Source organism: Pleomorphomonas carboxyditropha (genome assembly GCF_002770725.1).
GTDB lineage: Bacteria > Pseudomonadota > Alphaproteobacteria > Rhizobiales > Pleomorphomonadaceae > Pleomorphomonas > Pleomorphomonas carboxyditropha.
Window position 1 is genome coordinate 779,359 of record NZ_NQVN01000001.1, and the last position, 55,327, is coordinate 834,685.

A 55,327-nucleotide genomic window follows, 5' to 3' on the forward strand; every position below is an offset into this window, starting at 1 on the left:
GGCCGCCCTGGTTGGGCACGCCCTGCATGCGCTGGGTCTGGTAGAGCAGGTCGGTGAATTCGGCGCGCGACCGCTTGAAGGCGGTGGTGTTGATGTTGGCGATGTTGTTGGCGATGACTTCGACGTTGAGCTGCTGGGCAGTCATGCCGGTGGCGGCGATGGCGAGCGCTTTCATCTCTGGTTCCTCAAATGGCCATGCGGCCGATTTCCTGGTAGGCGGACACGACCTTGTCGCGGACGGCGAGGGCGGTCTGCAGCGACTTCTCGGCCGACATCACCGCCTCGACGACCTGCTGCACGCTCATCTTGCCCTCCATGCCGGCGATCGAGGCGGCCTCGCCGGCCCTGAGATCGGCGACGGCCGAACCGGACACCTGGGCCAGCACGTCCATGAAGTCGACCGGCGCGGCGGCGGCCGACGTCGCGGCCTGGGCCGGCGCAGCGGTGCGGACGGCCGAGGTGGCGGTCGGCGGCGACAGCCGGTCGAGGTTGAAGTCGAGCGAGGAGATGGGGTTCAGCATCACGAATTCCTCAGGAGGTCGATGTTCATCGTCAGCATGGAGCGGGCCTGGGTGATCGCCTCGACGTTGGCCGAGTAGGAGCGATTGGCCTGGCGGAGGTCGCTGAGCTCGATGAGCACGTTGACGTTGGGCATCTTGACGTTGCCGTTGGCGTCGGCGGCGGGGTTGCCGGGGTCGTGGCGCACCTCGAACGGGCTGCGGTCGGCGCCGATGTCCTTGACGACGACGGCCGGCGTTCCCATGGCGTGGTCGATTTCCTCGGCGAAGGTCACCGTTTTGCGGCGATAGGGATCGGCGCCGGGGGTGCGGCCGGTCGACTGGGCGTTGGCGAGGTTTTCGGAGACGACGCGCATGCGCGTCGACTGGGCCTGCATGCCCGATCCGGAAATCCTGAGAGCGGCGGTCAGCTGGTCCATCGGGTCAGCCCTTCACGGCGGAGGTCAGCATGCGGCCGAAAGCGGCGACGATGCTGCGGTTGAGGGAGAAGCTGGTGTGGATGTCGCCGGCCTTGATCATCTCCTGTTCGAGGCTGACCGAGTTGCCGGAATGGCTGATCTCCCAGGCCTTCTCGCGGCGAACGTCGGTCGCGGCGGCGTCGAGGCCGGACGGCGCCATATGGCCGGGATTGGTGGCGGCGAGTTCGAGGCGGGTCTGGGAAAGGACGTCGCTGAACGGCTCGACGTCGACGGCGCGGTATTTCGGCGTGTCGGCGTTGGCGACGTTCTGCGCGACGGTCGTCTGGCGGACGGACAGCCAGTCGGCCTGCCGCGAGGCGAGAGCGAAGAGGTGGATGGGTTGCAAGGGCGATCCCTCCGAATGTTCGAGAGGGATCATGAGGGTGAAATCTTGCCTGAGGCTGGTCTTAGAGCATTTTCGGGCGAAGCGGGCGGCGGATCGCGTGGAGAAAATGCGTCAATTCAACGGGATGGAAATGCCGGGATAAAACCGCCAGCCGGCTTGCCGGATCAGCCGATCGGAACGAGGCGGGCGTCGGCGATGGCGTCGACGAGGCGACGGGTGTTCTCTTCCGGGTCGCCCGAAGAGCCCGAGACCGCGAAATAGTGGATGTCGACGCCGGCGTTCAGCGGACCGAGGATCAGGCTGAAGAACACCGTGACGCCCTGGTTCTGGAATTCCATGTCGAGCGTCACCGTGGTCGGCCCCGACCAGTCGGTGTCGACGGCGGCGCGCCAGCCGTAGCGGAGCGTGTCGGGCTTGAAATAAAGCTCGACCGAGGAGGCGACGAGGTCGTCGAGATTGCCGTGCTTTTCGAGCTGGATGTAGACCACCAGATTGACAATGTCGATCAGACGCAGCTCGGCGGCGACGTCTTTCACGCCTTCGGCGATCGCCTTCTCCCGGGCGAGGGAACGGTGGTCGTTGCGCGTATCCGTCATGGGTGGCCGTTGACGATGGCAGGCAGGTGACTGTCGGAAGACCGAACCTGAAGCAGATAGATGATCTCCGCCACGGCCCGGTAGAACTCGACGGGGATCATCTGGTCGAGTTCCACCTTACCGTACATTGCCCGGGTTAGCAATTTGTCCTCGACCACCGGGATGCCGTTCTGCTCGGCGATCTCGCGGATCTTCAGGGCGACGAGGTCCTGGCCCTTGGCCAGCACCACCGGCGCGCCGCCCTCCTCGTAGACGTAGCGCAGCGCGATGGCATAGTGGGTGGGGTTGGCAAGCACCAGCGTGGCGCGCGGCACGTTCGCCATCATGCGGTGGCGGATGCGGTCGCGGGCCAGCGAGCGCATCCGCGCCTTGACCAGCGGATCGCCCTCGGTGTTCTTGAACTCGTCCTTCACCTCCTGCTTGGTCATGCGCAGGTTGCGCCGCCATTGCAGGCGGGCCCAGACGAGATCGGCGGCCACCAGCAGCACCGTGGCGATGCAGACGGCGGAGAGCAAGTGGATGGCGATGCCGACGGTGGAGTCGACGAGGGTGCCGGGGTCGGAGAACATGGCGTTCACCATCCGATGCTGTTCGGTTTTGAGAATGATCGAAACCACGAGGGCGGTCGCGCCGAACTTGAACAGCGCCTTGCCGAATTCGACGACGCTCTGCAGGCCGAAGACGCGCTTCCAGCCCTTGGCGATCGACAGGCGGCTGAGCTCGGGCTTGATGCGGTCGAACACCACCTGCGGCACGTTCTGGACGAAGGAGCCGGCAAGGCCGGCGACGGCGAACATGATGATGGCCGGCACCAGGAAGCGGCCCATCTCGAGACCGACGGCGTCGAGCAGCAGAACGGCATCCTGACCTTGTTCAAGGCGGACGTCTCCGGGGTTGTCGAGGAAGCCGCGAAGGGTCGCCGCCAGCCGGGCGGCGCCGCTGCCGATCACCCAGACCATGACGATCAGCATGGCGCCGAGCGAGAACAGCACGGGCAGCTCGCGCGAGGTGGCGATGTTGCCCTTTTCGATGGCGTCCTGGGTCTTCTTTGGGGTGGCTTCCTCGGTTTTACTGTCTTGTTCCGGCTCGTCGCTCATGACGCACCTCAGCGTATGTAGGTGTCGTCATCCTGGTCGGAATTGAGCTCGATCTCGCCGCGGCCGGCCATGTCGAGCGCCAGGTCGGCGATGACGCGCCGCGCCTCCAGCACGTCGCGCTGCGGCGAGGGCTCGCTGGTGGCGAGTTCGTTCTCGACGATGCGGCGGGCGCGGGTGGCCAGCGACGACAGGATGGCGTCGCGGAAGTCGAGGTCGGTGCCCTTGAGGGCGAGCACCACCCGTTCGGTCGGAATCTGGTCGAAGATGGCCTGGCGGGCGCGTGGCGCCAGATTGATGATGTCGTCGAAGGTGAACAGCAGGCCCTTCAGCATTTCCGCCGATTCCGGCTTGACCTTCTTGATGCCCTCGAGCGCGTCCTCCATGTCCTGCCGCTCCATCTTGTTCAGGATGTCGGCCATGCGGGCATGGGTATCGGCGCCCATGTTGCGCGAGAAATTCAGCATGAAGTCCTCGTGCAGCGTGCGCTCGGCGATGGCCACCGTATCCTCGACGATCGGCTTGAGGTTCAGCATGCGGCGCATCAGCTCGTGGCGCAGCGGCTGCGGCAGGTGGCTCATGGTGCGCGCGGCGAAGGTCGGGCGCACTTTCGACAGGATGAGCGCCGCCGTCTGCGGATGCTCCTTCTGGAGATAGTTGGCGAAGATCGCCTCGGAAACCGAGGATATCCGGTCCCAGATGGAGCGGTTGGCGTAACCGAGCACGTCCGACATGATGTCGGACACCTGGTCGGGCGGCAGGATGCCGGTCAGCATCTTCTCGACGTCGCTGACGGTGCCGAGCAGGTTGCCGCCGGTGAAGCGGGTGGCGAACTCCTCGACGATGTCGGAGATCTGCTTGGCCGTCACGGCGCCGAGATCGGCGATCGACCGGGTGACCTGCTTGATCTCGCCGGTGTCGAAATGGGAGAGCAGCCGGCCCGACAGCGGCTGGCCGAGGGCCAGCAGCAGGACCGCCGCCTTGTCGGGGCCTTGGAGGGTGCGATCGCCCTTGTTCTTTTTTGCCGTAGCCGAGGCTGCCATGATCTCCGGTCCGCTATTCAGGCGTTGGAGGCGTTGCCGCCGACGATCTCGGTGAGCGAGATGCCGAAGCGCGAGGTGTCGTCCTCGACGACGACCACCTCGCCGCGGGCGACGGTGCGGCCGTTGACCACGACGTCGACGGGCTCGCCGACGCGATGGTCGAGCGGAATGGCCGAGCCGCGCCGGAGCTTCATCAGGTTGGCGACCGGCATGATCGCCGAACCGAGAACCACCTGGATGGTGACGGGAATGCGCATCACCGCCTCGAGGTTACGCACGGCGCCGAAGCTCTCTTCTAGGCTGGGGCCGCTCTCGACCTCGGCGCTCTCGGCGGGGTCGTGGCCGGCCGTGGTTTCGACGGCGACCGCTTCCAGAACGTCGCCGGCCGGCGTCGGGGCGGACGGGCCGTCCATCTCGGCCATGATTTCATCGATGTCGCGCTGGGTCTTGGAACTGCGGGCCATGATCCTATCCTTTTCCTGGAACTTGCGTGGGGGACGGGCCTGCCGCTCAGCGGCCGGCGGCGCGGGTGCCGCTCCTCAGCAGCGCCGACGGCGCGAGATTGGCGGCCTTTTCCAGCTCGTCGAGCATGGCCCAGGCCCGTTCGATCTCGACGATCAGGTTCTGCAGCGTCGTCAGGCCCTGCATGTTGATCTCACGGATGGCGTTGCCGACCGTCATCAGGGCGACGCCGGTCTCGTCGAGCGAGGTGGCGTAGTTCGCCTGATTGGACTTGAGCTCCCGCAGTTCGCGCCGGAAGACGAGCAGGCCGACGATGGTGCCGATCAGAGCGACCAGCAGGATGCTTTCAACGAGAAAGGATGTCATTGAGGAACTCCTGATCGGTATCGACGTGTTCGTCGATCTTGATGGTGTAGAGGCCGTTGCTTTGGCCGAGCTGGCACCAGAACAAAGGCTCGCCGCGGCAGGTCAGCTTGACGCGGCTGCGCGGCGTCGCCTGCAGTTCGAGCACCTGTCCGACCTCGAAGTTGGAGACGTCCGAAAGGTCGATCAGCCGCTCCTCGAGGATGGCGTCGACGCGCATCTCGGTGCGCTGCACCTCGCTCTGGATCTGGCGCGCCCAGCGCGGATCGCGCGGCGCCGCCTCGCCGGCCATGGTGTTGGCCAGCGTTTCGCGCACCGGGTTGAGGACCGACTGCGGCAGGACGACGAACATCTCGCCGCCGCGGTTGAGCGCCTGCAGCAGGAATTTGGCGACCAGCGCCTGGCTGTTGCGCCGGCCGATGATCGCGAAGTCCATGCGCGTCTCAATGCGCTCGAACCTGAAGACGGTGTCGTGCGGGGCGCCGAAGGCGAGTGGCAGCACCTTGGCCATGCGCTCGAAGATCGCCTGGGCGATGTTGATCTCGATGTTGGAGAACGGCCGCTCGACGTCGATCGGCGGTTCGCTGCCGTCGGCGCCGAACAGCACCTCGACCATGGAGAAAACGAAGTCCCGGTCGAAGCCGACGAGAATGCGCGAGTCCCAGGCCGGCACGTGGAAGATGCCGGCGACGGCGTTGGAGTCGTATTCGTCCAGCACGTCGTCGATGCGCGACGGCGCGATGTTGGAGAGCGAGAAGTAGGCCGGCGAGGCCGACATCTGGCGAAGGCTATCGGCGCAATGCGTCGCCAGGCGATCGAAGGCGACGTGCAGCATCGGGATGCGGTCGACCGAGATGCCGCTCGCGTCGAGGAGCTTGTCGGACACGGGACGGGTGGTGGTATGCAGGCTGGCCATCATCAGGCGGCGCTCCGCTGGCTGGTCTCACCGGCCTTGGCGGCCGGCACGGGCGAGGAGATGACTTCGTCCTCGACGTCGTCGATGGTCGGCCGCTGGTGGGCGGGGATGGTCTTGCGTCCGTATTCCAGGGCGATCTGCGGCACGGCGCCGTTCATGGAGGCGATCAGCGTCTGCTTGATCAGGATATAGGGGGCGAGCTGGCGTTCGCGCGTCACCTTGATCTTGCCGGCGATCGGCGCCACGACGCCGTAGGACAGGAAGATGCCGCCGAAGGTGCCGACCAGGGCGGCACCGATCAGCGCGCCGAGGATCTGCGGCGACTGGTCGATCGCCCCCATCGCCTTGATGACGCCGAGCACGGCGGCGACGATGCCGAGCGCCGGCAACGCCTCGGCGATCGCCCCGAGGGCCAGGTAGGGCATCAGCCGCTCGTGGGCGATGGTCTGGATTTCCTCGTCCATCAGTTGCTCGACCTCGTGCGGCCGGGCGTTGCCGACGATGATCAGGCGGAAGTAGTCGCAAATGAAGGCCCGCATTTCCAGGTCTCTGGTGACATAGGGCACCTTCTGGAAAATCTCGGAATTCTCTGGATCCTCGATGTGCTTCTCGACATCGCTGCGGCCCTTGGACCGCAACTCGCGCATCAGGGCGTAGAGCACCTCGAGCACGCCGAGATAGTGCTGCCGCCGCGGTACGTTGCCGGACACGGCGTCGAGGATGCCGCGGCCGGTGTCGCGCACGGTGCGCAGCGTATTGCCAACGATGAAAATGCCGAGGGCGGTGCCGCCGATGATCACGAACTCCCACGGCTGCCACAACACGGTGAGATGTCCACCAAGCGCCGCGTAGCCGCCGAGCAAGGAGCCGATCGCGATGATGAAGCCGATCAAACTACCCAAGGCCCTGTTCCTTCTCGTGATTGCCTGCCGTCGGGTCTAGGCGGCGAGGCTTGTGCGAGGCTTGGGACGCCGCGCGCCAGCCACGAGCAAGCTTCGGCCGGCAATCATCGGGAACGGATAAGGAGAAAGGCCATGCTGTCGACGCCGCTCAGCTTTCAGATGATCACGCGCGACATGTCGGCGACGCTGAAGCGCACGGCGGCCCAGCCGGACGTCAAGCGGGCGACCGAATATTATCAGGAGAATATCGGCAAGGTTACCAGCATCGACGGGTTCCTCGACGATCAGCGGCTCTATTCCTACGCGATGAAAGCCTTCGGTCTCGAGGACATGACCTATGCCAAGGCATTCATGCGCAAGGTGCTGGAAAGCGACCTCAGCGACAGCGCCAGCTTCGCCAACAAGCTGGTCGACAAGCGCTACCAGGAGTTCGCCAAGGCCTTCTCCTTCCTGACGCCATCGGCGCAGAGCGAGGACGCGCTGGCCGACATCGAAAAGAAATACACCGAGAACGCCACCAAGCAGGGCGACTCGCAGTCGCTGATCAGGCTCGGCACGCTCGCCTACGAAAAGTCGCTGTCGGCCGTGAAGACCGTCGACGACTTCCTCGCCGACGATGCGCTGGTCGCCTACGCCACCACGGCCTTCGGCGTCGATCCGCCGGGCACGGCGGCCAACGCCAAGATCTTCCTCAAGCGCATCCTGACCTCCGACCCCGCCGACGCCGACAGCTTCGCCGCCAGCCAGACCAAGTCGGCCTGGAAGGACTTCGCCGCCGCCTTCAACTTCTCCGAAGACGGCAACGTCCGCATCCAGACGAGCGACCAGGCGACGGACACCGTATCGAGCTACCTGCGGCAGACCGTCGAGGTGCAGGCCGGCGAGGAGAACGAAGGCGTGCGCCTCGCGCTTTACTTCGAGCGCAAGGCATCGACCATCACCTCCGGCTACAGCATCCTCGCCGACACCGCGCTGCTGACGGTGGTGCAGACGGCGCTTGGGCTGTCGTCGCAGACCAGCAATGCCGACATCGACGTCCAGGCGTCCTACATCGAGAGCCGGCTCGATATCAAAAGCCTGTCCGATCCCGCCGAGCTCAAGAAGTTTCTCACCCGCTTCACGGCCTTGTGGGAGGCCGCCAACCCCAGCAGCACGGCGACGACTTCGGTCGCCACCCTGATCACCGGCCAGAGCAGCTCGGTGATGAGCGCGGACATGCTGATGAGCCTGCAAGGGCTGAAGCTCGGAGGTCTTTGAACAGTGCAGAGTTCTCTCTACGTCTCCCTGTCGGCCCAGGTGGCGCTCGCCAACCGGCTCGACACGCTGGCCACCAACGTCGCCAATCTGTCCACCGCCGCCTATCGCGCCGACGAGGTGAAGTTCGACACCTATCTGTCGCGGGCCGGCAGCGATCCCGTCGCCTATTCGTCGACCGGCGAGACCTTCATCTCCCGCGCCAAGGGCGGCCTGCGCCAGACCGGCAACGATCTCGACGTCGCGGTCGACGGCGAGGGCTGGCTGGCCGTGCAGACGCCGACCGGCAACGTCTATACCCGCGACGGCCGTCTGCAGATCTCGGCGGACGGCGTGCTCCAGACCGTGGCGGGCAACCCCATCCTGGATCCGGGCGGCGCCTCGATCCTCGTCGATACCGACGCCGGGCGCCTGACGATCGGCCAGGACGGCATGATTTCCCAGAATGGCCGGGCGATCGGCGCCATCGGCCTGTTTTCGATCCCCGACGAGGCGAAGCTGTCGCGCGGCACCAATTCCGGCGTCATTCCCGATCGGCCGGCCGTGCCGGTGGTCGACTTCGTCGGCCAGGGCGTCGCGCAGGGCTTCGTCGAGGAAGCCAACGTCAATCCCGTGCTCGAGATGACCCGCCTCATCGAGGTGACGCGGGCCTTCGAGCAGGTCACCGCCGCGTCGTCCAAGTCGGAGCAGTCGATGCAGGACGCCATCAAGAGGCTCGGGCAGGTCACGTGACAAAATCTCCCGGCCTCGAAGAACTCGCCGACCGCGTCGCCACCGCCGCCCACGAGCTCGGCTATGTCCGGGTCGGCGGCCGGGTGTCGGCCGTGGCGCCCGACGCCTTTCGCCTGCGCGGCCTGTCGCGGCACGTCCGCCTGGGCGACCGCATCGAGATCGCCACCGCCGACGGGCCGGGCCTCGCCGAGGTGCTGCGCATCGACGGCGACGGCGTCACCGTCAAACCCTTCGCGCCGCGTCTCGACGTCGGCCTCGGCGCTGCCGCCTGGCACGCCGGACCGGTGGTGCTCGCCCCGCATCCGTCCTGGAAGGGACGCGTCATCGACGCCATGGCGGCGCCGGTCGACGGGCTCGGACCGCTCACGCCCGGTACCGCCACGGTGCCCGTCGACGGCCGGCCGCCCAACGCGCTGCGTCGGGCCCGCGTCAAGAAGCCGATCCGCACCGGCGTGCGCGCCTTCGACCTGTTCACGCCGATCTGCGCCGGCCAGCGCATCGGCATCTTCGCGGGCTCCGGCGTCGGCAAGTCGACGACGCTCTCGATGATCGCCCGCTCGCGCGCCTTCGACACGGTGGTGATCGCCCTGGTCGGCGAACGCGGCCGCGAGGTGCGCGAGTTCCTCGACGATTCCCTCGGCGACAACCGCGCCCGCTCGGTCACCGTGGTGGCGACCGGCGACGAGAGCCCGATGATGCGTCGCCTGGCGCCGCGCACGGCCATGGCGGTCGCCGAATATTTCCGCGACCGCGGCGAGGAAGTGCTGCTGATCGTCGATTCGGTGACCCGCTATGCCCACGCCGCCCGCGACGTGGCGCTCGCCGCCGGCGAGCCGGCGGTGGCGCGCGGCTACGCGCCGAGCGTCTTCACCACCCTGCCGGAGCTGCTGGAGCGGGCGGGGCCCGGCGAGGAAGGCGGCGGCTCGATCACCGGCGTGTTCGCCGTCCTCGTCGACGGCGACGACCACAACGACCCCGTCGCCGACAACATTCGCGGCACGCTCGACGGCCATATCGTGCTCGACCGGGCGATCGCCGATCAGGGCCGATATCCGGCCGTCAACGTGCTGGCGTCGATCTCGCGTCTTGCCCAGCACGTCTGGAGCCGCGAGGAGCGCGATCTCGTGTTGCGGCTCCGCAGCCTGATCGCCCGCTTCGAGGACACGCGCGACCTGCGCCTGATGGGCGGCTACCAGGCCGGACAGGATTCCGAGCTCGACCAGGCGGTGTCGCTGGTGCCGCGCATCTACGACGGCCTGCGCCAGAACCCGACCGATCCGCTCAGCCAGGATGCCTTCCGCGAGCTCGCCGAGAAGATGCAGCCGCCGCCGGCGACGACGGGTTGACCGGCGGCGCCATTGTGGCAAGGAAAAAGGCGGCCCTCCGCGAAGGAGAGCCGCCTTTTCCGTTGGGCGCTTTACAGGTTGACGGCGGACGTCACTGTTTCATGGCGTCGCGCGAGAAATAGCCGATCTGGTCGACCAGGACCTCCTGGACGATGTCGCTCTTCAGGCGGACGTTGACCCTCTGGCGGATGCCGTCGGCGAAGGCCTTGAGGTCGTAGCGCTGGATGTGATCGAGATCGACGCTGTCGTCGCCGTAGATCGTCCGGAAGGCCTCGTCGGTGACGAACAGTTCCGGCGGCACCGGCGCCTCCTTGAGGCGGGTGCTGTCGGCAGTGAATACGAGCTCGAGGACGCTGTAGCCCATGAGCTTGCCGTCGCGGATCATCGGCACGTTGATCGGCTCGGTCTTGACGTATTGCAGGCCCTCCCAGGTCGGCTCGCCGGCCGGCTTGGCTATGCTGCCGTTGACCAGCCACCAGGCGGCGCCATAGGCCGACAGGAGCGTGACGACGCAGACCCAGAGGCCCGTCAGGAAAATGCGGCTCATTGCGGCAGCGTCCACAGGCGCTGCGGCGGCGCGTAGGTGCCGTCGGACTCGGCGTCGCGGATGGCGGCGGTGAGGATGGCCGAGATTTCGCGCGTGGCGTCGAGATGGGTCTTGAGCAGCAGCCGGTTGCGCTCGAGCTGGTCGCGGAAGCTTTCGAGCCGATCGCGCAGGTCGTCGCCGATGCTCAGCGGATCGACGAGGCGCATGGCGCGCGTCAGTTCCAGGAGGCCGTGGCTCTTGCGATAGTTGAGGTCTTCGAAGGCCGGCGTCTCGCCGGCCCGGAGCGACTGCGTCTCCTGGTCCACCACCTGCTCGAGGCGGGCGATGGCCTTGAGGAGCGCCAGCACCTCGATCGGCGTGCTGCCGTCCGGGTTGCTCCAGGCGTCGAGGGTCACGGGCAGGGCCGTCGGGGCGGCGGCTTCGGTTGGAGGGGCGACGGCGGCGAACGGTTCGTCCATCAGGAAACTCCGCAATAAGGTCGGACGTCAGATACGCGGGACGGTTGACAGAAGCGCCGCGAGGCGCAGCGGGGGGGCGCCGGCGGTGCCGGCGTCGAGATTGGCGACATGGCCGGCAACGAGGTGGTCGGCGATGCCGATGCCGCCGGCCTTGGCCATCTGCTTGCCGAGTTGATCGGACAGCATGGATTTCCAGACGTCGCCGGCCGTGCCGGAGCCGTAGACGTTCTCGGCGCCTTCGGGAAGCATCGAGCCGATGAAGGTGCTGAGCACCATCGCCTCGAAGCTTTCGAGCGCCTTGGAACGGCGGTCGCCGGCGGCGGCCGCGGCGTCATCGACGCGGCTCGCCAGGGCGGTTTCGTTCTGAAGGCGCAGACGGGCGCGATGAAGATCGAAGGGGGCCGACGGCGCCGGGTCGACCACCGGCGTGGCGTCGGCCAGGGCCGTCAGGGCGGCGCCGGTCTCGGAAGCCTTGGGCATCAGATCGGCAAAGGCGGTGCCGGCGGTGCCGGCCAGTTGGTCGAGCTTGGCTGTCGCCACCTTGAGCCGCTCGGGATCGGCGGCGCGGGCAACGTCGAGAATGATATCCGATGGGGGAGAGATGGCCATCAGCGTCCTCCGGAAACGTCGCGAAACAGATTAGCCGACCGAGCTTAAGCGAGGCTGGCGTGTCGGCGCCGGGCGAGCGCGCCTTCGACGAGGCTTTCGAGCTGGCGCTTCTCGTCGTCCGCCGCGACGCCGGCCTCCAGCCGGCCGATCACCGTTTCGGCAAAGCGGGTGTTGCGCGCCTCGGTCAGCACGGCGGCGATCTGCTGCGCCTTCAAGGGCTCCAGCAACGCCTTGCGCTCGGTGAGCCGCCTGAGGCGGGCCGCCATGTGGCCGGCGAACAGGCCGTGCAGCGGTGTGTCGTCGTTGAGGGTGGCGATCAGGGCGGTGCATTTCTCGTCGATGTCGGCCTCCTCGCGCATCACGCGGGCAAGGCGCAGTTCCTCGACCTGCTTGAGCTGCCGGCGGAGGTCGGCGATGCGGCGCATGGTGTCGAGGCGCTTCTTGTCGGGTGCGCTCATTGGGAGGCCAGCCAATCGGAAAAGCCGAGCACGAACAGTTGCTGGAACTCGACGGCGGTGACGTAGAACAGCATCAGCCCGCCGAACAGCACGAAGGGCATCGAGATGAAGTAGACCGGGATCGCCGGCGTCATCTTGTTGACGAGGCCGAGGGTGAAGTTGACCACCAGGCCGTAGATGATGAAGGGGCTGGCAAGGCGCAGCGCCAGCCAGAAGGCGGTCGACAGCGTGTCGGTCACCTCGATCAGGCTGCCCTGCGGGTCGAAGGCGCCGGCCACCGGCAGCACCTTGTAGGAGGAGACGACCGCTTCCAGCACCTTGGCGTGCTGATCGGTCAGGAAGAACATCAGCGTCGCCGTCAGCATGATCAGCGCCGTCATGGCCGGCAGGGCCTCCTGATCCTCGATCGCCGTATCGGGCATCGAAAAGCCGACGGTCATCGCCATGGCGTGCGACAGCATCTGCAGGGCGAGGAAGAACAGGCGGCCGAGGAAGCCGATGAACAGGCCGGTGAACGTCTCGGCGGCGATGAGGCGCAGCAGCGTCACCGGCGCATCGTCGGTGATGGCGGCGGCGGCCTCGTCGACCAGCATCGGCGCCACGGCGAGCGTCAGGCCGAAGGCGAGAAACAGGCGGACCTGCATGGGAACGCGGGCGCTGGAGATGCCGACCATCACCATCATCGCGCCGCCGATGCGGCAAAACAGCAGGCAGACGGCCAGAATGGTGGTCGAGCCGATGATGCCGGTCATGAAATGGTTCCGAGCGCTTCCACCTCGACGCCACGGGCGATTTCGACGTGGCTCAGCACCGGCAGCGACGGGAACAGCCGCTCGACGATGAGGCGCACGTAGGGACGCGCCTCGGGCGCGGTGACCACGGCGAAGCTGTGGCCCTGCGACAGGCGGCTGCGGACGGCCTCCGACACTTCGGTGCCGAACTGCTCGACGAGGCGCGGATCGATGTCGAACTCGATGACGTCGCCCTTGCCGTCGCGCTTCAGCCCCTGATGGAAGGTGAGGTCCCAGCGGTTGCCGAGGCGCAGCACCTTGAGCGTGCCGCCGTCGGCCAGGTCGCCGCAGATCTGTTGGGCGATGCGCATGCGGACGTGCTCGGCGATCTGCTCGGCGCGGCGGACGTGCGGGGCGATTTCGGCGACCGCCTCGAGGATGAGGTGGAGGTTGCGGATCGACACGCGCTCGGCGAGCAAGAGCTTCAACACCGCCTGCAGGCCGGAGAAGGAGATCTGCGACGGGCAAATGTCGTCGACGAGGCGCCTGTACTCGGGATCGAGCCGGTCGATCAGGATGCGCATGTCCTTGTAGGAGAGGAGCTGCGGCAGGTTGTTGCGCAGCACTTCCGAGAGATGGGTGAGCATCACCGACATGCTGTCGATCGGCGAGAAGCCCTCGCGCGTCACCTCGTTCACGTAGTCCTGCGACACCCACATCGCCTTCATGCCGAAGGCCGGCTCGCGCGTCTCGTCGCCGGGAACGTCCGGTCCCGAGGTGTCGCCGGTGATCACCATCACCTCGCCGAGCCTCAGCTCCTGGGCGGCGATGACGGTGCCGTGGATCTTGATGCGATATTCCTTCTGCGGCATGGCGAGGCTGTCGCCGAGCTTGATGTCGGGAACCACGAAGCCGTACTGCTGGGCGAACTTGCGGCGCATCTTGCCGACGCGGTGGGCCAGCTCGCCGTGGTTGTTCATCATGCGGGCGGCGATCTGCTTGCCGAGGCAAAGCTCGATCTCGTTGGTGCGGAGCTGTTCCTTGACCGAGTCCTTGGCTTCCGACTTGGTCGCCTGCTCGATGCGCGTCTTTTCGGCCGCCTCGGCGGCGGCGCGTTCGGCGCGGCGCTTGGGGATCGCCCGGGCGACGAAGCCCATCAGGGCGGCCGGAATGAGGAAGGGCAGGAGGGGCAGGCCGGGCACCAGCGACAGGCCGGCCAGGAGACCGGCGGCCACCAGGAGGGCGCGGGGATAGCCGCCGAGCTGCCCCATCACGGCCTGCTCGGCCGAGCCGCGCGTGCCGCCCTTGGAGACCAGCAGGCCGGCGGCCAGCGAGACGATCAGCGCCGGGATCTGGGTGACCAGGCCGTCGCCGACGGCGAGCTTGACGAAGGCGTCGGCGGCCTCCGACAGCGGCAGGCCGTGGCGGGTGGAGCCGATGACGATGCCGCCGAAGATGTTGACGGCGGTGATGATGATGCCGGCGATGGCGTCGCCGCGCACGAACTTGGAGGCGCCGTCCATCGAGCCGAAGAAGGTGCTTTCCTCCTCCAGCTCGCGTCGCCGCTGCTGCGCTTCCTTGTCGGTGATCAGGCCGGCCGACAGGTCGGCGTCGATGGCCATCTGCTTGCCGGGGATGGCGTCGAGGGTGAAGCGGGCGCCGACCTCGGCGATGCGGGTGGCGCCCTTGGTGATCACCACGAAGTTGACGATGATCAGGATGGCGAAGATGACCAGGCCGATCACGAAGTCGCCGCTCATCACCAGGCGCGAGAAGCCCTGGATGATGTGGCCGGCGGCGCCGTCGCCGGCGTGACCGCCCGACAGGATCTGGCGCGTCGTCGCCACGTTGAGGGCGAGGCGCAGCAGCGTGGCGATCAGCAGGACGGTGGGGAAGGAGGAGAAGTCGAGCGGCCGCTGAATCCACAAAGAGACCATCAGGATCAGCACCGACAGGGCGATCGACAGGGCAAGGCCGGTGTCGATCAGGATCGGCGGGATCGGCAGGAACAGCACGGCCAGGATGGCGACGATGCCGATGGCGAACCCGATGTCGCGCGAGCCGGAGGCGCTCTTGGCGCCGGTAGGAGCCGACAGGCTGACGTTCGACATGCAATGCGCTCCTGAATGCGGTCGGCGAGCGTCCTAGAAACCGCTCTCGATGCGGCCGTAGACGATTTCCGTGAAGGCGTAGATCTGGGCACCGATGAACGGACCGGTGGCCACGATGGTCAGCAGGATGGCGACGATCTTCGGAATGAAGGTCAGCGTGATCTCCTGTACCTGCGTCAGCGCCTGCAGGAGAGCGATGACCACGCCCACCGTCATGGCCGCGAGAACGGCCGGTCCGGAGCCGATGATGATGGTCCAGATGGCATCGCGGACCAGGTCGAGGGCGTCGAACTCGTTCATCAGGTGATGATCACGCCGGGGCCGAGCACCACCGACTTGCCGGTGTCGAGATCGGCCAGCGCGCCGCCGTTGACGATGCGCACCGCCGTGACCTGGCCGGAGAGGCTGCCGTCCTCGGTGGTGAGCGTCCGGCCGATGATGCCGTCGGCCTGCGACAGGGCGAGCGACGACAGGAGGCCGTCGAGCTTGGTGTTGGTCTGCATCGACTGCTCGACCTGCGAGAAGGTGGCGAACTGGGCGATGTATTCCGTCGAGCTGGTCGGTGCCGTCGGATCCTGGTTCTTCATCTCGGCCATGAACAGCTTCAGGAAGGCGTCGTAGTCGAGCGAACTGCCGGCGCTGGACGTCGACGACGACGACGAGGCCGAATACTGGCTGGTTGTGGTGTTGACCTGCATGGCGTGTTCTCCTGGGTCAGGCGGCGATGAGACCGCCCAGCACGCCGGCCTCGACCGGAAACAGCGAGCGGATGGTCTTGAGGGCGTCGAACGGCCGCTCGGCGGCGAGCTGCGCCTCCACCGCCCGGAGACCGGAGCGGATGTCGGCGTTGATCAGCGTCCGGTCGAGCGAGGCGATCAGCCCGGCGGCGATCGAGCGGGCGCTGCGGTTGTCGGCGCCGTCGATCATGATCATCTGGACGGCGAAATAGAGCTGCCGCAGCGGCGTCGTCGTCTCTTCGGGCTGCATGACGTGGGCCTCGAGCAGGAAGCTCACGTCGTTCAGCAGCTCGATCGACACTTTGCGGTCGACGCGGATCACCGCGCCGTTGATGTAGAGGCGCTCATGAGCGCGAAGGCCGAGGTGCATCGAACGGCTGCTCATGCGAGACCCGCCCGGATGATGCCGTTGATCTCGATCAGCCCGTCGAAATTCTCGGACTCGTTGCGGCGGATCTGCTCGGCTTCCTTGATGATCCACAGGCCGATGGAGATCAGATCGGCGCGCAGCCGGTCCGGCAGGTCGTTGTCGGGGCTGGCGAGATCCTCGATCAGGTAGCTCCACAGACGGCGGAGATACAGGATGGCGTCAGTCGCCTCCCGCGACCGGCTGCCCTTGGCCTTTGCCCGTTGGAGCAGTTCTACGGCATGGTCCATGGCCTCGGCCTCGTGCTGGCGCGCGAGGTTGACGGCATCGCCGACGATGTCGGCGTAGGAAAACTGATGCATGAAACACCCTGCGGGTTGAGGTGAAACGAACTGCCCGGCGGACCGGGAGGGATCAGAGATAGTTGAGCAGGCTGAGCTGCTGCATGCGGCTGGTCAGCGCGAACGCCATGTCGAGCTGGGTCTCCAGCGCCGAAATGCGCGTCTGGGCTTCGATCGGGTCGACCTGCTCGAAGTCGTTGATGTTGCGGTTGAGGATATCCATCTGCGCTTCGATGCGGCTGTTGGCGTTGCTGAGCCGCTCCTGCGCGGTGCCGAGGCGGGCCTTGACGACGGTGACGTCGACCGTGGCGTTGCCGACGATCTGGGTCGTCTTGTCGATGAGGGTCTGGTAAGCCTTCTCCGACAGGCCGGCGTCGGCGAGCTCGCTGACCATCGTGTAGGCCATGGCCAGCTTGCGGAAGGCCGCCTCGTTGGCGTTGGTCGAGGTCTCGATCAGCTCGGAGGTGGAGATCCGGCTCTTGACGTTCTGGCTGGACGCCGACGACCAGCCGGTGGTCGGGTCCGACCAGCTCGCCGCGTCGAACATGTTGGTCATGTTGACGTCGATGAAAGTCTCGAGATCGGCGGCCGACAGATCGGCGGGGCTGGCGGCGCCGACGCTGGTGCAGAAATTGGCGAGTTCGGTGTCGAAGGCGGTCTTGGTGGCCGAGGCCGGCGTCGAATAGTAGTCGGTGACCGGCCGGACGTCGGTGTTGATGCCGGCGAACAGGTACTCGCCGTTGATCGACGTATTGAGCGAGGCGATCAGCGACTGAAGGTTGTTCTTGGCATCGTCGGCGATCACTTCGGCGCCGACGTTGCCGGAGCGGACGGCGATCAGCGAGGCCGCGAAGTCCTGGGCGTTCTTCAGCACGCCGTCGAGCGCCGCCTGGCTGGTGTCGAGACGCGAGGCGACGAGGCCGTTGGTGTCGCGGATGGCGTCGAGACGCTGGTAGTCCTGGCGCAGCGAGATGGTGCGCCCGGTCTTGTTGCCGAGCTCGAGACCGACGTCGGCCCAGCGGCCGGAGCTCAGTTCCTTGGTATTCTTGGCGAGCTCGGTCTGCATCTTGAGGATGGAAAGGCGGGACGCGGTGGACGCCGCCTGGGTCGAGATATAGGTGGTCTTCATGTCTCACTCCTCTCTCAGACGGCGTTGAGCAGATCCTGAAGCATTTCGTCGACCGCCGAGATGAGCTTGGCGGAAGCCGCGTAAGTGCGCTCGATCTCGAGCTGCTTGGACAGCTCGTCGTCGAGGTTGACGCCGGTGTTGTTGGACAGCGCCTCCGAGGCGCGCTGCAGCATGGTCGACTGATAGGTCGCCGAGGTATCGACCTGCTGCCGGTTGAATTCCAGCCAGCTTGCCGAGGACGTGGCGTAGTCGGCGAGCGTGTTGGTGGGGTCGGCGCCCGAGGCCGCGTCGAAGACCCGCGCCTCGCCCAGTTCCGTCACCAGCGCGTTCAGCCGCTCGGCGAAGCCGGCCTCGTCGGTGGTGTTGTAGTCGTAGGTGATGCCGTCGCGGATCAGATCGAGGTTGCCGCCGGCCGTCGGATCGATGGCCGGGTTGACGGCGATGAGGCCGGCAAGGCCGGTCTCGATCGTCGCGGTGGCGGGTATGGTGCCGGTCGGCCAGGTGAACAGGCCCGGCACGTCCGGTCCGGTGCCCGACGGATCGCTTTCGGCGAAGGCTTCGATCAGGCCGCGGGCGATTTCGTCGAGCTGGCTCTGGTAGGTGACGCCCGCCTCGTCGCGCAGCGTGGCGAGACCGGCGAGGCGGCCGGAGGTGCTGGCCATCGACGATGTGCCGCCGACCACGGCGACGCCGTCGACATAGACGGCGTTGCCGACGGTGGCGGCGTTGAAGATGTTGGTCGCCTGAAAGCTGACCTCGCGCGGATGGGTCTCGAACAGCGCCACGCCGCCGTCCGTGTAGATGGCGACGTCGTTGTTGTCGCGCGACACCACCGAAATGCCGATCTCCTCGGAGAGCTGCGAGATCAGGTTGTCGCGGCTGTCCAGGCTGTCGGTGACGTCGGCGCCGGTCACCGTGCCGTGGACGATGGTGGTGTTGAGGGTGTCGATCTTGACGAGCAGGTCGTTGATGCGCTGCACCGATGTGGCCATGTCGGCGTCGGCGAGCGCGCGGGTGGCCTGCACCGTCGTCGTCGCCTCGTTCAGCGTGGTCGCCAGGGCGGTGGCCGAACTCTGTACCGCCTGGGCGAGGATGGTGTTGCTCGGGTTGGCGGCATACTGCTGCAGCTTGTTGTTGAGGTCGCCCAGCTTGGCGGCCGGGCTCTGGTTGAGCTCGGGATCGTCGATCGTCTGGGCCATCTTGGTCAGGCCGTCGAGCAGCGCGTCCTGCTTGGCCGAGGCCGAGGTGGCCTTCAGCATGGTCTTGTAGAGGGCGGTGTTGGTGGCGCGCTCTATCGACACCACCTGGACGGTGCCGCCGATACCGGTGATCACCGTCGCCGATTTGCGGGAGTAGGACGACTCCGCGCCGCCGGCGATGTTGCGCGACGTCGTCGCCGTCTGCACGCCGGAGGTCTGCAGCGAGGACTTGGCGACGTTGAGGGCCATCGAGAGGGACATCGGAGCAATCCGTTTGAGGTTGGAGGTCAGCGCTTCAGGTTGACGAGCACGTCGAGCAGGTCGGAGCCGGTCTGAAACACCTTGGAATTGGCCGTGTAGCCGCGCTGCGCCTCGATCATGGCGGTGAGTTCGGTCGCCATGTCGGCGTTGGACTGTTCCAGCGATCCCGAACTGATGACGCCGAAGCTCGACGAACCGGCGAAGCCGAGGCTGGGATCGCCCGAATCCATCGAGATGGAGTAGGCGTTGCCGGCGACCGGCGTCAGGTTGTCGGGGCTCGGCACGTTGGCGAGCGGGATCTGGAAGGTGGCCTTGCGGGTGCCGTCGCCGAAGATGGCGTAGACGATGCCCTCGTTGCTGATCTCGATGCTGTCGACCGACTGGGCGGCGTTGCCGTCGGTGTCGCCGGTCGGCGTGAACTCGGTGGTGCCGAGCTGGGTCATGCCCGACAAATCGAGCGTCATCGTCTGCGTCGAGCCGTCGTTCGGCACCGAGAAGGAGGCGATCATCGGCCCGGTCAGCTTGCCGTTGGTCGGATCGAAATTGAGGGTGCCGGTACTGAGGACCGGGCCGACGGCCGGCGTTCCGGTTGCCGCGTAGGGGAAGCCGCCGCCGGTGGAGCCGGCGCGGTCGAACACCGCGTATTCCCACTCATTGGAGCCGGTCTTGGTGAAGTAGACGTCGAGCATCACCTGGTTGCCGAGGTTGTCGTAGGCCGTCAGCGAGGTCTTGTTGGTGTATTCCGCGCCGGCGGCATTGGCGCTGGGGGCGTCGGCGGCGGCGATGACGTCGGCATTGGAATTGAGCGTCGCGGTGATGTAGCCGCTGGTGGTCGGCGACGCCGTCATGCCCAGGGCGTTGACGTTGACCGGCACGAGGCCGGTCAGGCTGTTGGCGGAGGGGGAGGGCGTGCCGGCGGAAAGGTCGTAGCCGAGCAGCGTGAAGCCGCCGGCATTTTTCAGCGTGCCGTCCGGCTGCTCGACGAACGAGCCGGCGCGCGTGAGATAGGGCGTGCCGCCGGCGTCCTGTACCACGAAGAAGCCGGAACCGGTGATGGCGAGGTCGAGGCCGCTGGTGGTGGAAAGATAGGAGCCGGCCTCGCCGATGGCATAGCGGGTCTGGGTGGTGACGCCGGCCGGCTGATAGGAGCCGGAGCGGCTGTTGCCGATGACCATCGACGAGAATTCGGTCGAGGCGCGCTTGTAGCCGACGGTATTGGCGTTGGCGATGTTGTCGGCGGTGGTGGCCAATCGGCTACCTTGGGCGTTCATTCCAGAAACGCCGCTGCGCAAGACGCCATAAAGACTCATCGCTGATCTCCTGAAGCACTGTCATTGCTTGCAGGAAACACCGCCACCCTTGCGCGAAGCTTGTCGTTCGAAAGCTAAAATTGAAAGTAAAACTCTATCAAAACTGAGGCTATTTCAGCTTCTTCTGCCATCATAGATGGCGTTAAAACGGTACTCATGATCTCTGCTGTCCCTGGCAAAAATATCAGGGAGCTTGAGGGGGCATTTACGGCATGAAGGCCAAATGGCGTTCCGTCGATCCGTTTGACGGGCGGGAGCCTGAAATGTGTACCGGATTGGAACGGCCGCCGGCATCTCCAAGCGTTCGGCCTAAATGCAACCTTTGATATGTGTCGTCGGATGGACCGGTTCGGCTCGAAAGCTGGGTGGAGAGCCTCGGCGAAGGTTCAGGCCTGCCGTTTCCTCGGAACGGCAAAATCGACTTCTGCCGCAAAAATTTTGCCCGGCCTGTCACATTGCCGGCGGTCCGCTTGTCATGAGGGGTGCAATCCCGCACCAGGAGACGACCATGGCTCACCGAACAATCGCCACCATCGCAGCCGAGGAACAGCGCCTGACGCTGATCAATCTTTACGAGGTGGCGCCGGAGAAGCAGGCGGATCTCGCCCGTCTTCTTTCCGAGATCACGGAAACGACCATCCGGCACGAGCCAGGGTTCGTGTCCGTCAGCGTCCACAGCAGCCTCGACGGCACGAAGGTGGTAAATTACGCTCAATGGGCGTCGAAGGCGCACTTCGAGGCTTTCATGAAAAAGCCGGAGACCGGAGAGCAGCTGAAGCGATTTGCGGCGCTGGCGAAGTCCGTGTCGCCCGCGCTCTACAAGGTGAATTCCGTTCATTCCGCAAGGTGACGGAGGAGGCCGGCCCCGTGGCAACCGAAACTTCCGCCGAGCGGGTCCTGTCGGACCTGCGCCCGGGCCTGATCCGGATCGCCTACCGCATGCTGGGGTCGGTGGCGGAGGCGGAGGATACGGTTCAGGAGGCATCGATCCGCTGGCTCGCCACCGACCACCAGGCGGTGCGCGAACCGGCGGCGTTCCTGCGCCGGATCGTTACCAGGCTCTGCCTCAACGAGCTGAAATCCGCCCGGCGCCGGCGCGAAACCTACGTCGGCCCGTGGTTGCCGGAACCGATCTTCGATCCGGAGGATCGGGAGACGCCCGACGACATCACGCTGCCGCTGATGATCGTGCTGGAGCGCTTGTCGCCCCTGGAAAGGGCGGCGTTTCTGCTGCACGACATTTTCGGCATGAGCTTCGAGGAGGTGGCGGAGGCCATCGGCCGCGAGGCAGCGGCTTGCCGAAAGCTTGCCAGCCGGGCGCGCGCCCATGTCCGCGAGGCGCGTCCGCGCTTCACCATCGCCAGGGATCGCGGGCGCGAGCTGGCAGAGGCGTTCTTCGCCGCCTCGCGGAGCGGCGACATGGGCGCCCTGCGGGCGCTGCTCGCCGAAGATGTCGTGGCGGTGGCCGATGGCGGCGGCAAGGTTTCCTCCTCGCCGGCGCCGCTCGTCGGCCTCGAAGCCGTCCTCGCCCGGCACGCCGACATGGCGCGTGATTTCGTTGGGGAGCCGTCGCAGCTCATCCGCTACGCCGTCATCGACGGCTTGCCGGGCTTCGTCACCATCGAGGCGGGCGGCATCGTGCAGACCACTGCGCTCCATATCGAGGACCGGTTGATCGTCGCCATCTACGTGACGCGCAATCCCGACAAGCTGCGGCACCTGCCCGAAGCGCACCTTCACTAAGCGTGCGGCGCAGGGCCGGAGCTTGCTTCATACAGGGCGGAAATCGCCCGCCGCGCCCGTTCCGGCGCGACGACCAGCGGTGTGGCGTCGGTGATCTGGTCGATCGAGCCGATGATCGGCAGGCCGCGCAGAAGCGGGTCGGCGATGGCGCCGGCGAGGTCGGCGCCGATCGCCTCGGCGTTGATCGTCAGGAACGGGCGGTCGAAAAAGGGGCCGATCCGCGGCACGACCGACAGCGGAAAGCCAGCCGGCGCGTGCATCTCGGCCACCGCCAGGCTGGCTTGCGCAAGCTGCTTCTGGCGTTGCTGCCATGTGTCGGCCGCAAGCGCCGCCGCAAGCAGCGGCAACAGCGTTGTCGCGCCGGCGAGCCGAGCGAAAGCGGAGCCGAACCATTTGGCATAAGGCGGATAGCGGCCTTCGAGCAGGAATCCGATCCGCATGATGTCGCGGGCAAGCCGCGCGGCGATGATGCGCGAGCCGAGATCGTCGCCGGCAAGGCCGGCCCGGCCGATAAAGGCCTGTTCGTCGTCGATGCGACGCCACTGGGTGGCCAGCTTGTAGAGGGTCACGTCGCGCGGGCTGCGGCCGAGGGTTTCCCTGAGGCGCGCGAGTTCGCCGAGATCGCTATGGAAAACCTCGCCGGCCGTCAGTTCCACCAGCCTTTGTTCGGGCAGCGACAGCCAGGTCAGGGCATCGAGCGGCGCGGTTGGATCGAGATCCAGCCGTGTTCTCAGGATTCCGGCGGCGGTGAAGACCTCGACGCCATGGCTGGGACGTCCCAGCGCATCGTCCGCGACGATGGGAGGGTGGGGACGGGAGCGGTAGCCGATGGGCTCGCCGAGGAAGCTCGCCGGCTTCACCGCGTCGAAACCGTCGACGATCGCCGCGGCATGGGCCGGGAAGTCGGCCGGCCGGATCACCAGTTGGACGCGCGGTCCCCAGTTGTGGTCGCGCGATATGTCGTCGTCGAAGCCGAGGAGCTCGGAGCCATAGCCGAAAATGCCCGCGTCGTGCCGCAGGTCCGGAAAAGCCTTGTTCAGCCAGGGACGGACGACGTCCCGGTAGAACAGCCTCGAAAGCTCGATGCCTTTCATTGCCGGCTCCCCCGCCTCAATGAGTGAAGCGCGCCTCAGCCGAGCGAGCGGATGGCGGCCTTGTAGCTCTCGACGATGCCGGCGCAGTCGGCCTCGGCGGCCACCAGCTTCGACGGGTGGCCATCCCAGGCGTTGGGGCCGAACGCGTGCCCGTCGAGCTTCTGGATGGTCTGGCCGATGGCGATCCCCTCGGTGACGACGCGCACCGGCCCCGAGCGGAGCGTGAACAGCTCCGGGGCCACCAGGTAGGCGGCAGCCGCCACGTCGTGCAGGCAGCAGCCGTCGACCTGATTGCGTCGCCGGTAGAGCGCTTCGTAGCCGCGGGAAATATCCCAGAGGAAACGTCCGGCCTCGCCGCCCCCGGCGAGCTCTGCCGCGTCGTCATGGCTCGCCACGCAATGGCTGGTGACGTCGAGGCCGATGGCGGTCACTGGCCAGGCGGCGGTGAACACCATGTCGGCGGCATGCGGGTCGTTGTGGACGTTGGCCTCGGCCGCCGGCGTGGCGTTGCCGCGCCGGCCGTTCCAGCCAAAGGCGCCGCCCATGATCACCACGTCCTTCACCAGCGTGGCGATGCCGGGGTCGCGCTCGAGGGCAAGGGCGAGGTTGGTCAACGGGGCGACGGCGAGTAGGGTCACCCTGCCGGGATTGGCGCGGACGATCTCGACGATCCGGTCCGCCGCGTGGCCCTCGGCCGGTTCGGCGGCAAAGCCGTCGATGACGCCGGCATCGCCGAGGCCGTCGTCGCCGTGGATGAAGGTCGGCGCTTGTCGGCGTTCAATGGTCAGCGGCCGGGGCGCGCCGGCGTAGACGGGCGCGTCGATGCCGAAGCGCTGCGCGAGATAGAGGGCGTTGCGGGTGGTGATCTCGACTTCCGCGTTGCCGAACACCGTGGTGACGGCGGCGAGCCTCAGGCTCGGCTGTGCCTTCAGGAACAAAAGAGCCATGGCGTCGTCGATCCCCGGATCGGTATCGAAGATGACGAGATTTTCCCCGGTGTCGGCCATTACCCGTTCCCTTTAGCGCAAGTCTGCAAGCAAAGCCGCCGTGGCGGCTTCGCATTTTGTCATCGGACATGATCCGGGAATACGCCGCTCAGCCTATCTCGGTCCAGAGGTTGCCGGCGGCGTTGGATTTGAGGCAGGCTTCGACGAACCTGGAGCCGCTGACGCCGTCGCGGGCCGACGGCAGCACGCCGGCGGCGGCCTGGCCGGCGATCAGGTCGGCGGCGTCGCGATAGAGGTTGGCGAAGGCCTCGAGGTAGCCCTCCGGATGGGCGGCCGGCACGCGGCTGCCGGCGATGGCGGCGGCCGTGGCGCCGGCGCCGTTGCGGCGGAGCATCTGGCGCGGCTCGCCGAGCCGGGTGAACCACAGCTCCTCGGGCTTCTCCTGCCACCATTCGAGGCCGGCCCTGTCGCCGTAGATGCGGAACGACACGTTGTTGCCGTTGCCCGGCAGCACCTGGCTGGCCAGGATCGAGCCCTTGGCGCCGGAGGCGTAGCGCAGCAGGATGGCCGCGTCGTCGTCGACCCGCCGGCCCTCGACCAGCGTGCTGAGCTCGGCCAGAAGATGCGTCGGCTCCTCGCCGGCGACGAAGGCGGCGAGGTTCCAGGCGTGGGTGCCGACGTCGCCGATGGCGCCGCCGGCGCCGGCCTTCCTGGGATCGGTGCGCCAGACGGCGCCCTCGGCGCCGGTGGTCTCCACCGGCGAGGCCAGCCAGTCCTGCAGGTACTCGACCTCGACGCGCCTGAGCTTGCCGAGCTCGCCGGCCGCCACCATCTGGCGCGCCTGCCGCACCATCGGATAGCCGGTGTAGGTGTGGGTCAGGACAAAGCGGCGGCCGGTGGTCTCGACCAGCTTGGCCAGCGCCTCGGCGTCTTCGAGCGTCGTGGTCATCGGCTTCTCGCAGATGACGTCGAAGCCGGCTTCGAGCGCCGCCTTGGCGACGGGATAGTGCAGGAAGTTGGGGGTGACGATCACCACCGCGTCGACGCGGTCGGGACGCAACGCCTCCCTGTCGATCAGCTCCTGATAGCTGGCGTAGGCGCGATCGGGGGCGATGCCGAGCGTTGCGGCGAAGGCGCGGCCGCGTGTCGCGTCGACGTCGAGGGCGCCGGCTACCAGTTCGAAGCGGTCGTCCATGCGCATGGCGATGCGGTGGACGGCGCCGATGAAGGCGGTGGGGCCGCCACCGACCATGGCGAGTTTGATCTTGCTCATATCCTGTCCTCAGCCGATGCCGAGCAGCCGGCGGTTCATGGCGGCCCGATCTCCTTCACCGGGGCCGCTCTGGGCGAAATCGTCGAAGGCATGCTCGGTGACGCGGATGATGTGGTCGCGGATGAACGGCGCGCCCTCGGCGGCGCCGTCCTCGGGATGCTTCAGCGCGCATTCCCATTCGAGCACCGCCCAGCCGGGGAAGTCGTATTGCGCCATCCTGGAGAAGATCGACGAGAAATCGACCTCTCCGTCGCCGAGCGAGCGGAAGCGGCCGGGCCGATCGACCCAGGACTGGTAGCCGCCGTAGACGCCGGAACGGCCGGTGGGGTTGAGCTCGGCGTCCTTGACGTGGAAGGCGCGGATGCGCTCATGGTAGATGTCGATAAAGGCGAGGTAGTCGAGCGCCTGAAGCACGAAGTGCGAGGGATCGTAGAGGATGTTGGCGCGAGGATGGTTGCCGACGGCTTCGAGGAAGCGCTCGAAGGTGGCGCCGTCGTGCAGGTCCTCGCCGGGATGCAGCTCGAAGCAGGCATCGACGCCGGCCTCCTCGAAGGCGTCGAGGATCGGCGTCCAGCGGCGGGCGAGCTCGGCGAAGGCCTCCTCGACGAGGCCGGCCGGCCGCTGCGGCCAGGGATAGACGTAGGGCCAGGCAAGGGCGCCGGAGAAGGTGGCATGCGCGGCAAGGCCGAGGCGGCGCGACGCCTGGGCGGCAAGCTTCAATTGGCGCACCGCCCATTCGGTGCGGGCGGCGGGACGCCCACGCACCGCTTCCGGCGCGAAGCCGTCGAACAGCGCATCATAGGCCGGATGGACGGCGACGAGCTGGCCCTGGATATGGGTGGAGAGCTCGGTGATCTCGACGCCGGCCTCGCCGAGGCGGCCCTTCAACTCGTCGGCGTAGGTCTGCGACGTCGCTGCCTTCTCGAGGTCGAACAGGCCGGCGGTGGTCGGCAGTTGCAAGCCGACGTAGCCGAGGCCGGCCGCCCAGCGCGCCAGCCCGTCCAGGCTGTCGAACGGCGGCGCCCCGCCCACGAACTGCGCCAGGAACAGGCCCGGTCCCTTGATCGTCTTCATGGCCGTAATGTCTTTCCTACTAATGGACGGCGCGGCGGCTCAGCGGATGTCGCACCGGTTACTTCAAGCCGGCGGCCTCCGAGAGATTGCGAAAGCTCTCCATCCAACGGCGGAGGAAGCGGCTGAAGTCAGCGGGGTCGTCATGCTCGGCGACACAGTAGTCGAGCTTCGGCAGGTACGCCAGCTTGTCGAAGATCGGCGCGTAGGCGGTCGGACCGTGACCGAGGTCGGCCCAGCCGTCCTCGCTGTCGCCGCCGACATAGTCTTTGAGGTGTACTGCCACGATACGGTCGGCATAGCGATCGAGCCAGGCGAGTGGTTCCTCACCGGCGCGAATCAGCCAGCCGACGTCCGCCTCCCACAGGAGAGCCGGCTCAGCGGCCAGCAGCACATCCATCAGCCGGCTGCCGTCCTCGAGCGTTACGAACTCGAAGTCATGATTGTGATAGGCGAGCCGGAAACCGGATACAGCGGCACGCTGCCGCAAGGTGGCGAGGCGGCGGCCGAGGTTGTCGGAGGCGGCGCGCGTGGTCGGACGCTTTTCTTCCGGCAGCCAGGGAACCACGATCAGTTCCACCCCCAGCGTCCGACACACTGCAAAGGCCTTGTCAGGTTCCTCTTCCAGCAGCTTGAGCGGCACGTGCGCCGACGGCAGCTTGAGGCCTTGGCGGTCGGCCAGCGCCCGGAAGGCATTGGCGTCGTCGAAGACGGCGGCGAAAGGCTCGACACCGGTGAAGCCCGTGGCCGCCGTCTGGGCGAGCACGCCGTCCCAAGGCTGGTAGTTTCTGGCCGAATAGAGCTGAAGCAGCGTTTTCATGGGTTCCTCCCGAAGTCAGTTGTTCGCGGATAGGCGCTCGCCGCTTGCCTTGTCGAAGACATGCAGGCGCGCCGGATCGAAGGCGAGCGAGAAGCTCTCGCCGCTCCCGATCACGACGCGCTCGCGGAACACCGCCCTGATATGGTCGCTGCCGAAGGCGAACTCGACGAAGGTTTCGTCGCCGGTCGGCTCCTGTAGCAGCACCCTGACCGGAAGCGCGGCCGGCGCATCGTCGGCGGCCGGCAGCAGATGCTGTGGCCGGATACCCAGCACCAGCTCGCGACCTGTCGGCAGGAGACCGGACGGCAGCGGAACGATACCGCCACCGTCGAGCCGGAAACCATCATCCTCCACCCGGCCAGGCATGAGATTCATCGACGGCGAGCCGATGAAATCAGCGACGAACAGGTTGGCCGGCCGGTCGTAAAGCTCGAGCGGCGCCCCTACCTGCTCGATATGGCCGCGGTTCAGGACGACGATCCTGTCGGCCATGGTCATCGCCTCGACCTGGTCATGCGTCACGTAGATCATCGTCGTGCCCAGCCGTTCGTGCAGGGCCTTGATCTCGGCGCGCATCTGCACCCTGAGCTTGGCGTCGAGATTGGACAGCGGCTCGTCGAACAGGAACACCTCGGGGTCGCGGACGATGGCCCGCCCCATGGCGACACGTTGGCGCTGGCCGCCGGAAAGCTGCTTTGGATAGCGGTCGAGAAGGCCGCCGAGGTTGAGGATGTCGGCGGCCTCCTTCACCTTGCGCTCGATTTCCGCCTTCGGCCGCTTGGCCAGCATCAGCGAGAAGCCCATGTTCTGCGCCACCGTCTTGTGCGGGTAGAGCGCGTAGGATTGGAACACCATGGCGATGTTGCGATCCCTGGGGGCCATCTCGTTGACCAGCCGCCCGCCGATCCGAAGCTCGCCGCCCGAGATCGATTCCAGCCCGGCGATGATCCGAAGCAGCGTGGACTTGCCGCAGCCCGACGGCCCGACCAGGATCAGCAGCTCGCCGTCGCGCACATCAAGGTTCAACCCCTCGATCACGCTCAGCGAACCGTACCGTTTGCCGATCCCGTCCAACTCGACAGATGCCATGGATCCAACCCTCCCTTGCGAAGCCTCTTCCGGAGCATTCTCGAAAACGCTGCCAGTCGCTCGCCTCTCCGGCGACTGGCAGTTCATGTCGGATCGCCGTCAGCCGGCGAGAAGACGCTTTGCGACCGCAAAGGATTCGGAACTCGGCATCTTCGGCTGATATTCGAGGCCGACCGCTCCTCCATAGCCATTGGCGAGCAGCCAGCCGAGCCGTCGCCTGAGATCGACACCGCCACTGCCGGGATCGTTGCGGCCGGGATGGTCGGCTACGTGAACATGGAAGACCCGGTCGATCCGGCCGGCAACCACCTCTTCGGTCTTCTCGCCCATTACCGCCGAATGGTAGACGTCGTAGACGATGCCGATCTCTGGGCGACCGACCTCGTCGATGATGTCGAGCGCCTCGACGGTGCTGTCGAGGAAGTAACCCTTGTGGTCGATGAGGGTGTTGAGCGGCTCGACGCCTAGCCGGATGCCGGTTCCTTCAAGGCGCGCGCCGGCCGCCTTGAGAGTGGCCACCAGCGCCGCCCGCTGTTCGCCGCGCGTCCTGCCCGGCAGGTCGTTGCCGGCCTGGGCGATCAGTACCTTGGCGCCAAGCCGCTTGCCCACGTCGATTGATTTGGCGAGTCCCTCGATGAATGCCTCGCGGTTCGCCGGATCGGTAAGCGGGACCATCGGTTCGGCCACGAAGCCGGTGACGGCAATGCCGGTTTCGTGCACGGCGGCTTCCACCGCCGCCAGATCCTTGTTCGACCACAGCCAGAACTCGACGGCGTCGAGACCGGCCCGGTGGGCGAAACGTATGCGATCGGCGAAGTCGGGAGCCTCGTCGGCAAACAGCCATTCGATACAGGCAGAGAATTTCACGTCTTTCTCCTCAGGCAGGATTTCAGTGGCGACGATAGTCGATCAGCATCTGCACGACGTCGGGATCGGCCTCGTCGAGCAGACGATAGCCGCGCCCGGCGTCGGCGAGCGGCACGCGGTGGGTGATGAATCCGGATAGATCGATAGCAAAGCTGTCGATGAATTCGCGCACCAGCTGTCCGCGCCGCTCGGCCGACCACAGCGGCCCGAGGAACGGGTTGACCGCGCCAACCTGCGAGGAAACAATGCGGGGGCGGTTGTGGTGGAACTCGCCGGATAGGCTGAGGCTCTCGAAGGTGCCGCCATACCAGGACATGGCGACGACAAGACCGTTGTAGCCGGCGATACGGATCGCCTCGTTGAGGGCCGGAGCCGCTCCAGAAACCTCAATGACCGCGTCGGCGCCGCGGCCGCCGGTCAGGTCGCGGACCGCCTCGGCGACGTGTACCTTGGTGGGATCGAGTACATGCGTCGCGCCGCCAGCCAACGCCAGATCGCGCCGACGCTTGACGCCATCCACCGCGACGATGGTGTGCTGACCGCCCTTCTTAAGCAGGCGGACGACGATCTGGCCGATGACGCCGAGACCGGTCACCACTACATCGGCGCCGAGCGGCAGGTTGGCGTCGAGCACACCGTTGTAGGCCGTATTGAAATTGGCGAAGAACACGCCGAGTTCCGGCTGGGCCAGGGAACCGAGCGGGATGACCGACGAAGCACGCGTGACGGCGTGGTCGCCGTGCGGCTCGTAGGCGAAGACCAAATCACCGGGGAGGAGACCGTCGACGCCGTCGCCGAGCTCGGCGACGCGGCCGACCATGGCATAACCGTAGCGGGCCGGCCAGCTCCAGGTCGAGCCGCCCTCGGCGGAGAACAGACGCGTCTTCGGATCCATCTTTTGCCGCCATTGCGGCGCCAGGCCGCGGAAAACATTAAGTTCGGTGCCGGCGCTGATGCCGGAAACGACTGCCTCGATCAGGATCTCGCCAGGGCTGGGCTGGCGCAGCGCCTCCTCGCGAATGTCCAGGCTGCGCGGGCCGGTGAAGTAGAGCGCACGGGTGGTGGTCATGGTGTCATCCTTTCACGCCGCCGGACGTCAGGCCGCCGACGAGCTGATTGCGGAACATGAGGAACAGAACGATGGTCGGCAGGGCAATCACCACGCCGCCCGCCATGACCTCGCCCCAACTGAAGGAATAGGGGTCGAACAGGGTCTGCAGGGCGAGCGGCAGCGTCTTGACCTCTGTCTTGGAGATCAGCGCTAGGGCCATCAGGTATTCACCCCAGGAGAGGACGAAGGCGAAGGTGCCGACGGCAACGACGGCCGGGCGGATCAGAGGAAAAGTGATGCGCAGCATGGCGCCGATCTGGCCGGTGCCGTCGATCATCGCCGCCTCCTCAAGTTCGCGCGGCACACTGTCGATGTAGCCACGCAGCATCCAGACGGCGATCGGCAGACCGAGCGCCAGATGGATGAAGATCAGGGCGGTTAGCGTGTTGGTCAGGCCGAGGCTGCGGACGATCACCACGATCGGAACCATCACCGCGACGCCCGGAAGCATCTGCGTGCCGAGGATCAGCGCCGCCATAACGTCGCGCCCGACGTAGCGGAAGCGGCTGATCGAGTAGGACGCGGGCACCGCGATCGCCACGGTAAGCAGCGCGACTACGATGCCGACAACTAGACTGTTGGCCAGCGCGATCATGAAATCGGTCCGCTGGAACAGCGACAGGAAATGAACGAAGGTCACCGAGGTCGGCACGAGGCTTGCCGACATGATGTCACGGTCCGGCCGGACCGATGCCAGGAAAACCCAGGCGATCGGCGACAGCAACAGGAACACGGCGATGGCTGTGACCCAGTCCAGGAAGGCCTCATGGCGCGGATTGGCGCGACGGCTCATGCTTCGGCCCTCCGCAGACGTAGGCTGAGCGCCGATGCGATAGCCAGCACCACCAGCATGACGACGCTAATGGCGGCGGCATAGGCTGGCCGGAGATCGTTGAAGATGGCGTTGTACATTTTGATACCAAGGATGGTGGTCGCGCTCTGCGGCCCGCCCTTGGTCATGATCCAGGCGAGGTCGAAGCTGTAGAAGGCGAGGATTCCGAGCACCAGGGCGATGATCAGCATGGTGTTCTGGATCGCTGGCAGCGTGACGTGCATGAAGCGAGTGACCGCCGAGGCGCCGTCTACCTCCGCCGCCTCGTAGAGCTCGTCTGGAATGGCTTTCATGGCGGCGATCAGGGCGAGCACCAAAAACGGCGTTCCCTTCCAACCGGAAATGAAGATGATTACCGTGAAAGCCAGGGTCGGGTCATTCAGAACCGAGCTGTCGCCGGCTATACCAAGCGCCCGCAGCATGAAGTGGACGGTGCCGACCTGGCTGTCGAGCAGGAACTGCCAGCCGTAACCGAGCACGATGAAGGGCATCACCCAGGGTAACAGGATCAGCGCCGAGGCGACGCGAGCGACCAGCGTGTCCCGGTTGAGCAGGAGGGCGATCGGCAGCGCCAGCACGATCTCGACGGCGACCGTGCCGAGCGTCCAGACCCAGGTCCGCCAGAAGGCGCTCCAGAGGGACACATCGTAGATTAGGGTCCGGAAATTCTTGAGGCCGCCCCACACCGGAGTGGGCTGCCGCAGCAGGTACCAATCTTGCAGCGACAGCCAGACGTCATAGATCAAGGGGATCACGGCAATGATGGTCGCGACGATCACGGCCGGTGCGATCAGCACATATGGCAGGATGCGATCGGCCGTCATCGTTTTGCGGCGCCCTGGCTGGGCCGCAAGCAAACTGCTCGACACCATGGTCATTCTCCAGCCTTGGTCCGGAACCACGCGAGACTAGCGGGCGAGAACTTCGTCAATGGTCGTGCAGAGGTCGGCTGCGGCTTCGTTCGCCGTCTGTTTGCCGAGCGCAACGGCCTGAACCGCCGTCTGGACGGCGTTGACCTCAAGCTGGCCCATTTCCGGGATGGCTTCGCTCGGATATTGATAGGGCTTGGCGTCGTAGAGCTGTTTGACGAACAGCGGATAGGGGGCTTGATCCCAAGGCGCTTCCTGGGCGAGCTGGATGTTGCCAGGGATGAATCCACCGGCGGTCGCGAGCTGCTTTAGCCCGTCATGGGTGGCGAACATGATCCACTTGGCCGCCGCCTCCTTGTGCTCGGAGGCGTTCCAGAGCACCAGCGGCCAGCCGCCCAGGAAACCGGCTCGTCCCGCCGGCCCCGCCGGCACCAAGGCAATGCCGACGTCTTTGGCCCAAGGCGGGTTTTCCGTCTTGATGTCGCGCACCAGGACGGGTGCCTGCAGGATCATCGCGTAGTTGCCGTCGAGGAAGCCACGACGCACCGTATCATCGGCCATAGTGGCCGCGTCCGGATGGGTCGAGCCGTCTTTGAACATGCCAGTGAAGACGGTCAACGCATCTTCGAACTCGGGTGACCGGAAGGCGCATTTGCCCTTGTCGTCAAGCATGCGAGCGCCATACCCGAGCCAGACACTCATAAAATTATGGATGGTGTCATAGGAGATGCCCATGTTCAGTCCGACGCCGTAGGTGCCCTTAGGAGCCTTTTCGGTCAGGATCTTGGCATCCTTCGCCAGCTCTTCCCAGGTCTGCGGTGGCTTGTCGGGATCAAGGCCGGCCGCCTGGAACAGGTCCTTGCGATAAAAGAGCGCTCGTGTCTCGACGTTGACCGGCGCTCCCCACCATTTTCCTTGCAGAAAATAATAGCCCTTGTCACCCGGCCAGACCTGGCTCGCCACGTCGGTGCCATTCGCCTTGTCGTAGGCTTCCATATAGGGATCGAGCAGTACCAGCGCGCCGGCCGCCTGGAACTGGGCGACCACGTTGTTACCGAGCATGGAGACGTCGGGCAGACCGCCGGTGGTCAGCGCGCTGACCAGACGCTGTTGCTGGCTGGCCCAGGGTACGATCTCCATGTTGATGTCGATGTCGGGGTTGGCGGCTTCGAAGGCCTTGATCGCATCGTTCCAGGCGGCAATGTCGCCCTCAATCGTGCTGAACTGCCAGAAGGTGACGGTTTCCTTGGCGAAGGTATGCGAAGTCATCATGGCAAGCGCCGCCGCGCCTGCCATCAGAAGCTGATACTTCTTCATGGCGATTTCACTCCCGAGATAGGCTGTTGCCCTTGTCCAGACTTAAGTCGGACCTTCAACGGCGTCTTATTGCGCCATGTGTCATCGATAACACATGCGGTTTTGCCTGTCAACTTTGGCGATTCGGAATAGGTGGGTGTCAGCCGGGAGCGCGTCCGGTCGAGGCACGGACGACCAGTTCGGCCGGCAGTGTCTGCTCATTGAGCGGCGCCCGCCCCTCGATCAGGTCGAGGGCACACTGGAAGCCGGCCGCTCCCATGCGGGCCATTGGCTGCGATACCGTTGTCAGCGCCGGCGCAAGGCAGACGGCCAGCGTGTCGTCGAAGCCGACGATCGAGATGTCCTCGGGGATGCGCAATCGACAATCATAGATCGCCTGCAGCGCGCCGGCGGCCAGAATGTCACAGGTGGCGAAGATCGCCGTCGGTGGCTGATCGAGTTCCAGCAGCGCCCGTGTGTGGCGATAGCCAGACGCACCGGGAAAAGTGTCGGACATCGAGTAGTATTTGCCCAGCCGAACCAGCCGCGGATCAGTTAACAGATCAAATTCCTGCACGCAGTCGCGATAGGCGTTCAACCTCTCCTCCTCGACCGCATAGCCGCGCCGCGAATTGGGTAGCTGGATCGCTGGATCGCCGCCGACGAAGGCAACGCGGCGGTGACCGAGCTCAACGAGATGCACCATCGCCTGGCGTGCGCCGGTATAGTTATCGACCCGGATGAAGGGTGCGGCCGTCGTTCGACTGCGCTCTAGTTCAACGTAGGGGATGCCGCTGCGGTCGAGCAGCGCCAGATTGGTGGCGTCCGTCGATGTGCAGAACAGAACGGCGTCGACGTGGTCATCGATGAACCGCTCGATGCCGAGTCGTTCCCGTTTGCTATCGTTGGAATGGTTGAAAAGCACTGTACGGTAATTGTTGGCGCGCGCCGCGTTCTCGACACCTTGGGCAACATTGGCGAAGAATGGGTTGACGGTGATCTCGGTCAGCATCTGGCCGATGGTGTAGCTGCGGCGCATCCGAAGCCCGCGGGCCATGCTGTTCGGCCGGTAGCCGGTTTCCTTGAGCGCCGTCTCGACAGCAGTGCGCGCATCGGCGGAAACGTAGCCCCCTTTCAGCACCCGATTGACCGTCGCCGTCGAAACGCCGGCGAGCTTGGCAACGTCGTGTATCGTGGGGTTTCCAGCCGCCATCATGCCTCCCCGGCACCTGATCTCACGCCACAAGGATGCCAAGCATTTGGCGCTACAGGGAATAATTGTCAACGACTCTGACGCGCAGGTCGTGGCTGGATGGTGATGATCAGGCCGACCAAAACCATGAAGTTGATGAGTCTATTCCAGCGTAGCGGCCGCCAGTGTCCCATTCGACCAGCCGTTTTCAGGCCGGCGGCAGGATCTTGCCGGGGTTGAGGATGCCCTTCGGATCGATGGCCGTCTTGATCGCCCGCATCAGCGCGAGGGCGGCGTCGCCGAACTCTTCGCGCATGTAGTCGATCTTGCCCGAGCCGATGCCGTGCTCGCCGGTCGAGGTGCCGCCGACGGCGATGGCGTGGTGGATCAGCTCGGCATTGATGGCGCGGACGCGATCCAGCTCGGCCGCGTCGTCGGGGTCGACGGCGAACATGACGTGGAAATTGCCGTCGCCGACGTGGCCGAGGATGGCCGCCGTGGCGCCGGCCTTCTCGACGAGGTCGCGGGCGAGCGCCACCGAGCCGGCGAGCTCGGAGATCGGCACGCAGATGTCGGTGGCCCAGCCCTTCGAGCCGGTGCGGGCGGCGAGCACGGCATAGAAGGCGTCGTGGCGCGCCTTCCAGAGGCGCGAGCGATCTTCCGGCGTCGTCGCCCAGTCGAAGGCGGCGGCGCCGTAGTCGGCGACGATGCCGCGCACCGTTTCCACCTGCTCGGCGACGCCCTTTTCCGAGCCGTGGAACTCGAAGACCAGCGTGTCGCCGGCCGGCAGCGTCAATCCGGAATAGGCGTTGGTGTAGTCGACGAGCCGCTTCTCCATCAGCTCGACGCGGGCGATCGGCACGCCGTACTGGATGACGGCGATGGCCGCCTCGGCGGCGCTGACGAGATCGGGAAAGCGGCAGGTGGCGGCGGCCGTTGCCTCGGGAATGCCGTGAAGGCGCAGCGTCACCTCGGTGATGATGCCGAGCGTGCCCTCGGAGCCGACGATGAGGCGGGTGAGGTCGTAGCCGGCGGCCGACTTGCGGGCGCGGCTCGACGTGCGGATCACCTCGCCGTTGGCCAGCACGACGGTCAGCGACAGCACGTTGTCGCGCATGGTGCCGTAGCGGACGGCGTTGGTGCCGGAGGCGCGCGTCGCCGCCATGCCGCCGATGGTGGCGTTGGCGCCGGGATCGACGGGAAAGAACAGGCCCTGGTCGCGCAGGTAGGCGTTGAGCTCCTCGCGCGTCACGCCGGCCTCGACGGTGCAGTCGAGATCGGCCGAGCTGACGCGCAGGACCTTCCGCATGCGGGTAAGGTCGAGCGACAGGCCGCCTTCGGTGGCGGCCAGGTGTCCTTCGAGCGACGTGCCGGCGCCGAAGGCGATCACCGGGATGCCCTCGGCGGCGCAGAGCTTCACCGCCTCGGCCACCTCCTCGGTGCTCTCGGCGAACAACACCGCGTCGGGGGCGGCGACGGCGTGATGGGTCTCGCCGCCGCCGTGCTGGGCGCGCAGCGCCGGCGAGCGGGAAAAGCGGTTGCCAAAGCGGTTGGCAAGTGTCTGAAAGGCTGTGGACAAGCTGTGCATCGTCTTTCCGGTCAGCCGCCGTATTCGATGATTTCGAGGCCGGCGTTGTAGTCGGTGGCATAGATCAGCCCCGCCGCGTCGACGAACACGTCGGCCGACTGGATCACCCTGGGACGGCCGGGGCGGCGGTCGGTCATGACGGTCGGCGCCGCCGGCACCAGCGCGCCGGTCTCGCGCGGGCGATAGGCATCGGAGATGTCGAAGGCGCGGATGCCGGCGTTCTGCCAGGAGGCGAAGATCAGCGTGTCGGAGACGAAGCTGCCGGGGCGGTTCTCGTGGAGATTGTGCGGGCCGAAGTGGCCGCCCTTCTTGGCGTAGTCGATCTCGTCCGGCACCGGCAGCGTCGAGATGGAAACCGGGTTGGACGGTTCGCGGATGTCGAACAGCCAGGTCAGCTTGCGGCCGTCCTCCTCGTTGTCGAGCACCGCCTCGTCGGCCACCACCAGAAGATTGCGCGCGACGAGCGGCAGCGCCGAGTGGGTGCCGCCACCGTAAGGCGGACACCAGTTGCGATGGACGATGAGCTTCGGCGCGGAACGATCTGAAATATCGAGCAAAGTCAGACCGCCGTCGCGCCAGCAGGCATAGGCGGTATCGCCGTGGACGAGGGCGTGATGCAGCGCCCAGCGCCGGCCCTCGGGGGCGTGAAGCACCTCGCCGGCCGCCTTGTTCATGCCGGTCAGCCACCATTTGCCGGCGATGAACGGCCTCTTCGGATCGGCGAGATCGATAGTGACGAAGATATAGTCGGTAAAGCCCGGCAGCAGCGCCGAGGCGTAGGCCCAGCGGCCGCCGACATACCAAAGGCGATGAAAGCCGATGCCGCCCGAGTCCAGTTGGCCGATCTTCTTCGGCCGGTCGGGGGTGGAGATGTCGTAGACGGTCATGCCGGCCGTCCAGGCCTGCTTGCCGCCCGCCCCGGCGAAGGTGTCGCCGATCGACTTGGTGTAGTAGACCTTCTCGTCCTGCGCGACATCGACGTCGGCGAACAGGTCGAGCGCGTTGATCACCAGCAACAGGTCATCGTGCGCCTGGAGATGGATGTTCCAGGTATTGTCCGGCGCCGGGATGTAGGTGACGTCGCCCGGTCGCCTGGGATCGCGGACATCGACGATCGAGAAGCCGCGCGACCAGGGATGGCCGACATAGGCGAAGCCGCGATGCACCATCAGTTGCATGCCGTCGCCGCGGCCACCGATGTCGGAGTGGCCGATCAGCTTCATGTTGCGGGAATAGTCGGGGGTCGGCAGGTCGAGGCTCATCGGGGCACCGGCGAATGACTGAATGGGTAGGGCGCCGCGCGAGGCGACGCCCTTGCATGGATGGCAGGTGGCTCAGAATTACTTCTTCGGCGCCGGAATCCAAGCCGCCGTGGCGGCATCGGAGGCGCTGAAGGCCGGGAATTTCTGCTGCAGGTCCTCGATGGTCTCGATCTTGTTGCTGATCAGGTCGTCGCGGGTGACCAGCGTCGGCTGAAGGAGAACCGAATGGCCGGGGTCCTGGCCGGCGATGGCCAGCGACACGGCGCGGACGGCCACCTCGCCGACGACGGCGGCGTTGGTGGCGGCGGTGGCCACCCAGGCGCTGTCCGGCTCGATCATCAACTGGATGTCGGCGGTCGAGGTGTCGACGCCGTAGATCTTCACCTTGTCGGAGACGCCCAACTCGTCGGTGGCGAGCTTGACGCCCTTGGCGAACTCGTCCCACGGCGTGAAGATCACGGATATGTCCGGGTTGGCGCGCAGCACCGCCTTGGTCTGGTCGGCGACCGAGGCCGGCACGGTGTCGTTGACGACGCCCCAGACGGCCTTTTCGGTCAGCTTGTGCTTCTCGACGAACTCCTTGAACGCGGCATAGCGGCGGTCGAGCGGCGCGAAGCCGGCGACGTAGACGGCGCCGGCGGTGAAGCCGTCGCCCTTGTCCTTGACGGCCTGCTCGAGGACGAGGCGGGCCATGTCCTTGTCGCTCTGCTCGATCTGCGGGATGGCCGGGTTGTCGAGGTCGACGTCGTAGGCGACCACCTTGATGCCGGCGTCGAGCGCCTTCTGGGCGACGTCCTTCAGCACCTCGGGCCGGCCGTTGTTGATGATGATGCCCTTGACGCCGCGGTTGATCGCCTGCTCGACGAGATTGCGCTCGGTGTCGTTGTCGTTGCGGGCCTGCGACAGCGTCAGCGTGACGCCGAGCGCCACGGCCTGGCGCTTGGTGCCGGCCTCGAAGGCCTGCAGCCAGTCGCCGCTGCCGAGGAAGGAGACGACGGCGATCTCGACACCACCCTTGTCGAAGGGGGCAGGGGCGCCGGCAAGGCCTTCGGCATTGGCCGGGGAGACGAGGAGGGCGGCGCCGACCGCGAGGCCGGCGGAGAGGATCGTGGTCTTCATGGGGTTTCCGTTGTTTTGAGGTGAAAGGTCAAGCGGTCAGGTGCGGGCACGGCCGAGGCCGTAGGTCATGGCGAGCGCGCCGACGAGCACGGCGCCCTTCACGAAATCCTGCGTGTAGTAAGGGGCGTTGAGCATGGTGAGGCCGTTGAGCAGCACGCCGACGAACACGGCGCCGACCACCGTGCCGAACACGTTGGGCCGGCGCAGGCCGAGCACGGTGAAGCCGATCAGCGAGGCGGCGACGGCATCCATCATCAGCGACGAGCCGGAGGAGACGTCGCCGCGGCCGACGCGGGCGGCCACGACGATGCCGCCGATCGAGGCGAGCGTGCCCGAGATCACGTAGGACAGCACCTTCAGGCGGGCGGTCGAGGCGCCGGCGAGCCGGGCGGCCAGCTCGTTGCCGCCGGTGGCGAACAGCAGGCGGCCGACGCGGGTATGCTCGGTCAGCACGTAGAGCACCACGGCGACGACCAGCGTCAGCAGCACCGGCACCGGAATGACGCCGCCGACACTGGAGCGGCCGATCGTCAGGAACAGCGGGTCGTACTTGCCGAGGGCGGTGGAGCCGTCCTCCAGGATCAGGCCGGCGGAGATGGAGCGGCCGGCCGTCGGGATGAGCTGCAAGCCGGTCAGCAGGAACATCATGGCGAGCGTCGCCAGCATGTCGGGGATGCGCAGCCGGACGATCAGGAAGGCGTTGATCAGGCCGACGGCGGCGCCGAAGGCCAGCACCAGCGGCACGGTGACGAACACGCCGAACCGCCAGACGATCATGGCGTAGCTCGCCGCCATCACCGACGAGGCGGCAACGGCGCCGACCGACAGGTCGAAGCCGCCGACCGCCATGGAAATGGTGACGCCGGCGCCGAGGATGGCCACCACGGCCACCGCCTGCAGGATGCTCATCAGGTTGTTGATGCCGATGAAGGCCGGCTGGGCGAGGGTGAAGCCGATCATCAGCGCGGCGAGCAGAATGAAGATCGCGCCGTTGCGGACGACATCGCCGAGGCGATGCACCGGATGGGGGCCGGCCGCCGGGGCCGGCACGGCGTCGCTGTCGGACGTCATGGATGCGCTTCCTGAAGTGGATTGGGCCCGCCGGCGGCGGCGGGGACGAGGGAATGGCCGTCGAGCACCACGACGCGGTCGGCGACCTCGGCCGCCTCCTCGGGATCGGAGGTGGCGATCAGCGTGGCGCGGTCGGCGTGACGGCGAAGGATGGCGATGATGTCCTGGCGGGCGCCGAGATCGACGCCCTGGAACGGCTCGTCGAGCAGCAGCACGCGGCTCGGCTCGGCCTCCCAGCGGGCGATCACCGTCTTCTGCTGGTTGCCGCCGGACAGCGACCAGACGGAGGCGGCGGGCGAGGCGGCGCGGATGCCGAGACGGGAGATGGCGCCCCTGCCTTCGGTGGTCTCGCGGTCGCCGAGGATGAAGCCGGACGGGAACCAGCGATCGAGGTGGGGCAGGCTGATGGTGGCGCGCACCGCCTCGCCCGGCCAGCCGGCCGGCATCAGCGACGTGCGATGGCGATCCTCGCCGGCCATGACGACGCCGGCGGCGATGGCGTCGGCCGGGTCGCGCGGCGCGTAGGGCCGGCCGTCGAGCCGCATCTCGCCGGCGGCGAAACGGCCCTGGCCGAAGATGCCGGTGAGCAGGCGGCTCTTGCCGGCGCCGAGCACGCCGGTGATCGCCACCACCTCGCCGGCATGGAGGTCGAGGTCGAACGGCCGGGCGTGCGGCAGCAGGCGGATGCCCCTGAGGCTGAGCACGGCCGGTCCGGCCGGCCGACGGGCGTCGGGGTGGGCGGCGGCGAGCGGCCGGCCGATCATCGTCTCGACGGCGGCGTCGAAATCGACCGGGCGGCGGAAGCTGCCGGCGTTGCGGCCGCCGCGCAGCACCTCGACCCGATCGGCCAGCGCTTCGAGGTCGGCGAGGCGGTGCGAGATGTAGAGGATGGCGATGCCGCGGGCGGCGAGGTCCTTCAGCACGGCGTAGAGCCGCCTGGCCTCGCCGCCCGACAGGCTGGCCGTCGGCTCGTCGAGAATGAGCAGTTCCGCCTTGCGGCCGATGGCGCGGGCGATGGCGACGAGCTGCCGGTCGGCGGCCGAGAGGTCGGCGAAGTCGCGGTCGAGCGGCAGGTCGAAGCCGGCCTCGTCGACAATGGCGCGCGCCCGCCGGCGCACGCTGCGGCGGCTCAGGAAAAAGGGCGTCGCCCGGTCGGCGTAGCGGTCGATGAGCAGCGAGTCGGCGACCGGCAGGCCGGGAATGCCGACGACGCCGGTCGACTGGTGGACGGTGACGATGCCCGCCGCCGCCGCTTCGGCCGGCGAACGGGGCAGGAAGGACCGGTCGTGAAGGCGGATGTCGCCGGCGTCCGCCTCGATCACCCCTGACAGGATCTTCACCAGCGTCGACTTGCCGGCGCCGTTGGAGCCCATCAGCGCGACGATCTCGCCGGCCTCGACGTCGAGCGAGGCACCGGCGAGCGCCCGCGTCGACCCGAAGGCCTTGAAGACATTGCGAAGGGAAACGAGCGCCATCAGCCTGATCCGGGAAAGCCGGTCGCGAAAACCGGATTGCCAGCCGATAGTATCGATGCGCCATTGGGGCACAAAGCATGGCGGGCGGATTGTCTAGCGAGGGAAGAGAACCCGAATCCTTTTCTCTGCCAATTCATAGAATTTCATTCTCAAAAATGGACCTAATATCTCCGGTTGCATCGCGGGACCAATACGCCGGAAGCTTCGATGGAAAGCGCGCGCGCCTGTTCGTCGCAAAGCGCACCCTTGGCCGGAATCTTCAATAAAATCAGGGTTATCACCTATTCTTGCCTTTCGAAATCGTCCGGATTTCCGGACGGTCGACGCCGGCCCGCATCCGGAAGTCCGGAAGGGGCTTCGGGCCGGCTGAAAAAATAAATCGATAGAACAAACGTTTAGCCGGCGGCTCAAGTTGGCACGCCTGATGCCATTCCCTTGGCATGCGACGGCCGCCTTCCGAGGAGGGAACGAGGACGGAGGGTCGGGGCATGGTCGGTTCGTGAATGGGAGCCTCGGCGGCCGGAATTTGCGGATCGAAGCCATCCCGGCGCCGGAAACACCGGACGGCCGGACAGTCCAGGAGAGAGGCCCGCCACGGGGATGACGTGCGCCGGGCAGGAGGAACGAATATGACGGACATCACGCAAAACGACGCGGTCGCGACGGAGACGGGCGGCAGCCCTCTTTCCCGCGTCCTTGCCTATAAAGTCGGCCCGGTGCCGCTGCCGCTCTATCTCGCCATCGCCGCCGTCGTGTTCGGCGCGTCGGTGATCGGCAAGCTGCCGGCCGACATGATCGGCGGCTTCGCGGCCATCATGGTGCTGGGCTTCCTGCTCGGCGAGATCGGCGGCCGCATTCCCTACCTGAAGAGCATCGGCGGGTCGGCCATCCTCTGCCTGTTCGTGCCCTCGGCCATGCTCGGCTACGAGGTCATGAACCCGGCGACGTCCGACGCCATCAAGGCGGTGATGAAGACGTCGAACTTCCTCTACCTCTACATCGCCTGCCTGGTCACCGGCTCGATGCTCGGCATGAACCGCAAGGTGCTGATCCAGGGCTTCCTCAAGATGTTCGTGCCGCTCGCCGTCGGCACCGCCGCCGCCGTCGCCGTCGGCGGGCTGGTCGGCGTGGCCTTCGGCTACGAGTTCAAGCACACCTTCTTCTTCATCGTCATGCCGATCGTCGCCGGCGGCATCGGCGAGGGCATCCTGCCGCTGTCGCTCGCCTACGCCGATATCCTCGGCACCGCCCAGCCGGCGCTGATCGCCTCGCTGATCCCGGCCGCCCTGATCGGCAACGTGGTGGCCATCATTTCCTCGGGCGTCCTGAAGCGCATCGGCGAGAAGAAGCCGCAGTATTCCGGCAACGGCCTGCTGGTCCGCACCGGCGACGACAACGAGCTCCTGAAGGAGATGACCGTCGAGAAGAAGCTCGAGCTGCCGCTGATGGGCGCCGGCCTGCTGATGGCCTGCGCCATGTTCATCCTCGGCGCCTTCCTGTCGCCGTTCACCGGCATTCCCGGCCCGATCCTGATGATCATCGGCGCGGCTGTCCTGAAGGTGTCGAAGCTGATCCCCGAGCGGATGGAGACCGGCGCCCACCAGATGTACAAGTTCATGACCACCAACATGACCTTCCCGCTCCTGGTCGGCCTCGGCACCCTCTACGTTCCCTGGAACGACCTGATCGCCGCCTTCACGCCCGCCTATTTCGCCATCTGCGCCGCCACGGTGCTGGCGATGGTGTCCTCGGGCTGGTTCATCGGCAAGCTGCTCAAGATGTACGAGGTCGAGGCGGCCATCGTCACCTGCTGCCACTCGGGCCTCGGCGGCACCGGTGACGTCGCCATCCTCTCGGCGTCGAACCGCATGGGCCTGATGCCCTTCGCCCAGATCTCCACCCGCATCGGTGGCGCCGGCATGGTGGTGCTGGCGGTGTTCCTCCTGAAGATCTTCGCCTGATCCTTAGCCTCCGGGCAAGCATCGGCCGTCCGGCTTTCCCGCCGGGCGGCCTTGCGCTATCGATGGGATACGGGAGCCAGCGGGAGGAGCCGTATTGGCCGAGGAAGCCGAGAGCATCGCGCCGAAACGCCGCTGGCTGCGCCTTGCGGCGGTGCTGCCGCTCGCCGGCGCCCTTGCCATCGCGGCCGTCGTCGCCCTTGTCACCTATCGCGTCGCCTTCGAGCTGTCGCTGTCGACTACCCGCGCCAGCGCCGGCCACCGGCTCGACCTCTATGCGGCGAGCTTCGAGCGCGAGGTCGGCCAATACGCCAATTACCCCTATGTCATGGCGCTCGACGGCACCGTCCTCGCCCTGCTCGGCAGCCCGACGGATTCGGCGCGCCGCCGCGCCGCCGACAGCTATCTCGAGGCGCTGAACGACCGTATCGGCACGCTCGACGCCTACCTGCTCGACAAGACCGGCCGGGTGATCGCCTCCAGCAACTGGAACAAGTGGGACAGCTTCGTCGGCCGCGATCTGTCCTATCGCCCCTATTACCAGAACGCCGGCGTCGGCCGGGTGAGCCGCTTCTACGGCATCGGCACCACCAATCTCCAGCCGGGCTATTTCCTGGCGACGGCCATCGCCCGCGGCAACGACACGCTGGGCATCGGCGTGGTCAAGGTCAGTCTCGACCAGCTCGAACGCTCCTGGGCGTCGGCGGAATCGCCGGCCATCCTCAGCGACGAGCACGGCGTCGTGGTGCAGTCCTCGGTGCCGGCCTGGAAATACGGCACGCTGCGACCGCTCGACGCGGCGGCGCGGCGGCAGATCGCCGAGGCGCAGCAATATAACGACCGGGCGCTGGCGCCGATCGGCCTGTCCACCCTGCGCGAGCTCGACGATCGCACCCACATCGTCCGCCTGCCGGGCACGGCCGGATCGGACGGCAGCTTCTCGACGGAGGGACTGTTTCTCGCCGAAAGCCGGGCGATGCCGGATACGCCGTGGACGCTCACCGTGTTCACCGACCTCTCGGAAATGGACGACCTCGCGCGCCTGTGGGCGGCGCTGGCCGGTCTCGGCAGCCTGCTGTGCCTGGGCCTTCTCGCCGTCTGGCGCCAGCGGCGGCGGCATCTCGGCGAAATACTCGCCGCGCGCGCCGCGCTGCAGCAGGCCCACGATCATCTCGAAAGCGAGGTGGCCGACCGGACGGCGGCGCTGTCGGCCACCAACGAGCGGCTGCGCCGCGAGGTGGAGGAGCGCGAACGCACCGAGCGCACGCTGCGCGACGCGCAATCGGGCCTGGTGCAGGCCGGCAAGCTCGCCAGCCTCGGCCAGCTTTCGGCCGGCATCGCCCACGAGCTCAACCAGCCGCTCGCCGCCCTCGTCACGCTGTCCGGCAATGCCGTGCGGTTTCTGGATCGCGGCGACCTCGACACCGTCCGCGGCAATCTCGAACGCGTCCGGCCGCTGGTCGAACGCATGGGGCACCTGACGGGCGAACTCAAGACCTTCGCCCGCAAGTCGTCCGGCGAGCCGCAGCGGGTCGGGCTGCGCAAGGTGATTGACGACGTGCTGTTCCTGCTCAACCATCGCCTGACGCGCGGGCGGGTGGCCATGACCATCGATATCGATGGCGGCGATATCGACCTCTGGTGCGACGCCAACCGCTTCGAGCAGGTGCTGCTCAACCTGATCGGCAACGCCGTCGACGCCATGGAAGGAGGAGACGATCAGCGTATCATTCTTTCCGCCCGGCGCGAGGGCAGGTTCGTCCGCATCGACATCCGCGACAACGGACCGGGCCTGCCGCCCGAACGGCTCGATCACATGTTCGAGCCCTTCTTCACCACCAAGGCGCCGGGTGTCGGCCTCGGGCTGGGCCTGACGATCTCCGCCGGCATCATCCGTGATTTCGGCGGCGAGCTCGTCGCCAGCAATGCCGAGGGGGGAGGCGCCGTGTTCTCGATGACCATTCCGACCGGCGGCGGGGAAGCGACATGACGAAGGCGACGGTTGAAGACCTCCGGGTGCTGATTGTCGAGGACGATCCCGATGTGCTGCTCGGCTGCGAGCAGGCGCTTCAGCTCGACGGCATGCAGACGATCGGCGTCAGCTCGGTGGAAGAAGCCTTGCGGCGGATCGCCGAGGCGCGACCGGGCGTCATCGTCTCCGACGTGCGCCTGCCCGGGCGGGACGGCCTGTCGCTGCTCGGGGAGATGCAGGCGGCCGACGTCGACCTGCCGGTCATCCTGATCACCGGCCACGGCGACGTGTCGCTCGCCGTGCAGGCGATGCGCTCGGGCGCCTACGACTTCATCGAGAAGCCGTTCCCGCCCGAGCATCTGGTCGAGGTGGTGCGGCGGGCGCGCGAGAAACGGGCGCTGACGCTCGAGGTCCGCCGCCTGCGTCACAAGCTTTCCGACGGCGGCCGGCTGGAAGGCCGCATCATCGGCCGCTCGCCGGCCATGGTGAAGCTGCGCCGCGTCATCGCCGACATCGCCGGCACCAACGCCTCGGTGCTGATCAGCGGCGACACCGGCACCGGCAAGGAACTGGTCGCCCGCTGCCTGCACGACGAAAGTCCCCGCCGCAAGAGCCATTTCGTGGCGATCAACTGCGGCGGCCTGCCCGAGCATCTGGTCGAAAGCGAGCTGTTCGGCCACGAGGCCGGCGCCTTCACCGGCGCCACCAAGCGCCGCATCGGCAAGATCGAGCACGCGAGCGGCGGCACGCTGTTCCTCGACGAGGTCGAGACCATGCCAGTCAGCGTGCAGATCAAGCTGCTGCGCGTCTTGCAGGAGCGGACGCTGGAGCGGCTCGGCTCCAACACGTCGGTTGCCGTCGACTGCCGGATCGTCGCCGCCGTCAAGGGCGACCTCGGCAAGATGGCGGCCGAGGGCGGCTTCCGGTCCGATCTCTACTATCGTCTCGCCGTCGCCTCGCTGGCGCTGCCGGCGCTGCGGGACCGCCGCGAGGACATTCCGCTGCTGTTCGCCCATTTCGCCGAGCAGGCCAGCGTCGTGCACGGCCGGCCGGAGCCGGCGCTCGACGATGCCCGTCTCCGCACCTTGATGGCTTACGACTGGCCGGGCAACGTCCGCGAGCTGCGCAACGTCGCCGACCGTTGCGTCCTCGGCATCGAGACGGGCTTCCCGCCGTTCGCCGAGGCGGCGGCCGTCGAGCCGCTGTCGCTGACCGAGGCGGTGGCGGCTTTCGAGCGGGCGATGATCGTCGATGCGCTCGGCCGCAGCGGCGGCAGTCTCGGCCGCACCGCGCAGGCGCTCCGCATTCCGAAATCGACGCTGCACGACCGCATGAAGCGGCTCGGCATCGCGACCGGGCCGGAGCCCCAGACCGGCTGACGGCGAACGGCCACTACGGCGGCCGGTTCCCGCCGTCATACGGGCCTCCGGTTAGCCTCCTACGCTTCGCGCCGGTGACGGCCGAGATTTTCGCAAACCTTTTCACTCGGCATGCCTGCCTTAACTCATTCAATCATTTGGATATTTCTCATAGCCGCGTCATTGGATGAAAACGTGCCCACATCAGGAATTCGAAGTAGAACCGCATTCTTCCAAGATACAAAATTGCAGTATAGGCAATAAAAATACGGTACAAATTTCCATATCTGCGATTTATATTTTTTTAGCAAACAACACTTACGTTTTAACTCTCGATTACGGGTCGATTGGGAGGGGTAAGTGAGAAAACTTATAGGAAGTTCTGTTGTTTTGCTTTTGGCGTCCGGTAGTCTTGCTAGCGCCGGCGTAGAGATCACCATCGCGACGGTGAACAACGGCGACATGGTGCGCATGCAGGGCCTGACCAAGGAATTCGAGGCGGCGCATCCGGACATCACGCTGAACTGGGCGGTGATGAGCGAGAACGAGCTGCGCCAGAAGGTGACGACGGACATCGCCACCAAGGGCGGCAAGTACGACGTTCTGACCATCGGCACCTATGAAGCGCCGATCTGGGCCAAGCAGGGCTGGCTGAAGGAGCTGACCTTCGACGCCGATTACGACGTCGACGACCTGCTGCCGGCCATCCGCGCCGGCCTCACCTATGAGGACAAGCTCTACGCCGCGCCGTTCTACGGCGAATCGTCGATGGTGATGTACCGCACCGACCTGATGGAGAAGGCCGGCCTCTCCATGCCCGACGCGCCGACCTGGGAGTTCATCGCCGACGCCGCCCGCAAGATGACTGACCGCGCCGCCGGCGTGAACGGCATCTGCCTGCGCGGCAAGGCGGGCTGGGGCGAGAACATGGCCTTCGTCACCGCCATGTCCAACTCCTTCGGCGCCCGCTGGTTCGACGAGAACTGGCACCCGCAGTTCGACCAGCCGGAGTGGAAGCGGACGCTGCAGTTTTACGTCGACCTGATGAAGGACGCCGGGCCGGCCGGCGCCGAGAACAACGGCTTCAACGAGAACCTGGCGCTGTTCGACGACGGCAAGTGCGGCATGTGGATCGACGCGACGGTCGCCGCCTCCTTCGTCACCAACCCGGCGTCGTCGACGGTGGCCGACAAGGTCGGCTTCGCGCTCGCCCCGGACAACGGCCTCGGCAAGCGCAGCAACTGGCTGTGGGCGTGGAACCTCGCCGTGCCGGCGTCGTCGCAGAACGCCGACGCCGCCCAGACCTTCATCGCCTGGGCGACCTCCAAGGAATATACCGCCCTGGTGGCGTCCGACGAGGGCTGGGCCAACGTGCCGCCGGGCACGCGGGGCTCGCTCTATCAGAACGAGGCGTATCTCAAGGCGGCGCCGTTCGCCAAGATGACGCTCGACTCGATCAACGCCGCCGATCCGAAGAACCCGACCGTGAAGCCGGTGCCCTATACCGGCATCCAGTTCGTGGCCATTCCGGAGTTCCAGGGCCTCGCCACCACCATCGGCCAGCAGTTCTCGTCGGCGCTGGCCGGCAAGGTCACGGTGGACGCGGCGCTCTCGTCGGCCCAGTCCAACGCCAGCCGCGAGATGACCCGGGCGCGCTACATCAAGTAAGCGACCGGTCGACCGGCACGGGAGGCGGACGACGTTCGCCTCCCCACCGCCTTTTGGGGGTTCCGATGCGTTTCACCATCAAGACCATGCTGTTCACCGTCCTGGCGGCGATGATCCTCGTGACCGGCGCGCAGGGGCTCTACGGGCTCATCGAGCTCCGCGCCTCGAACGCCGACCTCCGGCGGTTCAGCGAGACCGAGCTGCCGCGCGCCAATGTCATCGGCCTGCTCAAGGACGATTTCGCCAATTTCCGCCTCGCCGAGGCGACCATTCTGGCGGCGATGGACGACGCCACCCGCGAGGCCGCCCTGCTCGATGCCGAGAAGGCGGCGACCGGCGTCAATACGCGCCTGCTCTCCGTCGCCGAGAAGTCGACCAGCGCCGAGGACCAGGCGGACATCGCCAGTTTCTCCAAGCTGTGGCGCGACTACGTCGACCGCCACCAGGGCTTCTCGGATCTGGCCAATTCCGGCAATTTCAACCTCGCCACCGACCTCTACGTCGGCGAGCTCGGCAAGATGTACGCCGATGCCGCCGACATCCTGTCGGGCCTCGCCTTCCGTGGCGAGGACGTCGCCAACGCGGCGGCCAGCGCGGCGGAGACCAACTACACCTATGCCAGCTATGGCATCGTCTCGGCCATCGGGCTGTCGGCGGTCGCCGGCTGTCTTGCCATGGTGTTCGTCTGGCTCGGCCTGTCGCGGCCGCTGATCCGCATCTCGACGGCCATGCGCCGCATCGCCCGCGGCGAGCTCGCCACCGAGGTGCCGAACCTGCGCTTCCCCTGGGAGGTCGGGCAGATGGCGTCGGCGCTCGGCGTGCTGCGCGACAACCTGATGGAAGCCGAGGCGATGCGCGCCCTCGAGAGCGAGCGCGAGCAACAGGCGGCGCAGGCGCTCGTCGAGGAGCGCAACCGCATCGCCGACAGCTTCCAGGATTCGATGGGCTCGTTCGCCGCCGCCTTCGTCGACGCCTCGCGCACGCTGGCCACGGCGGCGCAGGGCCTGTCGGCCACCGCCGAACAGACGTCGCGGCAGGCGCAGGCCGTCGCCGGAGCGGCCGAGGGTGCCTCGTCCAACGTGCAGGGCGTCGCCTCGTCGACCGAGGAGCTGTCGGCATCGGTGCGGGAGATCAACGCGCAGGTCAACCAGTCGGCATCGATCGCCGAGCAGGCGTCGCACCTGGCGACGCGCACCGAATCCAACGTCCGCAACCTGTCGCTGGCCGCCTCGGAAATCGGCGAGGTGGTGAACCTGATCTCGGCGATCGCCGAGCAGACCAACCTCCTGGCGCTCAACGCCACCATCGAGGCGGCGCGGGCCGGCACGGCCGGGCGCGGCTTCGCGGTGGTCGCCTCGGAGGTGAAGAGCCTCGCCGGCCAGACCGGCAAGGCGACCGACGAGATCGCCCGCAAGGTGAAGGAGATCCAGGAAGCCACCGACCGGACGGTCGGGTCGATCGGCGACATCGTCCAGGCCATCGAGCAGGTGCGCGGCGTGACGTCGGCGATCGCCGGCGCCGTCACCCAGCAGGGCGCGGCCACCGACGAGATCGCCCACAGCACGCAACGCGCCGCCCTCAACGCCCAGGACGTTTCCGCCAACGTGCTCGGCGTCGGGCGGGCGGCCGGCGAGACCGGCGTTTCGGCGGCCGAGCTGCTGCACCTGTCGACCGACCTGCAATCGCGCTCGCAAGAGCTTCAGACGAGCGTATTCGACTTCGTCGAAAAGCTGAGGGCCTGAACCTTCGCTGGGCCGGTTCAGGCGAAATCGGCGAGGCGCGGCGTGCTGGCGAGCAGCCGCCGCGTATAGGGATGCCGCGGCGCCGACAGGATGTCGCGCGCCGGCCCCTGCTCGACGATGCGGCCCTTTTCCAGGATGACGAGGTCGTGGCAGAGCAGGGCAACGAAGCCGATGTCGTGGGAAACCAGCACCAGCGTCGTCTTCTCCGACAGCGTCTTCAGGAGATCGACGATGCGGATGCGCGTCGTCAGGTCGAGCGCGCTCACCACCTCGTCGGCCAATACCAGATCGGGCCGCGACACGATGGCGCGGGCGATGGCGATGCGCTGGCGCTGGCCGCCGGAGAACTCGTGCGGATAGCGTCCGGCGGTGTCCGGCGGTAAGTCCACCGATGCCAGTGCGCCGGCGACGGCGGCGTCGACGTCGGTCTCCACCTTCAGCGACCGCAGCGGCTCGGCGATGATGTCGGCCACCTTCTGGCGCGGGTCGAGCGACGAATAGGGATCCTGGAATACCGCCTGCACCGCCCGCCGGAAACCGCGCATGAACGGGCGATTGCCGGGATCGAGCGGTTCGCCGCGGAAGGCGATCCGGCCGGCGGTCGGCCGGGCAAGGCCGAGCATGAGGCGCAGGATGGTGGTCTTGCCCGAACCGCTCTCGCCGACGATGCCGAGGTTGCGGCCGGCCTCGATGCGGAGGTCGACGCCGTCGAGCACGCTACGGCCGCGGCCGTAGGCGAAGGATACGGCGGCGAGATCGACAAGGCTCATAGCGCCGCTCCGATGGCCCGGTCGAAGGCGCGGGCCGCCTCGACGAGGCCGATGGTATAGGGGTGGCGCGGCCGGCCGAACACCTCCGCCACCGTGCCTTCCTCGACCATCTCGCCGGCCCGCAGCACCACCACGCGGTCGACGGCCGCTCCCACCACCGGCAGATCGTGGCTGATGAACAGAAGGCCCATGTTCTCCTCGCGCACCAGCGTTTCGAGGAGCTTCAGCACCTCGGCCTGGGTGGTGACGTCGAGCGCGGTGGTCGGCTCGTCGGCGATCAGCAGGCGCGGCCGGCAGGCGAGCGCCATGGCGATGGCCGCCCGCTGGCGCTGGCCGCCGGACATCTCGTGCGGATAGGCGCGGGAAAGACGCGCCGGATCGGGCAGGGCGACGCGGGCCATCAGCGCCGTCACCTCGGCGGCGACGCCGGCGCGGGAGAGGGATCGCCCGTCGCGGCGGGCGCGGCGGCGCGCCACTTCGGCGATCTGGTCGCCGATGCGCATCAGCGGGTCGAGGGCGGTCAGCGGCTCCTGGAAGATGGTGGCGACGGCGGTGCCCCGGAGGCCGACGACATCGCGGTCGGCGGCGCCGATCACCTCGCGGCCGGCCAGCCTCACGGAGCCGGAAGCGGTCATGCCCTCGGGCAGCAGGCCGATGGCGGCGAGCGCCGTCAATGACTTGCCGGAACCGCTCTCGCCGATCAGGCCGAGGCGTTCGCCGGCCGTGACGGACAGGGAGACGCCGGAGACGAGCGGCCGGCCGGCGTGGCGGATGGAGAGGTCGTCGATGGTGAGGAGGTCGCCCATCAGCGCCTCCGCCGGGTCGGGTCGGCGACGTCGCGAAGACCGTCGGCGAACAGGTTGAGGCCGATCACCAGCGACACCAGCGCGATGCCGGGCGCGATGGCGCCGAACGGCGCGGTGTAGACGGTGGCCTGCGCCTCCTGCAGCAGCCGTCCCCAGGAGGCGTTGGGCGGCGGCGCGCCGAGGCCGAGATAGGACAGCGACGCCTCGGCGATCACCGCGAGGCCGAATTGCAGCGCGAAGTTGACGATCAGCGTCGGCCAGATGTTGGGCAGCACGTGGATGCGGACGATGCCGAGCCAGCTCGTGCCGGAGACGCGAGCGGCGGTGATGTAGTCCATGGCGAGCACCCGCCTCGCCAGGATGCGGGTCAGGCGGGCGACGATGGCCGAGGCGGCGATGCCGATGGCCAGGATGGCGGTGCCGAGGTTGGCGCCGTCGCCGGCAGCGACGATCAGCATGGCGAGCAGCAGCGTCGGGAAGGCGATCAGGATGTCGAGCGTCGCCGCCAGCACGTCGTCGACGGCGCGCGAGGCGAAGGCGGCGAGAAGGCCGACCGTGACGCCGATGGCGGCGGCGATGGCGACGGCGCCGCTGCCGACGGCCAGCGCGATGCGGGCGCCGATCATGATCTCGGTGAACAGGTCGCGGCCGAGCCGGTCGGTGCCGGCCCAGTGCAGCAGCGACGGCGGCGCCAGGCGGCCGCCGGTCATCGCCGCCGGATCATAGGGCGTCCAGACGAGCGTCAGCAATCCGACGGCGACATGGAGGCCGACCAGCGCGGCGCCGACGAGGAAGGCCGGCGTCAGGCGCCGGGAGGCGGGCGGCGCGAGGGCGGGCGCTGCGTCGGTCATGAGCGGGCTCCGCTTGGCCCGCGCAGGCGGGGATCGACGAGGCGCTGCGTCAGGTCGGCGGCAAAGCCGACCAGCAGCACCAGCAGCGTCGAGACGAACAGCACGCCCTGCACGCTCGGATAATCGCGCTGCTCGATGCCGGAAAGCAGCATGGAGCCGAGGCCGGGCAGCGAGAACACGCGCTCGACCACCACGGCGCCGAGCAGCGTCGAGGCGAGCTCGATGCCGAGGATGGAGATCACCGGCACCGCGCCGTTGCGGATGCCGTGACGGACCAGCGCCTCGCCGTAGCCGGCGCCGAGCGCCCGGGCGGTGCGGAGATAGTCGGAGCCGATGACGTCGAGCGTCGCCGAGCGGACGTAGCGGATCAGCGACGCCGACATGACCAGGGCGATGGTGAGGATCGGCAGCGCCAGCTGATGCAGGGCGGTGAGCGGATCGCGCCAGCCGGACGGCGGAAAGCCGCTCGACGGAAACAGGCGCAGCTTCACGGCGAAGGCGGTGACCAGCAGGATGCCGATCCAGAACACCGGCACGGCGACGCCGAACTGCGAGACGATGGAAATCAGGCCGCCGTACCAGCGGTCGCGCTTGACCGCCGCCAGGATGCCGAGCGGCAGGGCGAGAAGGACGGCGCTGAGGAAGGCGAGGGCGGTGAGCGGCAGCGTCAGCGTCAGGCGGCGGCCGATCTCCTCGAGAACCGGCACGCCGGAGACGAAGGAGGCGCCGAGGTCGAACCGCCCGAGCTGGCCGAGATAGCGGACGAACTGGGCGGCGATCGGCAGGTCGGAGCCGACCTGGCGGCGCGCCGCCTCGATCTGGTCGGCGTCGGCGCCCACCGACACCAGCGCGTTGGCGGGATCGCCCGGCAGCAGGCGCAGCAGCAGGAACAGGACGGCGGCGGCGATCAGCACCGAAACGAGGAGGATCGCCGTCCGGCGGACGACATAGGCGAGAATGACGGCACCTCGGAACGGATGAACGGCAACGCCGCCCGAACGTAAGTCGGACGGCGTCGAATGTCGAGCAGCGTGGAAGGAGGATCAGTCCGCCTTCTTGATGCCGTAGGAGAAGAACTGCGAGTTGAGGCCGTTGAGCGGGTAGCCGGTGACCGACGTTTTCGACACCACGATCTGCGGGTAGAGGTAGAGCCAGTTGCTGGCCGCGTCCTCGGCGATCTGGATGTTGGCTTCCTTCAGCTTCTCGGTCTGCTCGTCGACGGTCGCCGCTTCCTCGGACGCCTTGATCAGCTCGGTGACCTTGGGGTTGTCATAGCCCCAGTAGAAGTCGGGATTGCCGTAGAAGACGATGTCGCGGTGGTTGACATGCTCCTGCAAGGTCGCCTGGAAGTCGTGCGCCTTGTAGATCTTGGTGTACCACTCGTTGGCGGTGATGACGTTGATATTCACCTTGACGCCGACCTTGGCCAGCTCGCCCTGCAGGAACTGGGCGGCCAGCGGATGCGGGTCGTAGTTGGGCGTGTCGATGGTGAAGGTGAAGCCGTCGGGATAACCGGCCTCGGCGAGCAGCGCCTTGGCGCTCTCCGGATCGTAGGCATCGACCTTGGTGAGGTCGACGTACCAGGGATCGGTCGGCGGCACGAAGGAGCCGATCAGCGTGCCGTAGTCGCCCCACACCGCCTCGAGCAGCTTCTTGTCGTCGACGGCGCGGGCCAGCGCCTTGCGCACCTTGACGTTGTCGAAGGGGGCGACGCGGTCGTTGTAGGCAAGGAGCAGCTTGGTGGTCGACTTGCCCTCGGCGACGGTGAAGTCCGGGTTGTCCTTGAACTGGGCGAGCGAATCCGGGCTCTGCACCGAGGTGATGACGTCGACGGCGCCGGTCAGCAGCGCGTTGTTGAGGGCGGTCGCCTCGGTGAAGTACTTGAAGACCACTTCGCCGTTTTCCGGCTTCGGACCCCAGTATTTGTCGAAGCGCTTGATGGCGAGCTGCGCGCCGCGCTGCCAGCCGTCGAGCGCGTAGGGGCCGGTGCCGTCCTCGGCCGATTGCAGGTCCTTGGCGGCGTCGTTGATCACCCAGACGTAGGACAGATTGTAGGGCAGGGAGATCGAGCGCGACGACAGCTTGACGACGACGGTGGCGTCGTCCGGCGTCTCGATCGCGGCGATCGGCTTCAGCGAGTTCTTGCGCGAGCTCTTGCTGTCGGCCGAAGTGACGCGCTCGATCGACCACTTGACGTCGGCCGAGGTCAGCGGGTCGCCGGAATGGAAGGTGACGCCCGGCTGCAGCGTGAAGGTGTAGGTGAGGCCGTCGTCGGACACCTTGTAGTCCTTGACGAGGCTCGGCGACACCTTGCCGTCGTCGTCGAGGCGGAACAGCGCCTCGTAGACGTTGCCGTTGAAGGCCTCGTTGATGCCCTGACCGGCGCCGGCGGTGTTGTCGAGGTTCTGCGGCTCGTAGAGCGAGCCGATGTTGATGACGGCGTCGGGACCGCCGTCGGCGGCCAGAGCCGGCGCGGCGCCCATCAGGAGCAGCACGGCGGCCGCCGTGGCGTTCAGGGCCGAAAGGGGCGTCCGGCTGGCGCGGGCGGGCGAAGCGGTCATATTTCTCTCCTCGGATGACGGCCGACTGGTGCGACCTGTTGGCGGCCAGTCTAGCCGAGGCATGGGAAATGAGAATGCCGGGCTTGTCTGAAATGCCGGGCCGCCCGGAAACAGGATTGCGCGAAACGGGAAATTTCCGAATTATTTTACTCGTACAGATTTCCATGAACAAGCGGACCGCCTGCCCAAATTCACAAGATCGGCTCGCCGTCGACGATGTCGATCGCCGCGTGATAGCTGTTGCCGATGGTGCAGACCTTATGCGCCTCCTCGATCAGCGATCGCCGTTCGGCGTTGTTGAAGTCGCCTTCGATGGCGAAGCGGCAGGTCTGGCGGGCGATGCGCGACGGCGGCTCGGCGGCCTTGGCGCCGATCACCTCCACCGAAACCGAGCCGAGCCGGTCGTTGAGGCCGAGGTTGCGCGCCGCGATGCGGACGCTGAGCGCCAGGCAGCCGGCCAGCGAGGCATCCAGCAATTCGAGCGGGTTGAAGCCCTCCATCGACGGCGAACCGGCGAGCGTCAGGCTGGCGCCGGAGCGGGCGACCACGCCACCGCGGCCGCTGCGATCGAGGCTAGCGCTGGCACCCATCGGGCGGACTTTGACCTGCGACATGGTGGTATCTCCTGTTCGGG

The 55,327-nt window shown here is 67.0% G+C and carries 57 protein-coding genes (1 of these 57 cut by a window edge); 10 read left to right on the forward strand and 47 right to left on the reverse strand.

Annotated features, from left to right (window positions below; translation table 11 throughout):
• The 11 genes from flgG to motA form a co-directional block, all read right to left on the reverse strand.
• Positions 1–175, reverse strand: the beginning of a protein-coding gene (flgG, locus tag CJ014_RS03725; protein WP_100079135.1) for a flagellar basal-body rod protein FlgG. Its footprint begins 614 nt before the window's first position; only the first 175 of its 789 coding nucleotides appear in the window; it begins with the start codon at positions 173–175; the stop codon falls past the left edge of the window.
• Positions 176–185: 10 nt separating this feature from the next.
• The gene (gene fliE / locus CJ014_RS03730) at positions 186–521 is read right to left on the reverse strand and encodes a flagellar hook-basal body complex protein FliE (RefSeq protein ID WP_100079136.1); all 336 of its coding nucleotides are present in this window, start codon (positions 519–521) and stop codon (positions 186–188) included.
• A complete protein-coding gene (flgC, locus tag CJ014_RS03735) occupies positions 521–937 on the reverse strand; it encodes a flagellar basal body rod protein FlgC (protein WP_100079137.1) in 417 nt (138 codons plus the stop codon). Before flgC ends, fliE begins: the two co-directional genes overlap by 1 nt.
• 4 nt (positions 938–941) lie before the next feature.
• A complete protein-coding gene (gene flgB / locus CJ014_RS03740) occupies positions 942–1,322 on the reverse strand; it encodes a flagellar basal body rod protein FlgB (RefSeq protein WP_100079345.1) in 381 nt (126 codons plus the stop codon).
• A gap of 164 nt (positions 1,323–1,486) precedes the next feature.
• A complete protein-coding gene (locus CJ014_RS03745; protein ID WP_100079138.1) occupies positions 1,487–1,918 on the reverse strand; it encodes a hypothetical protein in 432 nt (143 codons plus the stop codon).
• Positions 1,915–3,015 (reverse strand): flagellar biosynthesis protein FlhB, encoded by a 1,101-nt coding sequence (flhB, locus tag CJ014_RS03750; RefSeq protein ID WP_100079139.1) that lies wholly within the window; start codon positions 3,013–3,015, stop codon positions 1,915–1,917. The genes CJ014_RS03745 and flhB overlap by 4 nt, the downstream gene beginning before the upstream one ends.
• A gap of 8 nt (positions 3,016–3,023) precedes the next feature.
• Positions 3,024–4,055, reverse strand: coding sequence for a flagellar motor switch protein FliG (locus CJ014_RS03755; protein WP_100079140.1), 1,032 nt, complete (start codon positions 4,053–4,055; stop codon positions 3,024–3,026).
• Positions 4,056–4,072: 17 nt separating this feature from the next.
• On the reverse strand, positions 4,073–4,519 hold the full coding sequence (gene fliN / locus CJ014_RS03760) for a flagellar motor switch protein FliN (protein WP_245427044.1): 447 nt from the start codon (positions 4,517–4,519) through the stop codon (positions 4,073–4,075).
• Positions 4,520–4,565: 46 nt separating this feature from the next.
• The gene (locus tag CJ014_RS03765) at positions 4,566–4,883 is read right to left on the reverse strand and encodes a hypothetical protein (protein WP_100079141.1); all 318 of its coding nucleotides are present in this window, start codon (positions 4,881–4,883) and stop codon (positions 4,566–4,568) included.
• Positions 4,864–5,799 carry a flagellar motor switch protein FliM gene (locus CJ014_RS03770; RefSeq protein WP_100079142.1) on the reverse strand — a complete coding sequence of 312 codons (936 nt, stop codon included), beginning with the start codon at positions 5,797–5,799 and terminating at the stop codon, positions 4,864–4,866. The genes CJ014_RS03765 and CJ014_RS03770 overlap by 20 nt, the downstream gene beginning before the upstream one ends.
• Entirely contained in the window at positions 5,799–6,698 is a 900-nt protein-coding gene (motA, locus tag CJ014_RS03775; RefSeq protein ID WP_100079143.1) for a flagellar motor stator protein MotA, read from the reverse strand. The genes CJ014_RS03770 and motA overlap by 1 nt, the downstream gene beginning before the upstream one ends.
• Before the next feature lie 132 nt (positions 6,699–6,830).
• Here motA and CJ014_RS03780 point away from each other — a divergent pair, with 132 nt between their 5' ends.
• From CJ014_RS03780 to fliI, 3 genes are read left to right on the forward strand one after another with little or no spacing between them, the layout of a single operon-like run.
• Positions 6,831–7,955, forward strand: coding sequence for a DUF1217 domain-containing protein (locus tag CJ014_RS03780; RefSeq protein ID WP_100079144.1), 1,125 nt, complete (start codon positions 6,831–6,833; stop codon positions 7,953–7,955).
• Positions 7,956–7,958: 3 nt separating this feature from the next.
• On the forward strand, positions 7,959–8,684 hold the full coding sequence (gene flgF / locus CJ014_RS03785; protein ID WP_100079145.1) for a flagellar basal-body rod protein FlgF: 726 nt from the start codon (positions 7,959–7,961) through the stop codon (positions 8,682–8,684).
• Positions 8,681–10,030 carry a flagellar protein export ATPase FliI gene (fliI, locus tag CJ014_RS03790; RefSeq protein ID WP_100079146.1) on the forward strand — a complete coding sequence of 450 codons (1,350 nt, stop codon included), beginning with the start codon at positions 8,681–8,683 and terminating at the stop codon, positions 10,028–10,030. The genes flgF and fliI overlap by 4 nt, the downstream gene beginning before the upstream one ends.
• A gap of 91 nt (positions 10,031–10,121) precedes the next feature.
• On the opposite strand, the gene CJ014_RS03795 is transcribed toward fliI, so the two are convergent.
• From CJ014_RS03795 to CJ014_RS03855, 13 genes are read right to left on the reverse strand one after another with little or no spacing between them, the layout of a single operon-like run.
• Positions 10,122–10,577 (reverse strand): hypothetical protein, encoded by a 456-nt coding sequence (locus tag CJ014_RS03795; RefSeq protein WP_100079147.1) that lies wholly within the window; start codon positions 10,575–10,577, stop codon positions 10,122–10,124.
• Positions 10,574–11,035 carry a flagellar biosynthesis protein FlgN gene (locus CJ014_RS03800; RefSeq protein WP_100079148.1) on the reverse strand — a complete coding sequence of 154 codons (462 nt, stop codon included), beginning with the start codon at positions 11,033–11,035 and terminating at the stop codon, positions 10,574–10,576. Before CJ014_RS03800 ends, CJ014_RS03795 begins: the two co-directional genes overlap by 4 nt.
• Positions 11,036–11,062: 27 nt before the next feature.
• A complete protein-coding gene (locus CJ014_RS03805) occupies positions 11,063–11,644 on the reverse strand; it encodes a rod-binding protein (protein ID WP_100079149.1) in 582 nt (193 codons plus the stop codon).
• A 44-nt stretch (positions 11,645–11,688) separates the two neighbouring features.
• Entirely contained in the window at positions 11,689–12,102 is a 414-nt protein-coding gene (locus CJ014_RS03810) for a hypothetical protein (protein ID WP_100079150.1), read from the reverse strand.
• Positions 12,099–12,854: a flagellar biosynthetic protein FliR gene (locus CJ014_RS03815; protein WP_100079151.1), complete on the reverse strand. Its 756-nt coding sequence runs from the start codon at positions 12,852–12,854 to the stop codon at positions 12,099–12,101. The genes CJ014_RS03810 and CJ014_RS03815 overlap by 4 nt, the downstream gene beginning before the upstream one ends.
• Positions 12,851–14,944: a flagellar biosynthesis protein FlhA gene (gene flhA / locus CJ014_RS03820; protein ID WP_100079152.1), complete on the reverse strand. Its 2,094-nt coding sequence runs from the start codon at positions 14,942–14,944 to the stop codon at positions 12,851–12,853. Before flhA ends, CJ014_RS03815 begins: the two co-directional genes overlap by 4 nt.
• 33 nt (positions 14,945–14,977) lie before the next feature.
• The gene (fliQ, locus tag CJ014_RS03825; RefSeq protein WP_100079153.1) at positions 14,978–15,244 is read right to left on the reverse strand and encodes a flagellar biosynthesis protein FliQ; all 267 of its coding nucleotides are present in this window, start codon (positions 15,242–15,244) and stop codon (positions 14,978–14,980) included.
• Positions 15,244–15,642, reverse strand: a complete 399-nt coding sequence (flgD, locus tag CJ014_RS03830) for a flagellar hook assembly protein FlgD (RefSeq protein WP_100079154.1) — start codon at positions 15,640–15,642, stop codon at positions 15,244–15,246. Before flgD ends, fliQ begins: the two co-directional genes overlap by 1 nt.
• 16 nt (positions 15,643–15,658) lie before the next feature.
• The gene (gene flbT / locus CJ014_RS03835) at positions 15,659–16,066 is read right to left on the reverse strand and encodes a flagellar biosynthesis repressor FlbT (RefSeq protein WP_245427047.1); all 408 of its coding nucleotides are present in this window, start codon (positions 16,064–16,066) and stop codon (positions 15,659–15,661) included.
• On the reverse strand, positions 16,063–16,410 hold the full coding sequence (flaF, locus tag CJ014_RS03840) for a flagellar biosynthesis regulator FlaF (protein ID WP_100079155.1): 348 nt from the start codon (positions 16,408–16,410) through the stop codon (positions 16,063–16,065). The genes flbT and flaF overlap by 4 nt, the downstream gene beginning before the upstream one ends.
• Before the next feature lie 52 nt (positions 16,411–16,462).
• Entirely contained in the window at positions 16,463–17,518 is a 1,056-nt protein-coding gene (locus CJ014_RS03845; protein WP_100079156.1) for a flagellar hook-associated family protein, read from the reverse strand.
• A 14-nt stretch (positions 17,519–17,532) separates the two neighbouring features.
• On the reverse strand, positions 17,533–18,978 hold the full coding sequence (gene flgK / locus CJ014_RS03850; RefSeq protein WP_100079157.1) for a flagellar hook-associated protein FlgK: 1,446 nt from the start codon (positions 18,976–18,978) through the stop codon (positions 17,533–17,535).
• A gap of 26 nt (positions 18,979–19,004) precedes the next feature.
• A complete protein-coding gene (locus CJ014_RS03855) occupies positions 19,005–20,288 on the reverse strand; it encodes a flagellar hook protein FlgE (protein ID WP_100079158.1) in 1,284 nt (427 codons plus the stop codon).
• Positions 20,289–20,796: 508 nt separating this feature from the next.
• Between CJ014_RS03855 and CJ014_RS28025 the strand changes: the two genes are divergently transcribed.
• Entirely contained in the window at positions 20,797–21,138 is a 342-nt protein-coding gene (locus tag CJ014_RS28025; RefSeq protein ID WP_207765653.1) for an antibiotic biosynthesis monooxygenase family protein, read from the forward strand.
• 17 nt (positions 21,139–21,155) lie between these two features.
• On the forward strand, positions 21,156–22,031 hold the full coding sequence (locus tag CJ014_RS03865) for a sigma-70 family RNA polymerase sigma factor (RefSeq protein WP_207765654.1): 876 nt from the start codon (positions 21,156–21,158) through the stop codon (positions 22,029–22,031).
• On the opposite strand, the gene CJ014_RS03870 is transcribed toward CJ014_RS03865, so the two are convergent.
• The 17 genes from CJ014_RS03870 to CJ014_RS03950 all read right to left on the reverse strand — a co-directional run bounded on the left by CJ014_RS03870 (position 22,028) and on the right by CJ014_RS03950 (position 41,007).
• Positions 22,028–23,125: a DUF4037 domain-containing protein gene (locus tag CJ014_RS03870; RefSeq protein WP_100079161.1), complete on the reverse strand. Its 1,098-nt coding sequence runs from the start codon at positions 23,123–23,125 to the stop codon at positions 22,028–22,030. The two genes, CJ014_RS03865 and CJ014_RS03870, sit on opposite strands and share 4 nt — an antisense overlap.
• A 35-nt stretch (positions 23,126–23,160) precedes the next feature.
• Complete coding sequence (locus CJ014_RS03875) at positions 23,161–24,132, reverse strand: nucleoside hydrolase (protein WP_100079162.1); 972 nt, start codon at positions 24,130–24,132, stop codon at positions 23,161–23,163.
• An 88-nt stretch (positions 24,133–24,220) separates the two neighbouring features.
• Entirely contained in the window at positions 24,221–25,345 is a 1,125-nt protein-coding gene (locus tag CJ014_RS03880) for a Gfo/Idh/MocA family protein (protein ID WP_100079163.1), read from the reverse strand.
• A gap of 9 nt (positions 25,346–25,354) precedes the next feature.
• On the reverse strand, positions 25,355–26,419 hold the full coding sequence (locus tag CJ014_RS03885; protein ID WP_100079164.1) for a sugar phosphate isomerase/epimerase family protein: 1,065 nt from the start codon (positions 26,417–26,419) through the stop codon (positions 25,355–25,357).
• Positions 26,420–26,477: 58 nt separating this feature from the next.
• On the reverse strand, positions 26,478–27,236 hold the full coding sequence (locus CJ014_RS03890; RefSeq protein WP_100079165.1) for a sugar phosphate isomerase/epimerase family protein: 759 nt from the start codon (positions 27,234–27,236) through the stop codon (positions 26,478–26,480).
• Between the two features lie 15 nt (positions 27,237–27,251).
• Entirely contained in the window at positions 27,252–28,325 is a 1,074-nt protein-coding gene (locus tag CJ014_RS03895; protein ID WP_100079166.1) for an ABC transporter ATP-binding protein, read from the reverse strand.
• Between the two features lie 99 nt (positions 28,326–28,424).
• Positions 28,425–29,192 carry a TIM barrel protein gene (locus tag CJ014_RS03900; protein ID WP_100079167.1) on the reverse strand — a complete coding sequence of 256 codons (768 nt, stop codon included), beginning with the start codon at positions 29,190–29,192 and terminating at the stop codon, positions 28,425–28,427.
• Between the two features lie 22 nt (positions 29,193–29,214).
• Positions 29,215–30,261, reverse strand: coding sequence for a zinc-binding dehydrogenase (locus CJ014_RS03905; RefSeq protein WP_100079168.1), 1,047 nt, complete (start codon positions 30,259–30,261; stop codon positions 29,215–29,217).
• 4 nt (positions 30,262–30,265) lie between these two features.
• Positions 30,266–31,096 carry a carbohydrate ABC transporter permease gene (locus CJ014_RS03910; RefSeq protein WP_100079169.1) on the reverse strand — a complete coding sequence of 277 codons (831 nt, stop codon included), beginning with the start codon at positions 31,094–31,096 and terminating at the stop codon, positions 30,266–30,268.
• On the reverse strand, positions 31,093–31,959 hold the full coding sequence (locus CJ014_RS03915) for a carbohydrate ABC transporter permease (RefSeq protein ID WP_165790729.1): 867 nt from the start codon (positions 31,957–31,959) through the stop codon (positions 31,093–31,095). The genes CJ014_RS03910 and CJ014_RS03915 overlap by 4 nt, the downstream gene beginning before the upstream one ends.
• An 84-nt stretch (positions 31,960–32,043) precedes the next feature.
• Positions 32,044–33,321 carry an ABC transporter substrate-binding protein gene (locus CJ014_RS03920; RefSeq protein WP_100079171.1) on the reverse strand — a complete coding sequence of 426 codons (1,278 nt, stop codon included), beginning with the start codon at positions 33,319–33,321 and terminating at the stop codon, positions 32,044–32,046.
• Between the two features lie 139 nt (positions 33,322–33,460).
• Entirely contained in the window at positions 33,461–34,516 is a 1,056-nt protein-coding gene (locus CJ014_RS03925; protein WP_100079172.1) for a LacI family DNA-binding transcriptional regulator, read from the reverse strand.
• 184 nt (positions 34,517–34,700) lie between these two features.
• The gene (locus tag CJ014_RS03930) at positions 34,701–36,080 is read right to left on the reverse strand and encodes an FAD-binding oxidoreductase (RefSeq protein WP_100079173.1); all 1,380 of its coding nucleotides are present in this window, start codon (positions 36,078–36,080) and stop codon (positions 34,701–34,703) included.
• 11 nt (positions 36,081–36,091) lie between these two features.
• On the reverse strand, positions 36,092–37,342 hold the full coding sequence (locus CJ014_RS03935; RefSeq protein WP_100079174.1) for an LVIVD repeat-containing protein: 1,251 nt from the start codon (positions 37,340–37,342) through the stop codon (positions 36,092–36,094).
• 78 nt (positions 37,343–37,420) lie between these two features.
• Entirely contained in the window at positions 37,421–38,461 is a 1,041-nt protein-coding gene (locus tag CJ014_RS03940; RefSeq protein WP_100079175.1) for a substrate-binding domain-containing protein, read from the reverse strand.
• Between the two features lie 36 nt (positions 38,462–38,497).
• A complete protein-coding gene (locus CJ014_RS03945; protein WP_100079176.1) occupies positions 38,498–39,532 on the reverse strand; it encodes an ABC transporter permease in 1,035 nt (344 codons plus the stop codon).
• Complete coding sequence (locus tag CJ014_RS03950; RefSeq protein ID WP_100079177.1) at positions 39,529–41,007, reverse strand: sugar ABC transporter ATP-binding protein; 1,479 nt, start codon at positions 41,005–41,007, stop codon at positions 39,529–39,531. The genes CJ014_RS03945 and CJ014_RS03950 overlap by 4 nt, the downstream gene beginning before the upstream one ends.
• 629 nt (positions 41,008–41,636) lie before the next feature.
• Here CJ014_RS03950 and CJ014_RS03955 point away from each other — a divergent pair.
• From CJ014_RS03955 to CJ014_RS03975, 5 genes are all read left to right on the forward strand, one after another.
• Positions 41,637–42,968, forward strand: coding sequence for a 2-hydroxycarboxylate transporter family protein (locus CJ014_RS03955; protein WP_100079178.1), 1,332 nt, complete (start codon positions 41,637–41,639; stop codon positions 42,966–42,968).
• 94 nt (positions 42,969–43,062) lie between these two features.
• Positions 43,063–44,955 carry a sensor histidine kinase gene (locus tag CJ014_RS03960; protein ID WP_207765655.1) on the forward strand — a complete coding sequence of 631 codons (1,893 nt, stop codon included), beginning with the start codon at positions 43,063–43,065 and terminating at the stop codon, positions 44,953–44,955.
• Positions 44,952–46,316, forward strand: a complete 1,365-nt coding sequence (locus CJ014_RS03965; RefSeq protein WP_100079179.1) for a sigma-54-dependent transcriptional regulator — start codon at positions 44,952–44,954, stop codon at positions 46,314–46,316. Before CJ014_RS03960 ends, CJ014_RS03965 begins: the two co-directional genes overlap by 4 nt.
• A gap of 369 nt (positions 46,317–46,685) precedes the next feature.
• Positions 46,686–47,963, forward strand: coding sequence for an ABC transporter substrate-binding protein (locus CJ014_RS03970; RefSeq protein ID WP_483428686.1), 1,278 nt, complete (start codon positions 46,686–46,688; stop codon positions 47,961–47,963).
• Between the two features lie 65 nt (positions 47,964–48,028).
• Positions 48,029–49,705: a methyl-accepting chemotaxis protein gene (locus CJ014_RS03975; protein ID WP_100079181.1), complete on the forward strand. Its 1,677-nt coding sequence runs from the start codon at positions 48,029–48,031 to the stop codon at positions 49,703–49,705.
• 17 nt (positions 49,706–49,722) lie between these two features.
• Here the strand turns inward: CJ014_RS03975 and CJ014_RS03980 are convergent, their stop codons facing one another.
• From CJ014_RS03980 to CJ014_RS04005, 6 genes are all read right to left on the reverse strand, one after another.
• Positions 49,723–50,475, reverse strand: coding sequence for an ABC transporter ATP-binding protein (locus tag CJ014_RS03980; RefSeq protein WP_100079182.1), 753 nt, complete (start codon positions 50,473–50,475; stop codon positions 49,723–49,725).
• Positions 50,472–51,281 carry an ATP-binding cassette domain-containing protein gene (locus tag CJ014_RS03985; protein ID WP_100079183.1) on the reverse strand — a complete coding sequence of 270 codons (810 nt, stop codon included), beginning with the start codon at positions 51,279–51,281 and terminating at the stop codon, positions 50,472–50,474. Before CJ014_RS03985 ends, CJ014_RS03980 begins: the two co-directional genes overlap by 4 nt.
• Positions 51,281–52,132, reverse strand: a complete 852-nt coding sequence (locus CJ014_RS03990) for an ABC transporter permease (RefSeq protein WP_100079184.1) — start codon at positions 52,130–52,132, stop codon at positions 51,281–51,283. The genes CJ014_RS03985 and CJ014_RS03990 overlap by 1 nt, the downstream gene beginning before the upstream one ends.
• Positions 52,129–53,091 carry an ABC transporter permease gene (locus CJ014_RS03995; RefSeq protein ID WP_100079185.1) on the reverse strand — a complete coding sequence of 321 codons (963 nt, stop codon included), beginning with the start codon at positions 53,089–53,091 and terminating at the stop codon, positions 52,129–52,131. Before CJ014_RS03995 ends, CJ014_RS03990 begins: the two co-directional genes overlap by 4 nt.
• Before the next feature lie 84 nt (positions 53,092–53,175).
• Positions 53,176–54,615: an ABC transporter substrate-binding protein gene (locus CJ014_RS04000; RefSeq protein WP_425351894.1), complete on the reverse strand. Its 1,440-nt coding sequence runs from the start codon at positions 54,613–54,615 to the stop codon at positions 53,176–53,178.
• A 269-nt stretch (positions 54,616–54,884) separates the two neighbouring features.
• Positions 54,885–55,307 (reverse strand): OsmC family protein, encoded by a 423-nt coding sequence (locus CJ014_RS04005; RefSeq protein ID WP_100079187.1) that lies wholly within the window; start codon positions 55,305–55,307, stop codon positions 54,885–54,887.
• Positions 55,308–55,327 lie beyond the last annotated feature (20 nt).

Coding starts and splice junctions, on each gene's coding strand:
- CJ014_RS03765 (WP_100079141.1), bottom strand. CDS start 4,883: ATGACATCCTTTCTCGTTGAAAGCATCCTGCTGGTCGCTCTGATCGGC.
- CJ014_RS03935 (WP_100079174.1), bottom strand. CDS start 37,342: ATGAGCCTCGACCTGCCGACCCCCGACTATTCCCGCAACATGAAGCTG.
- CJ014_RS28025 (WP_207765653.1), top strand. CDS start 20,797: ATGGCTCACCGAACAATCGCCACCATCGCAGCCGAGGAACAGCGCCTG.
- flgK (WP_100079157.1), bottom strand. CDS start 18,978: ATGTCCCTCTCGATGGCCCTCAACGTCGCCAAGTCCTCGCTGCAGACC.
- CJ014_RS04005 (WP_100079187.1), bottom strand. CDS start 55,307: ATGTCGCAGGTCAAAGTCCGCCCGATGGGTGCCAGCGCTAGCCTCGAT.
- fliE (WP_100079136.1), bottom strand. CDS start 521: ATGCTGAACCCCATCTCCTCGCTCGACTTCAACCTCGACCGGCTGTCG.
- CJ014_RS03910 (WP_100079169.1), bottom strand. CDS start 31,096: ATGAGCCGTCGCGCCAATCCGCGCCATGAGGCCTTCCTGGACTGGGTC.
- CJ014_RS03930 (WP_100079173.1), bottom strand. CDS start 36,080: ATGCACAGCTTGTCCACAGCCTTTCAGACACTTGCCAACCGCTTTGGC.
- CJ014_RS03955 (WP_100079178.1), top strand. CDS start 41,637: ATGACGGACATCACGCAAAACGACGCGGTCGCGACGGAGACGGGCGGC.
- CJ014_RS03925 (WP_100079172.1), bottom strand. CDS start 34,516: ATGATGGCGGCTGGAAACCCCACGATACACGACGTTGCCAAGCTCGCC.
- CJ014_RS03755 (WP_100079140.1), bottom strand. CDS start 4,055: ATGGCAGCCTCGGCTACGGCAAAAAAGAACAAGGGCGATCGCACCCTC.
- CJ014_RS03875 (WP_100079162.1), bottom strand. CDS start 24,132: ATGGCCGACACCGGGGAAAATCTCGTCATCTTCGATACCGATCCGGGG.
- CJ014_RS03975 (WP_100079181.1), top strand. CDS start 48,029: ATGCGTTTCACCATCAAGACCATGCTGTTCACCGTCCTGGCGGCGATG.
- flhA (WP_100079152.1), bottom strand. CDS start 14,944: ATGTCGAACGTCAGCCTGTCGGCTCCTACCGGCGCCAAGAGCGCCTCC.
- CJ014_RS03915 (WP_165790729.1), bottom strand. CDS start 31,959: ATGACGGCCGATCGCATCCTGCCATATGTGCTGATCGCACCGGCCGTG.
- CJ014_RS03950 (WP_100079177.1), bottom strand. CDS start 41,007: ATGGCGCTCGTTTCCCTTCGCAATGTCTTCAAGGCCTTCGGGTCGACG.
- CJ014_RS03805 (WP_100079149.1), bottom strand. CDS start 11,644: ATGGCCATCTCTCCCCCATCGGATATCATTCTCGACGTTGCCCGCGCC.
- flaF (WP_100079155.1), bottom strand. CDS start 16,410: ATGCATCAGTTTTCCTACGCCGACATCGTCGGCGATGCCGTCAACCTC.
- flgC (WP_100079137.1), bottom strand. CDS start 937: ATGGACCAGCTGACCGCCGCTCTCAGGATTTCCGGATCGGGCATGCAG.
- flbT (WP_245427047.1), bottom strand. CDS start 16,066: ATGAGCAGCCGTTCGATGCACCTCGGCCTTCGCGCTCATGAGCGCCTC.
- CJ014_RS03990 (WP_100079184.1), bottom strand. CDS start 52,132: ATGACCGACGCAGCGCCCGCCCTCGCGCCGCCCGCCTCCCGGCGCCTG.
- flgD (WP_100079154.1), bottom strand. CDS start 15,642: ATGCAGGTCAACACCACAACCAGCCAGTATTCGGCCTCGTCGTCGTCG.
- CJ014_RS03980 (WP_100079182.1), bottom strand. CDS start 50,475: ATGAGCCTTGTCGATCTCGCCGCCGTATCCTTCGCCTACGGCCGCGGC.
- CJ014_RS03810 (WP_100079150.1), bottom strand. CDS start 12,102: ATGAGCGCACCCGACAAGAAGCGCCTCGACACCATGCGCCGCATCGCC.
- CJ014_RS03745 (WP_100079138.1), bottom strand. CDS start 1,918: ATGACGGATACGCGCAACGACCACCGTTCCCTCGCCCGGGAGAAGGCG.
- CJ014_RS03870 (WP_100079161.1), bottom strand. CDS start 23,125: ATGAAAGGCATCGAGCTTTCGAGGCTGTTCTACCGGGACGTCGTCCGT.
- CJ014_RS03815 (WP_100079151.1), bottom strand. CDS start 12,854: ATGACCGGCATCATCGGCTCGACCACCATTCTGGCCGTCTGCCTGCTG.
- CJ014_RS03885 (WP_100079164.1), bottom strand. CDS start 26,419: ATGAAGACGATCAAGGGACCGGGCCTGTTCCTGGCGCAGTTCGTGGGC.
- CJ014_RS03770 (WP_100079142.1), bottom strand. CDS start 5,799: ATGATGGCCAGCCTGCATACCACCACCCGTCCCGTGTCCGACAAGCTC.
- CJ014_RS03880 (WP_100079163.1), bottom strand. CDS start 25,345: ATGAGCAAGATCAAACTCGCCATGGTCGGTGGCGGCCCCACCGCCTTC.
- CJ014_RS03945 (WP_100079176.1), bottom strand. CDS start 39,532: ATGACGTCCGACAGCGACGCCGTGCCGGCCCCGGCGGCCGGCCCCCAT.
- CJ014_RS03845 (WP_100079156.1), bottom strand. CDS start 17,518: ATGAAGACCACCTATATCTCGACCCAGGCGGCGTCCACCGCGTCCCGC.
- CJ014_RS03890 (WP_100079165.1), bottom strand. CDS start 27,236: ATGAAAACGCTGCTTCAGCTCTATTCGGCCAGAAACTACCAGCCTTGG.
- CJ014_RS04000 (WP_425351894.1), bottom strand. CDS start 54,615: ATGGGCGCCGCGCCGGCTCTGGCCGCCGACGGCGGTCCCGACGCCGTC.
- fliN (WP_245427044.1), bottom strand. CDS start 4,519: ATGGCCCGCAGTTCCAAGACCCAGCGCGACATCGATGAAATCATGGCC.
- fliQ (WP_100079153.1), bottom strand. CDS start 15,244: ATGAACGAGTTCGACGCCCTCGACCTGGTCCGCGATGCCATCTGGACC.
- CJ014_RS03920 (WP_100079171.1), bottom strand. CDS start 33,321: ATGAAGAAGTATCAGCTTCTGATGGCAGGCGCGGCGGCGCTTGCCATG.
- CJ014_RS03855 (WP_100079158.1), bottom strand. CDS start 20,288: ATGAGTCTTTATGGCGTCTTGCGCAGCGGCGTTTCTGGAATGAACGCC.
- CJ014_RS03795 (WP_100079147.1), bottom strand. CDS start 10,577: ATGAGCCGCATTTTCCTGACGGGCCTCTGGGTCTGCGTCGTCACGCTC.
- CJ014_RS03780 (WP_100079144.1), top strand. CDS start 6,831: ATGCTGTCGACGCCGCTCAGCTTTCAGATGATCACGCGCGACATGTCG.
- CJ014_RS03800 (WP_100079148.1), bottom strand. CDS start 11,035: ATGGACGAACCGTTCGCCGCCGTCGCCCCTCCAACCGAAGCCGCCGCC.
- CJ014_RS03905 (WP_100079168.1), bottom strand. CDS start 30,261: ATGACCACCACCCGTGCGCTCTACTTCACCGGCCCGCGCAGCCTGGAC.
- CJ014_RS03965 (WP_100079179.1), top strand. CDS start 44,952: ATGACGAAGGCGACGGTTGAAGACCTCCGGGTGCTGATTGTCGAGGAC.
- CJ014_RS03895 (WP_100079166.1), bottom strand. CDS start 28,325: ATGGCATCTGTCGAGTTGGACGGGATCGGCAAACGGTACGGTTCGCTG.
- CJ014_RS03940 (WP_100079175.1), bottom strand. CDS start 38,461: ATGAAGACCACGATCCTCTCCGCCGGCCTCGCGGTCGGCGCCGCCCTC.
- flhB (WP_100079139.1), bottom strand. CDS start 3,015: ATGAGCGACGAGCCGGAACAAGACAGTAAAACCGAGGAAGCCACCCCA.
- CJ014_RS03985 (WP_100079183.1), bottom strand. CDS start 51,281: ATGGGCGACCTCCTCACCATCGACGACCTCTCCATCCGCCACGCCGGC.